This is a genomic window from Burkholderia sp. 22PA0106 (assembly GCF_047497155.1).
Classification (GTDB): domain Bacteria; phylum Pseudomonadota; class Gammaproteobacteria; order Burkholderiales; family Burkholderiaceae; genus Burkholderia.
The window spans coordinates 1,318,443-1,376,113 of sequence record NZ_CP163162.1 but is presented as its reverse complement, the minus strand read 5'-3'; the positions used below and the strand labels follow the sequence as shown (position 1 = coordinate 1,376,113).

The window sequence follows — 57,671 nt, the reverse complement described above, 5'->3', positions numbered from 1 at the left end:
CGACATCGAAGGCCATTACCTGCCGATCGATCGCGGCGGCGCGCTGAACTACAGCCGGGCCTCCGCGCCCGAACTGACGCGCTGGCTGCAAGCGGCGGCGGCCACGCAGAACCAGGCCGAGCGCAAGAAGCTGTACGGCGAGTTGCAGCACTTCGCGATCAAGGAACAGGCCTACGCGGTGCCGCTCTACGAGCCGGAAGATCAGATCGCGGCGGCCAAGGCGGTGCAGGGGCTGCGGTTCCGGTCCTACGCGCAGATGCCCGAGAACCCGTACGACGTCTGGATCAGGAAGTAAGCGATGCGCCGCACAACGGGGGCCATCCTCGCGTCGATCAAGTCGATCAAGTCGATCGCACCGCTCGCGCTGCTGGCCGGCTTCGCGCACGCCGCGCCGCCATCGGGCGGCACGCTGAGCTGGGGCGTGGAAACCGAACCGACCACCTTCAATCCGCAATTGAACGGGCAAGCCAAGGCCGAACTGCTGCTGCGCGCGAGCTTCGAATCGCTGCTCGCGCGCCGTCCCAACGGCGGCTACGTGCCGTGGCTCGCGCGCAGCTACAGCGTGTCGGCCGATGGCAAGACGCTGAGCTTCACGCTGCGCGACGACGTGCGCTTCAGCGACGGCCAGCGGCTCGACGCCCAAGCGGTGGCCGCCAACTTCACGCACATGCGCGACCCGGCCTATTGCGCCGGCTCCAGCTATTGCGGCATCGCCGCGCGGCTCGTCGAGGGGCGCGCTACCGGCCCGCTGACGGTCGCACTGACGCTGGCCGAGCCGTATGCGCCGTTCCTGTCGTTCGCGGCCGGCCTCAAGCTGATCTCGCCGGCCGCCTACGCGTCGCCGCAACTGAAGGCCGGCGGCCCGGCCGTGGCCGGCACCGGCCCGTTCGTGCTGGCGGCCTATCGAAAGGGCCAGGAAGCCGATTTCGTGCGGAATCCCGACTATCGATGGGCGCCGGCCACGGTCGGCCATCAGGGGCCGGCGTATCTCGATCGCGTGGTGTACCGCTTCCTGCCCGAATCGTCGGTGCGCACCGGCGCGCTGCTGTCGGGGCAGGTAGATGCGATCGAGGGCATCTCGGGCAACGACGCCGCGCTGATCGAGCGGCAATCGAACCTGCACTACCAGCGCGCGCTGAACACCGGCTCGCCCTATTCGCTATACCTGAACACCACCTGGGGGCCGACCCGCGACGTGCGCGTGCGGCGCGCGCTGTTGCAGGCGTTCGATCTCGATGGGCTGGTGGGCGCGATCTATCGCGGCAAGCGCGTGCGCGCGTGGGGCATCACCTCGCCCGTCGATCCGCTCTACGACCGCACGATCGAAAAGGCCTACGGCAACGATCCCGCGCTCGCCAACCGCCTGCTCGACGAGGCCGGCTGGACCGGGCGCGACGCGGACGGGTTCCGCACCCGGCGCGATGCGAACGGCCACACCGAGCGCCTGACGATCGACGTGGTGCAGGCGCAGGCCACCGTGCGCGACCAACGCGACGTGCTGCTGCAAGGCCTGCAGGCGCAGGCGCGGCAACGGCTCGGCGTCGAGCTGACGCTGCGCTACGTCGATGCGGGCACCTATGTCGAGGCGCGCAAGACGGGCCGCTTCGGCGCAATCCCGAACTCGAACACCGATACCGACGGCATCGATACCGAGAACCACTACCTGCCGCCCGATCGCGGCGGCGTGATCAATTACAGCCGCGCCACCGACCCGCGCCTGAGCGCGTGGTTGCGCGAAGCGGCCGGCACGCGCGACGACGCCGCGCGCGGCAAGTTGTACGCGCAACTGCAACGTTTCGCGATCGTCGAGCAGGCCTATGCGATTCCGCTCTACCAGCCCGAGGACGAGATCGCCGCCAGCGAGCGGGTGAGCGGCCTCGCATTCCGCAGTTTCAAGCAGATGCCGGATGCGCCGTACGACGTGCGCGTGCGGCCGGACTGACGCGCCCGCGTGCGTACCCGAACCTGAAGGAATCCCGATCATGACCCGCACCGCGCCGCTCGCCGGCCCTGCTTCGACGTCATCCTCGCCGCCACCGCAAACGGCGGCCGCGCGGCCCCGCCGCCTGCGCTCGCCCGTCCTCACGCGCCTGGGCACCGGCCTGCTGGTGCTGTGGTCGGCCATCACGCTGTCGTTCGTGGCGGTGCAGGTGGCGCCCGGCGACATCGTCAGCCTGTTGATCGGCGAGCAACTGAGCACACCCGAGATCGAGGCCGCGATCCGCAAGGAATGGGGCCTCGACGAGCCGGTGTGGCTGCAATACGTGCATTACGTCTGGCGCATCCTGCACGGCGATTTCGGCCGTTCGTACATCCTCAACACCGAGGTCGCGCCGCTCGTGATCGGCCAGCTGTGGCCGACGCTGAAGCTGACCGCCGCCGCGCTGGTCGTCACGCTGGTGTTCTCGGTGAGCCTCGCCGTGCTGACGGCCGGCCGCCGCTGGGGCGGGCGCGCGGCGTCGGGCACCGAGCTGCTGCTGGCGTCCACGCCGTCGTTCTGGCTCGGGATCATGCTGCTGTTCGTGTTCAGCTTCACGCTGAAGCTGTTCCCGGTGGCCGGCGACCGCGGGTTCTCGTCGCTGGTGCTGCCCGCGCTGTCGCTCGGCCTCGCGCAAGGCGCCACCATCGGCCGCGTGCTGCGCCTGGGCATCGAGCGCGCGCTCGACGAGCCGTATGCGCTGACGGTGCGTTCGTGGGGCGTGGGCGGCTTCGCGCTGCGCGCGCGCCATGCGCTGCGTCACGCTGCGCTGCCCGCCGTCACGCTGGCCGGCTGGCTGGTGGGCGGCCTGTTGAGCGGCGCGGTGATCACCGAGCAGGTGTTCGGGCGGCCCGGCCTCGGCAAGATCACCGTCGATGCGGTGCTGGCCAAGGACATGCCGGTGATCCTCGCGATCGCAATCCTGTCGGCGGCGATCTACGTCGCCCTCAGCACCGCCGTCGACCTGCTTTACCTGCTGATCGACCCCCGCCTGCGCGAACCGCGCGCACGGCGCTGACCCGGAGCCCGCGATGTCCGTCCCCCTCGACCTGCCCCTGCGCGCACGACCCGGCCTGCAGGCATTCGGCTGGCTGCGCCGCCACCCCGGCCTCGCGCTGGCCGCGCTCTACCTGTTGCTCAACGCCGTGGCCGTGTTCGCGCCGGGCTGGCTCACCCATTACGACCCGCTCGCGGCGGACCCGGTGTCGGCCCAGCTCGGCAGCAGTGCTGAACATTGGCTCGGCACCGACCAGTTGGGCCGCGACATCTATGCGCGCGTGATCTACGGCGCGCGCCATTCGCTGTCGATCAGCGCCGCCGCGATCGGCATCGCCACGCTGGCCGGCACCGTGCTCGGGCTGGCCGCCGGGCTCGCGCGCGGCTGGCTCGACGAGCTGGTCACGCGGCTGCTCGACGTGGTGTCGGCGTTTCCCGACCTGCTGCTGGCGTTGATGCTGATCTCGTTTACCGGCCCCGGCGCGGTCAACCTGGTGTTCGCGCTCGGCGTGGCGTCGGTGCCGCGTTTCGCGCGCGTGGTGCGTGCGCAAACCTTCGTGGTGGCCGGTTCGGGCTACGTCGAGCAGGCGCGCACGCTGGGCCTACCGCCGCTGGTGCTGATCTGGCGGCACGTGCTGCCGCATGCGATCGCGCAGGTGCCGGTGCTCGCCACCATCGGGCTGGGCACCGCGATCATCGGCACCTCGGGCCTGAGCTTCCTCGGCATGGGGCCGCAGCCGCCCACCGCCGAATGGGGGCTGATGCTGGCCGAGGGCCGCAACTATCTCTACAACGCGTGGTGGATCGCCGTCTGGCCCGGCGTGGCGATCACCGCGACCGTGGTGGCCGTCAACGCACTGGGCGGTTACTGGCAGCAGCGCTTCGAGCGCCGGGAGGCATCATGAGGAACGCAGCCGTTGTGCCGCCGTTGGGGGGAGCGCATCGTATCGGGCGGGTTGGCGAGGGTGCGGGTGCGGGTGCGGGTGCGGGTGCGGGTGCGGGTGCGGGTGCGTTACGCGAGCGTGGGCCTTCGTCCGGGTCGACGGGATCGTCGAATTTGCCCGACTCGCCAGCCCGGCGCGATTCTGCCGATTCGATCGGTTCTCCTGAGCGGTTCGACGCCCCCGCTCCGCGCGGCGATATCGCCTCGCCCCGTAGCGCCGGCGCCGTGCTCGCACGCATCGAAGGCCTGACGATCGGTTTCGCCGGGCGGCACGGCACGCGCGCCGTGGTCGGGCCGCTCGATCTCGAGGTGCGGGCCGGTGAATGCGTGGCGCTGGTCGGCGAATCGGGTTCGGGCAAATCGGTCACCGCGCGCAGCCTGGTGGGGCTGAACGGCGTGAACGCCGTGGTGCAGGCCGAGCGCTTCGAGATCGGCGGCATGGACGCGCGACGCTTTCGCGAGCGCGATTGGCGCGCGATCCGCGGGCGCCGGATTGGCTACGTGCTGCAGGACGCGCTGACCTCGCTCGATCCGCTCTGGCGCGTGCGCGACCTGCTGGCCGAGGCGCTGCACGACACGCCGCGCCGCGAGCGCGCCGCACGCAGCGCCGAGATCCTGCGCGCGGTCGGCATCGACGAGCCCGAGCGCCGCCTGCCGCAATATCCGCATCAGTTGTCGGGCGGGCTGCGCCAGCGCGTGCTGATCGGCACCGCGCTGGCCGGCGGCGCGAACCTGCTGATCGCCGACGAGCCGACCACCGCGCTCGATGTCTCCGTGCAGCGGCAGATCCTGTCGTTGCTGCAGGCGCGACGCGAGGCCGGCGACGCGCTGCTGCTGATCAGCCACGACCTGGCCGTGGTGGCCGAACTGGCCGACCGCGTGCTGGTGATGCGCCACGGCCGCGTGGTCGAGCAAGGCGATGCGCGCGCGGTGCTGGCCGCGCCCGCGCATCCGTACACGCGGCAACTGCTTGCCGCGATCCCGACACCAACCTCGCGCGGGTTTCGTTTGTCGCCGCAGGCGCGGGATGAGGACCTGGCGGGTAACGTCGCACCCCACGCACCCGACATAACGCAGGCCCGCCTGCCGCTGCCCCTCAAACGCATCGACACAAGCGCCCAGGTGCTGACCGTCGACGCCGTCACCAAGCGCTACGGCCACGACGACACCGCGCCGGCCGTGGCCGACATCTCGTTCACGCTCGCGAAGGGCGAAACGCTCGGCATCGTCGGCGAATCGGGCTCCGGCAAATCGACCGTGGCGCGCATCGTGCTCGGGCTGGTCGCGCCCGACGCCGGCCGCGTCACGCTCGGCGGCGAGCCGTGGAGCGACGTGCCGGAAGCCGCCCGCCGGGCGCGCCGCGCCGGCCTGCAACTGATCGCGCAGGACCCCGGCAGTTCGTTCGACCCGCGCTACACCGTCGAGCAGATCATCGGCGAAAGCCTCGACGCCGTGCGCGTGTTCGGCGACGCGCGCCGCCACCGCGTGCGGCAACTGCTCGACGAGGTGCGGCTCGGTGCCGGCTGCCTGACGCGCTACCCGCGCGAGCTGTCGGGCGGCCAGCGGCAGCGCGTGGCGATCGCGCGCGCGTTCGCACCGAACCCGTCGCTGCTGGTGGCCGACGAGCCCGTCAGCGCGCTCGACGTGTCGATCCAGGCGCAGGTGCTCGATCTGCTCGCCGATCTGCAGGCCGAACACGGCACCGCGATGCTGTTCATCTCGCACGATCTCGGCGTGGTGCATCACGTCGCCGACCGCGTGCTGGTGATGCGGCGCGGGCAGGTGGTCGAGCACGGCGCGGTCGAGGCCGTGTTCGCCGCGCCCGCGCATCCGTACACCGCTTCGCTGCTGGCGGCCCTGCCGACGCTGCCCGCCCGCTCCGCGCCCTCTTCCGTTCACCACCCGGCCGCGCCGCTCGCGTCGCCGGCCTGACCTCTCCGCTCTCACGCCATGACCTCAACCACTCAGGCATCGCCGCGCCGCGTGCATCTCGGCGCGATCATCCAGGGCGCTTCCGGCAACATGTCGGCCTGGCGCCACCCCGACGCCGTCGCCGACGCCAGCATCAACCTCGGCTTCGTGCGCGAGCTGGCCCGCCAGGCCGAGGCCGCCCGCTTCGATCTGCTGTTCGTGGCCGACGGCCTGCACATCAACGCCAAATCGATCCCGCACTTCCTGAACCGCTTCGAGCCGATCACGCTGCTGTCCGCGCTCGCGCTCGCCACCGAGCGGATCGGCCTGGTCGGCACGCTGTCCACCTCGTACAGCGATCCGTTCACCGTCGCGCGGCAGTTTGCCAGCCTCGACCACCTGAGCGACGGCCGCGCCGGCTGGAACGTCGTCACGTCGCCGCTCGAAGGCTCCGCCGCCAACTTCTCGCGCAAGCAGCATCCCGAGCACGCGCTGCGCTACCGGATCGCCTCCGAGTTCCTCGACGTGACCAAGGGGCTGTGGGATTCGTGGGAGGACGACGCGTTCGTGCGCGACAAGGCCAGCGGCCGGTTCTTCGATCCCGCCAAGCTGCATGCGCTCAATCACGCGGGCGAGTTCTTCCAGGTGGCCGGCCCGCTCAACATCGGCCGCTCGCGCCAGGGCCGCCCGGTGCTGTTCCAGGCCGGCGCGTCCGACGACGGCAAGGGCGTGGCCGCGCGCCATGTCGATGCGATCTACACGCGCCAGGAAACCATTCCGCTCGCGCAGGCGTTCTACGCCGACGTGCAGCAGCGGCTCGCCGCGCACGGCCGCGCGCCCGGCAGCCTGAAGATTTTCCAGGGCGTGAGCGTGATCGTCGCGCGTTCGTCCGCCGAGGCCGAGTCGCATTACCAGGACACCGCGCGGCTCGTGACGATCGACAACGCGCTCGATTACCTGGGCCGCTATTTCGACCATCACGATTTCTCGCGCTACGCGCTCGACGCGCCGTTCCCCGACATCGGCGCGCTCGGCAGCAACCAGTTCCGCAGCACCACCGACACCATCAAGCGCGACGCCGCCGAGCGCCGGCTGACGCTGCGCGAGGTCGCGCTCGAAGCGGCCACGCCGCGGCCGAGCTTTTCCGGCACGCCCGAACAGGTGGCCGACGGCCTGCAGGCGTGGGTGGAGGCACGCGCCACCGACGGCTTCATCGTGCGCGGCGGCACGCCCACCGCGTTCGCCGATTTCGCCGCACAGGTGGTGCCGGTGCTGCAGGAACGCGGCGCATATCGGCAGGATTACGAAGGATCGACGCTGCGCGAGCACCTCGGACTGGATGTGCCTGTCAACCGCTATGCCCAGGCACGGGATGCGGCCTGAGCGCCGCCTCAATCATTGTTTGTTGTCTTCACGAATTCAGGAATCCACACCATGAGTCGCGACCTTTTGATTCTGCTCGAACCGGGCTTCACCGATCCGGCCCATCCCGGCGAGCGCTTCGTCTGCCCCGACGGCATTCCGATCGAGGGCCTGCTCGCCTCCGATCCGGCCCGCGCGGCACGACTCGACGTGCAGCGCGTGCCGTTCGCGCGCCCGCGCCAGGCGGCGATTGCCGCGCTCGATGAAGCGCATCAGGGGCTGCCGGTGCTGGTGCTCGGGGATGAGCATCCGGCGCCGGACGATGCGCAGCGGCTTGGGGACAAGCGGTTTGTGACGGAAACGAAACGGATTCTCGCTTTGTTGGCGGAACGGCATGGGTTTCCAAAGGTGCATTGAGGAAGGCTGACGGCGGGCAGCTGCCGGTCAGGCCAACGCGGCGGCCGCCATGCGTCGAGCCCGTCGCCGCAAATACAGGTTGTTGAGAACCAGGGCAGACGCCGTAATCGCCGCACCGAGTATTTGCGCTCCGCTCGGCACGACGCCTGTCAATGCAGACACGGCAAACGTAGTCACGGGCACCACGTCCATGAACAGCACGCCATTCATCGGCCCGAGAATTCGGTTACCGGAAATCCAGCAGAGAATGGCCACGAAACCTGCGATCGGCCCCATGTAAATCAGATGCGGCGTGATCGTCCACCATGCCGTGAGCGTGGGAGCGGCGATGGCGTGCGTCGCGACGAGCAGCACATTCACGCTGATGACGGTGGTCAGGCCCAGCCATGTCGTCACGGTCGTGTATTTCAACGCCGACCATCGTGTGAAGTACGCGGAGCCGAACGTATAGACAACCCAGCAGAATGCGCCCAGAACGATGAGGCCGCTTGCCGCGTAGTGTTGTGGCGCGGCCAATGCAGCCCGAAAATCCCCCCGTGTGATGACGAGGGCGACGCCGGTGAACGAGATGACCACGAACAGAAATGAAGGAAGCGGGGGCGCGGTTCTCCGCACCAGCGCATTGAGGAGCAAGCCCATCATCGGTTGCGTCGCCATCATGATGGATGCGGCAAGCGCCCCTTGCTCTCCCGCCAGTTGCTGCCCCAGAAAGACAAACGATCCGAACCCGCAGAACCCCACCGAGCCGAGCAACCAGGCAATCGACAACGATTTGCCGTCGATTCGCAACGCGCCGAGACCTTCCCGTCTCAGCAACAGGACGACAAAGGCCGCACCGGCGATCAGGTAACGGAGCGAAGTAAAGGTAAAAGGATCGATGTAACGCAGCGCGTCCGTCATGACCGGAAACATCACGCCGAACACGATGGTCGCGACGAGGCACGCCGCAATCCCGTTCCAGTAGCCCAAAGACCTCAAAGCCAAACCGGCTGATGAATTCATGAACGATCATTCTCAAAATAGATAAAAAATTGGCATCCGCTGTTCGCGAATGCCACCGGCCCGGCTACGACACGCTCGGACGCGCTACGTCAGTGCCCGCAACGCCATCTCGACAATGGATGCGAGTGCGGCCTCGCTCATGTCGACCTTGCCGAGCACGCGTATGCCTTGAACCATGCACAGCAGGAAACGCCCGACTTCCTCGGCGTCGAGGTGACGATCGAATTCGCCTGCCTGCTGACCTCTTGCTATCGCTAGACTGAACTGCGTCGCGATCCGCTGCAACGTCGATTCGATACGTGAGCGCAGAGCATCATCGCCCGGCAGGTGTTCGATCACCGTATTGGTAATGAAACAGCCGTGGCGCTCCGACAGGTTCACGCTCACCTTCGTATAGTGCAGCAGCGCTTCGCGAAGCGCCTGCCTTGGCGGCAGATCGGCGGCCAACCGCTCCTTCAGTCGTGCAACGGCGCCTTCTGCATAACGATCGAACGCCGCGACGAGCAATCCGTGTTTGTCGCCAAACGTTCGGTACAAGCTGCCGCGAAAGACCCCGGTTGCGTCACATAGCGCATCGACGGGGGTCGCGTGGTAGCCGTTTTCCCAAAACACTCGCGCGGCAGCCTCGACCGCCTGGTCGACGTCAAATTCTCGTGGCCGCCCACGCTCGGCGGCCCGCTCGCTGCGGGGGCGGGGTGTGTCAGTCGTCTTCATGCAGGCGATATTAGGACTAATTAGTCTCAAAATCAATATTTCATGCGATGTCGATGGACCTTCATGGCCTCGATACCTTCGACCCATGACACTTCAGGCTGGTATCCAAGCTGACCCTGCGCCTTGGTCGTGTCGAGCGTGAAGTCTTTCCCGATCAGCCGCAGGAGCTGCCGGGTGATGGGGGGCTCCCCTGAACGAGACAGTGTTTTCCAGAGCCGTTCCATCAACGCGGCCATGATCCAGGCCATTCGTAATGGGATGGATCCCGTTGGCGACTTCACGTCCTGAGTATCGAGAAATGCGGCAAGGACTTCACGGAACGTTCGCGCCTCGCCATCGCTGACGAAATAGGCTTCGCCGCCCCGCCCTTTTTCGATGGCCAGTTCGACCGCATGGCAGACGTTATCGACATGCGCGGTCGACATGACGGCTTCTCCGTGGTTCACGAAACGGAATTGCCCTGCCTTGACTGCATCGACCATTCCCGAAAGCATGGGCATGCCGGCTCCCCAGATCATGGGCGGACGAATGATGCGGATTCAACCCGTCGATGCAACATACGTGGAGCCACGAGGCGGCAAGGAGTGTTGCCATGAAACAGAAACGGCAGATCTACTATACAGATAGCCAGAAGGCGGTAATGTGGGAGCGCTGTCGAGAGGGCGAGTCGCTGCAGAAGATCGCTCAGTTCGCACACGCACGGCGGAAAGCCGGCTCATCATTTCGGGCCCAGGGCGCGTGCCATGCAGCGATATTCCAGAGAGATTCAGGCCTGCGGTTGCGGATCCGCATAGTGCCAAATGACCATGCCCCATGAGGTGTGGCGAGGGCCTGGCATCGGCTCTCCGGCTTCGACATGAACCGAATCCTTCACAGCCGGACTTTGCCAACGACCGGTACGCGGACACGTTTCCCCGGGCAAGGCTCGCAGACTCGTTGGTGCGACGGGTTGGGGGAAGTAGGTCGACTCTTCCTCGGGGAGGGTACCGTCCCGATAACGCGTGTCTTCCCATAGCAAGCGCCAGCGCACGTCGTACTCGTCGTTCGTGCCTTCCAATAAATACGTGTGAGCGCTGCTGCCCTTGAGGAAGTAGCTCGGGCAGCCAACTTCGTCGCCTGGAAACCATGGTTCCCAGATACCCTCGACCGGTATCTCCTCTCCGCTACCGACCTCGCCTGCACTCGATTCATTGTTCGGCGGGCAGGCGTCGAGATTCGCCGGATAACTCCGCCCCGGAGGCCAATATCGCCAGGCCGGAAAAACGTGGTCTTGAAACAACGATTCGTATGTCCAGTGTCTGAAAATGCGACGCCCCCCATCGGCACGCTTTCCATAAGAAAGATATTCGGAAAAATCAAACCCGATCGTGCAATTGAGTGCTTTGCAACTCAATTCTTCAATCCAGGCACCCTCCGCGTAGCCGGCCGCATAGTCGAAATCCGAATACCTTGAATCCCTTAAACCAAGCGCATGAAAGAAGGGATCGTACGTTCGCCCTATCTCGTGGGCACTCCGACCGAACAAAAGCTCGCCGCCTTTTTCACTGCCTGCTATGAGAAGACCATAGGCCGATCGCTTATCGCCCCCCTTCGATAAAATCTCAATACCGTCATCCATCCGTGCCAATGCAGGCAGAAAATCAGTGACGTATGCATCCTCCAGCTCCTGCTGATTCGGGCTCGGCGCATCCAACTGTCTTGCATAGGCGCTCAAAAAATCCCTGTATAGATCGACGGCATTCCTCAGGAACGTCACGCTCGTCCATTTTTTCAGCAGATAAAATGCCTTCGATCGCGCGTCACGCGCCTGCTCGTCAGTCATGGTTAGCGTATTCAGCATCATGGATTCGATTCTTTTGACGATTGTTTACCCACATCGGCACCGGCACGAAGTGCATAACCTTCCTGCCTGATCTTGGCCGATCGTTCGTGTTCCTTCAGATAGAGCGCACGCGCGTTGGCTTCATCCGGCAAACGCACATCGGTCCAGTGCGTCCGCTCGGCTTTGACCATCTTTTGGATCCACGCCTCCACCGGCTTGTTGGATGGATGTTTGAAATCCACAAAAAATTGGACATCGCCGCCCACCAGCAAGCGCATCGTGGCCTCCGTACCTTCATCGTCCCATTGTTCTGCAATGCGTCCCGCCCACAGACGCATCCCATCCCAGTCCTTCGGTACGTCGATACCGAGCTTCTCCATGGCCTCACGCGTCGGCACCTTCATCTGCGCAAAACTGCCATTCATGCTCCATTCATGCTTGATTGCACTTTGATTGCGCCAGACGGTCCCGTTAGGCGCCAGGCTATCGGCCCAGAACTTCCCGGGGATTGTCCACGGTTTATCCAGCCTTCGGCTATCTACCACGCGAATCATGAGCTCACCCGGCGTACGCGTAATCGCCTGAATAGGGGCTTTCACGCTGAATGTCCCAATTGCTTCGTTTATCTTCAACTCCGATAGATCGGGCCACCCCTCTTTAGGGACGTAATGTTCCTTGCCAGCCGGCCTGTGACCTAAACTCTTCGTTTGCTCGGCAGCATGCGCAAGCCGTGCCTCCTCAGTCATTGCCCGGCTAGTGCCCGGACCAACTCTCACGTCCGCCCAAGTTCCCGTGACCAGATGGCTGCGCACCTCGTCCAGCAACTGCGTCAACTTCTTTATACCCTGCACGATCCGGGTGTCGCCCAGCTTGCGCAATTCATCCAGCTTCGGCAACAAGGACCGGAGATATTGCGCTACCCGTGTCGGGATGACGGAACCCAAGCGGTTCAGGATGAAGTTGAGTGACTTGCCGATGCGGTCGAGCAACGTCCCGAACGCCTTGAGCACGAGCCCCTGATACTGAGCGAAATCCAGCTTCCTGAACCATTGCACCGCATCGCCGAAACCAGCCTTGCGGATCAGCGCGAGGATTTCCTGGCACAGCTTGACCAGATCCTCTGACTTCTCGGCGGCCCGCATCAACAGCTTGCCGACGCCCTTGAGCAAACCTCCCGCCACGGGCACGACGGCGAGCAGACATAGCACCAACGATACCCATTCCCACTCGTTGTCGCGGTCCTTCGGGTCGCAGCACAGGCGCAGCGTAATGGCGATCGCATCGCGTGCGGCCGTGACTTCGCCCGCGACGGGGAACATGCTGACGACTGCATCGACGATGATCGCGCCGGTATTGCGCTTTTGCGAAAACTCTCCGGCCACGGCGCCCGTCACGGTATCGCTCACTGCGGTCGCGCCGCGCCAGAGATAGCCGCCGACCTGGGACGCGGCCTGGCTGATCCAGCTCGAACTCATGCCTGACCTCCCTGCATCCGCTCCAGCGAAGCCTGCATGTCGTAGTCGTCCCAATCCGACTTGAAGGCCGGATTTTTCTCCGTCGCCTTGAGTTCGTAGGGGCGGCTATCCTCGCCCAATTCGATGCGGCCGGTTCCGGACGGCGCGTTGCTGAGATCGGCCACCCCCTGGTTGTCCACGGTGCCCGAGTAGGTGCCGCCGTCGTGGTAGTGAATGGTGAACTTGGCGCCTTGTACAGGCGATTCGTCGTGGTACTGGTAAAGCAGGGCGGCCTTGCCGCGCGACGTCGGCGCGAGCGGTAGCGGATAGTCGATTTGCGTCGGCCCAGCAAACGTATGCTGCGCCCCCTTGATATCGATTGCCCCCGGTGCATGAATCTCGATGTTGCCGCCCTTGAGCCGGATATAAGCCCCGCCCGACGTCAGCAGGATCTCCTGCTGCGCCGCCACCTCGATCGTCTGCGTGGCGGACAACACCTTGATCGCTTTCTGCGCCGTGACTTCGATATTGTCCGAATGCGCCTGGATCTCGACCTTGCCCTTCCCCGCGAACAGCTTCATCCCCGCGTTCTGCACAAACAGGCTGATCTTCTCCGCGACGCTCGCCACCAGCGACTTCCCGCTCGCGACGAAGGTGCTCTGCCCGCTCACCAGATTCGTTTGCTCGTCGCTCGACAGATGCAGGGAATTTTGCGTCGACAGCGCGATGCTGGCTGGACTCGCCACCAGCATCACCGGCTTCTTGAACGCGTTCGCGCTTCCAGTGCCGCCGCCCGCGGTCCGCCCACCCGATTGCGCACCCTGCACGCTGTCCTGCGTCGCGTCGGTGAACGCCTTCAGCGCGTCGTGCCCCTCGTCGAGGCTTTCGGCCTGATGCGTCTGGCTGGCCTGCGACATGGCCTCGATCACGCTCTCCGCGTTGACTAGTTGCTGTTGCGCCTCTCGGACGTCGAGCGGCTGGCTATTGGCCGGCTTCGAATAGGTCGTAACAAACAGCCCCTGCGAGGCGCGCACGGCGCCGTACGTATCCGTCCTCAAATCGAAACCCGATCCAAGATACGAACCACGCGTATTGCCGCTTTGATCGATCAGATAACCCAGATGCAGCAAGCTGTTGGCGCTGCTGCTCATCAGTTGGACGCGATTCTGGCCGGTCGCGTCGTCCATCACCATTTGGTTGTAGCCGCTGCCGCCATACTCCTTCGAACGGTGACCCGAAAGAATCCCGTTGCTATGCCATTGCGGGTTGACCGAACCGTTGTACACGCGATGCAAAACTATCGGCCTATCGCAATCTCCTCCGACATAGCCGATCAAGACCTCTTCGCCGACGCGCGGAATATGCACACCGCCATAGCCGCCGCCCGTATCCGATTGCGCAACCCGGACCCAGCACGAAGCACCCGCGTCGCCTGGATTCTGTCGATCCCAGACGAACATCACCTTTACCCGGTTCAGTTCGTCCGTATATACCTCCTCACCCTGCGGACCTACGATGATCGCCGTCTCCAGGTGCATCTCAGGCTTCTTGTGTTCGAACGGGCTACGATACGGCACCGTGGTACGTTGTACCTCGGCTTCCACGAGGTAAAAGCCCGCCGAACCGTCCGCGTGATTGACGACTCCGCCGAGATAATCCGCCTTGGCCTTTGCCAACTCGCTTTGCAAGCTATGGGGAAAACTGGCCTCGTGGTCCGCCAACGGCAGGTTATTCTCGATGAAACGTCGAACCTTGATCGCAGCGAATTCACGCTGTTTTGCTGGGTCGCGATCGTGCTCCGGATGACCGTTCAATTCAAATCGCAAGCCGGCATCGATGCCACGCACGCCACCCGCTGCAAAGAACCGTTTCGCGCGCGACTCCCACTCCTCCAAGCGAATTTTGGAGAGATGTTCACCGCGATCCTGGCGGCCATACGTGTAGGCACCAGTGTATTCGTAGACCTCCGTCTGCTCCGGCAAAGCCCCCTGTCCAGCCATGGTGGGCAGTGTGGTTCCTTTCGGATTGGAGGTAGACGACGGCGCTTTGTAATCGAACGTACGCGTCGTATGCACCGAGCTCTGTAATGTCCGCGAACCCGACCACTGCGTGAACGCGTCCACTTCGCTGCCCGTGCCAGACCTGTAAAACTTAACGGAATTAACCGAGATGTCATCGAGCGCAGGCAGATCATCGGTCACGACCAGCGTATGCGACTTACCGTCCTTGCTTTGCCTCCAGAAGCCAAACAGCCCTTCCTCTTCCATCAAGCGATGGACAAAATTCCAATCGGATTCGCTTTGGCGACAGTACGAGCGCGACAGCAACGGCTTCGACAACACGAACTGGAACCGCCCATTCGCCTGTGGGTGCGCATTAAATACGTCCGTGATGATGGCGTCGACGCTCTGGTCTTGCCAATAACGCATATCGCGACGGAATTTGAGGAAGTGCATCCACGAGGCGAACGCTAATTGATAGCTTGTCTGACTGCCCTCGGCACCGAGTCGGCGAGCCGTATGGATGTAGCCGTTAATCGGCAAGTAGGACTTGTCCGCCTGCTGAATCCACAGCGTCATCGGCTGAGCAATCAGGGTTTTCAATTCAACGTCGCTGGCCGTCGACACCAAGTCGAGCGTTACACTGAAGTCACGGCCAAGCTCGGAATAAGTCACAGCACGACGCGGTACGAGCGTGTTGTCGGGCAGTGACGGAACGTCCGTCTTCAGTAGACGATCTTGCTGGATTAACCCGCCCCGAAGCGCCTGAATCAAATCAGTCAAGTTCATGTGCTGCCTAGTTTTTGTTCACGTCATGCCCCGCAGGGCGTTCTCTCATAGGGACGGCGCCCTTTGTATACATTGGCGAGGAGAGCGACCAGGGCCGGTTGTAGCCATCCTCTAGGCATCGAAAGCGATCGTGGTCCGCTGCCAGCGATTACAACAACGAACGCGCCACCGACACGTGTCGCTATGATATTGCAAGAGAGGACCCTGTGAACCGACGTCTGCCGCGTCGCGGCATCTCGTCTCTCACCATATCTTTTTTTGACCGAAATCGACTGCGGATTAACCTGCTCGACGCAACAATTTCATCTCCTTCCCGCATCTGAACGACAGGACCGAAATACAGGATCTTGCTGCCGGCTTCCCACAAGGCTTCCTGGAAGCGTGGCGCGAGCGCGGCCTGCTTGACGGGATCAATTATGCGCAAATTGACGTGGACATACGCCGGCGTGGTTTCTCGGTGGAATGTGCGCGGATCAGGCGTTTTGCATCAATAAGGCTTCCTGATCGACTGTGGGCAGCGAGGCCTGATGGTTTTTCTGATTGTCATGATGACCATCACGGTCAAACCCCTACCGAACCACCCTGTACCTGAACGATTTGGCGTCCACCGCCGGCGTAGGCCTTTCATAGCTCGGGTTGCATCTGAAGCTCAGCAAGCCATCAACCAGCGAGACCGAGCATGAAAATATGATCCCATCGTCGTCCGCGTAATGGTCGAAATCGAAGAAGGACACCCCACCGAACGAGAGAACGCATTTCATTACGCTCCGCATTCCAGACTGACGATCGAATTTCAGGATCACGCTTGCCCGATCATCAGGACCACAATGCATCGCTCCCTGATCGTCCACAAACCGGCCGCCCGCAAACTCAACGGACGTAACACACGAGTCGTGCAAGTGACCCGCTATTTTCAAAAACTCGTCGATGGATGCTTCGCTATCAACAGCCTGCCAATTGTCATTCGACATAACGGCCCCGTGTGCTCAAGCCAACGTCATCCTCCGGGATGCGGCGAAACCAGCGGCCCTCACTCGAAATCCACCCCCATCCCCTTCCCCGCGAAATACCCCTTGATCGCCTCGACGATCTCCTGCCGAACCGCCTCGCTCACCGGCGCCTTCTTCCCTTCCGATTCCACCTCGTTGATGGAATTCAGATACACCACAAACGCCGGATCACCCGGCTTGGACACCAGCAACCCCTCCCCCAGCACCCGGGCCTGCTGCGAGCCCTTGCTCAGAAGAATATCGCCGCGCGAAACGTGAGTGACAACGAAGCTCATCGCTTACCTCTGAAAAATAGTCGTAACTTCCTTGGTACTCGGGTCGATGGTCTGAATCGTCTTGACGTTCGGATTGCTCATCAACGTGCCCTTTTCGTACCCTTCCCAGACATTGCCCGGCCGCAGTTCCTTGCCGATCACCCCGCGCACCAGGCCGCATGTGCCCTGAGCATACGCCTTCGACATCTGCCCCCACTCGTTGACCACGGTCGGATTATTGGCGTCCCAGGCAGGCATCTGGACTTTCTGTTGCGCGAGCAACATTTCCAGCGTGGTGCCGCCGTTGGCCTTGGCGATTTCGGCGGCAGGGTCCATGCCCCCCACGCCATTGGTCCGGCCCGACCAGAAGAACGCGGTATCGGGCTGCGTCTTCATCAGCTCGGTCGGCCGCGAACGGAACTGGCCGTTGTCGCTCTCGCGCCAGCGCTGGGACTTGTCGCACCAGGTCGGGCTCAACCCGAACGGATCGACCTGCCCGGTCGGCACCACGGTGTAGAGATACGCGTTCGCGCCGCCCGACAAGCCGATCGGGTCCTTGCTGATATAGCGGCCCATCCGCGGCGCGTAGTAGCGGAAGCGGTTGTAGTGCAGCCCGGTTTCCTCGTCCCATTGCTGGCCCTGGAAACGCAGCGCGTTGTGCACCACGCCGCCGGTAGCCTGCGACACGCGCGCGATCACCTCGGCCGCCTCGCCCCACGCCTTGTACTCGGCCTCCCAGACGATCTCGCCCAGTTGATCCGTCATCAGCTTCGGCGTGCCGATCTGATCGCAGTGGTAGTAGAACACCGTCGCCGGCCCCGCTGCCTCGCGATACGCCAGCAGCGGATCGTCCTCCGGGGTGTAGCGATGCTCGGCAGTCCACTCGGGCGTGTCGATGCCCTCTACCGCCGCGGTCGCGAATTGCGCCAGCGGCACGAAGCCGTAAGGCTCGTAGAGGTAATGCGTGCCGCCCGCCGCGCGGCTCTCGAACGCCAGCTTCTGGCCATCCCATCCGTACACGGTCCGCTCGCCGTCCACGTCCTTGCCGATCCGTCGGCCGAACGGATCGTAGTAGTACTTCGCTTCGTGATGATGCTGCGCCCCCGCCACGCTCGCGCCCGTCAAGCGGCCGAAACCGTCCCAGTCGTAGCGATGATGGGCCTCGGGCGAGCGCATCTCCACGAGGTTGCCCCGCTCGTCGTAGCTGAAGTGGCTGCCCGCGTACGTCGTCAGCAGATTGCCCAGCACCGGCGAGACCGCGGCCGGCAAGCTGTTGTCGGGGCCTCTCAGGATGGTCGGCCCGGTTCGCGCTTGCTCGGGGTTGGGCGTATCCAGCAGGTTGCTGGCCGGATCGAACGCGAAGCGCTCGTTGCCGGCCGGCGCGAGCGCCTCCACCAGCCGGCCCACCGGGTCGTAACGGTAGGTGCTCACGCCCTTGCGGTTGTCGTCGATCTGCGCGAGATGGCCCGCCGGATCGTAGCGATAGCCGCGATCGATGAACGGCGCCCGTGCACCGAGACGCTGCGCCGTGCGGGCTTCGAGCCGGCCGGCCGGATCGTATTTGGTCTCCTCGCCGACGCGGTTGGCCAGCGTGCGCTGCACCTCGCGATGCAGGTCGTCGCGCTCGAACTGGATCAGTTCCTGGCCGTCGAGCTGGATCTCGTGCACATGTCCCGAGCCGTACACGAGCCAGTCGATGCGATGGCCGTCCGGGCGCACCGTGCGGATGCGCGTGCCGTTCTCGTCGTAGGCATGACGCCAGACGTAGCTGCGGCGCCGGCCTTGCCAGCGATGCTCATGGTGCTCGCGCACCAGGTTGCCGGCGCTGTCGAAGAAGTGCTGAATGCCGCCGTGGCGGTTCTGCGCATCGACCAGACGCCCGTTGGCGTCGTACATGAAGCGCTCGTCCTCGTCACCCGCCACGCGCCGCACGAGCCGCCCCGCCTCGTCGTATTCGACCTCGGTGATCTGCTGCGCAACCTGCGACGACACGAGCCGCCCGGTGGTCGGCGCGTAGACGTAGCGCGTGCTCACGCCATCGAAGCCGGTCTCCTCCAGCAAGCGCCCGCCCGCATCGAAGCGGAAGCGATGGCTCGCGCCGTTGGCGTCGGTCAGCATCGACAGGCGGCCGAGCGGATCGTAGCGGTACTGCATGGTCTCGCCCAGCGCGTTGCGGCGCGTGGCGAGCCGCCCGGCCACGTCGTAGCTGTAGCGCGTCGCCCGATCCATCGGGTCGGTATGCACCAGCAGGCGGCCTTCGGCGTCGTAGTCGAAACGCTCGGTGCCGGCCGCCGATTCGGTTGCGGTCAACTGTCCGTTGGCGCCATAGCGGAACGTCGCGCCGCCGCCCGCCGCGTCCTTGCTTTCCAGCACGCGGCCGCGCGCATCGTAGCGCCATTGCGAGGTTTTGCCGGAGCAATCGGTGTAGCCGGTAAGCTGGCCCGCGTCGTCGTAGGCGAGCTGCCGCGTGCCGCCCCGCGCATCGGTCACGGCGACCAGTTGCCCCTTGCCGTCGTAGGTGTTCTTCGTTTCGTGGCCGAGCGGATCGGTCTGCCTGACGAGGTTGCCGGCGTCGTCATAGGCATGCTGCCAGCGTGCGCCCTGCGGATCGACGATCGTGATCAGTTGATCCTTGCCGTCGTACGTCATGTGCGTCACGCTGCCGTTGCGGTGCGTGAGCGCGATCAGGTTGCCGCGCGCGTCGTAGCCGAAACGTTCGACGCTGCCGTCCGGGTAGATGTGCTGGGTCAGGTTGTGATTCGCGTCGCGATAGAACCATTCCTCGAGGCCGTCCGGCTGAATCACGCGGTACGTGTAACCGTCGATGTCGTAGTAATGGCTCGTGACGCGGCCGAGGCCGTCCGTGACCTGCACCAGCCGGATGTTCGGATCCCAGGCGAGGCGCGTTTCGTAGCTGCCGTCGTCCGCGTACTCGCGCACGCAACGCGCCTTCGGCCCGGTGCCGTCCCATTCGAGGTTCATGCCCCGGCCGGTGCGATCGGTGTAGCGCGTGATCAGATGGTGACGATAGCGGTATTCGCGGCGATTGCCGTCGCGATCCACTGCCGCGATCAGGTCGCCCTGCTCGTCATAGTGGTAGCTGGCGAGTGCGCCGAGCTTCTCGCCATCGGCATCGATATGCAGCGCGCTGGCGAGCCGCCCTTTCGCGTCGTGGGTCAGCAGCACGCTGCCCTGCTCGTTGGCCACGCGCGCGAGCCGCCCGGCTTCGTCGTACACCAGCACGATCTGGTTGCCGTTGCGGTCGCGCAGGAACGCCAGGCGGAACACGTCGGCATGCCGCTCGTACACCTCGATCAGCTTGTGGCCGCGCGTGAGCGCGAGCCATTGATCGTCGAGCCGCGACAGCGTCAGTTCCTCGCCGAAATCGTCGTGCGATTCGCCGGCGGCCAGCAGCGGGTAGTCGAGGCTGCGGCCGGTCGCATCGTGATACACGAGCTTTTGTTCGGCCTCCCGAATATCCAGGCGCGTCGTGTACGGCGTGACCCAGCGCGCGCCCAGTTCGCCGTCGTCGTAGGCGGACAGGAACGAGCGGTAGGTGCGCAGCCAGACGATCGGCAGCACGCCCGGCAGCGAGAAATCCTCGTGCGCGAACAACTCGTCGCCGAGCGCGAAGCCGATCGAGGACGGCGAGCGGCCCGCCGCCGCGCCGCCGCCGCAGGTCTTGCAGGTGTTCGCGCCGGGGTGCTTGGCGGCCGCCTGGCTGGCGATCGTTTCCAGTTCGCCTTCGGTCTTCTTGAGCTCGGCCTTGACGGTGCCCGCTTCCTTGATGCCGACCACCTGGCCGCGATGGGCCTTCAGCGCGCGCCACTTCTCCACCGCGATCGTCAGCGCATTGAGCAGCCACATCAGGCCGCCCACATCGGAACTATTCAAGCCCTTGATCTTCGCCGTCACCATCGGGATCGCGCCGCGCGCGGTGGCCGCCAACTCTCGCAGTTTCGCGTTGGTGGAAGGCGAGACCAGGTTGGCCGCCTTGGTGGCGACGTTCGCCGTATCCTTGACGAGTTCCTTCGCGCCGTCCTCCAGATACGACCACAGGCTGTGGGCGATCTTGCTCGCGTCGTGCGCGGTGAAGCCGTCGCCGGCCTGCTTCAGATGCTGCGCGGCCGCCCGCTCGTTGCCGGCGGTGTCGAACAGCGCGCCCGAGGCGGCCTTCTCGAAGATCTGCGCGAGCCCTTCGAGCAGTTGATGCGCATGGTTCGCGCAATCGTCGAGCAGTTGCTGCAGCTTGGCCTTGACCTGCTGGACGAAGGCGTCGATCTCGCCCGCGAACTTGGTGCTCAGGTGCGAGACCAGCACCGAGATCACCGCATCGGCGATCATCTGCGCGCCGCCTTCGGCCACCGCCACCGCGCTGCGTTCGAGCTCCTGACGCGCCAGCTTGAGCAGCGGCCGCGCGCCCATGCGGAATTCGCCCATCACCGGCGGGATCGGGATGATGCCGATCAGGTCGATGCCGAGGTTCAGGTAATCGAACACATCCTTGTGCTGGGACTCGATCAGCCGCTTGATGTCCATCACCACGTCAACGGCCGAGATGATGTTCGAGACCACCGGGATATAGCTGGCCAGTTGTTCGACGCGCGCCAGCGTGACGTAGCCGTCGCTGACGCTCTTGAGCCACTGGTCGAAATTGTCCAGCGCGCTGCCGACGTCTTCCTTGGCGATCGTCACCAAGGGCATGATCGCGACCTTGGTTTCGTGGCTTTTCTGCGGCGCGGCCGGCGCGGTGGTGGACGGTGTGCTCATCGTTATCGGTTTCTTATCGTCGGTTGTGCTTATCGCTGCGATGGTTGTGCTTGTCGCTGCGATGGATCAGACCAGCCCCTTGATGGCAGGCAGCGCGCCACGCGCCGACTGCACCAGCGACCCCACCTGCTGGGCCGCGCCCGCCATCGGGCTCGCGCCGGCCGACGGCAGCAGCTTGCTCACCATGCCCGGTGCGGCGGCGAGCGGGTTCGAGGCGATCGAGGCCAGGCTGCCCAGTTGCGAGACGTTCTTGCCGGCCGCCCCGAGCAGGCTGCTCACGCCGCTGCCCAATGCACCCGAGGCACCGGACGCCCCGGTCAGGCCGGCCACGGCCGAGCCGGCGCCGCCCAGCGCCGAGGCCATCGAGCCCGCGCTGCCGACCGCCGACAGCGCGGAAGTCGCCCCGCCCAGGCTCGCGCCCGCTGAAGCCAGCCCGGCCGCCGACGACGCGAGCGAAGCCGCCCCCGCCGCCGCGCCGCCCGCCGCCGGCAACAGCGAGGCCAGTTGCGAACCGGCCGCGGCGCTGCCGCCCGTGGAGGGCGCGAGCGGCCACTGCACGCTCTTGAAGTAATTGGCCGGCTGCGACGGGTCGCGCGGATCGGTGCCGAACTGCACCTGCGCCGCGCCGGGCGGCAGGCCGCTGACGGTGGTGCGCCCGCTGGCGTCGAGCGCGCCCTTGCGCAGCAGCGAACCGTTCGCGTCGAACACCGAGAACTGACCGCCCTTGACGGCCTCGCCGTTGGCGTACTGATGCAGCAGGTTGAGCTGGCCCGGCTGGTCGGGCCGCGCGGCGGGCAGCGGGTAACCCTGGCTGGCCGGCCCCGCGAACAGGTGCTGCGCGCCCTTGACGTCGATCTTCCCCGGCGCGTGGATCTCGATGTTGCCGCCCGACAGGCGGATATACGCGCCGCCCGAGGTCAGCAGCACTTCCTTGTCCGCCGCGATCTCGATCTTCTCGGTCGCGGAGAGCAGCTTGAGGGTTTTCTGCGCGGTCAGTTCGATGTTGTCGTCCTGCGCCTGGATCTCCACCTTGCCCTTCGCCGCGAACAGCTTCATGCCCGCGTTCTGCACGAACAGGCTCAACTTCTCGCCGACGCTCGCGATCAGCGATTTGCCGGCAGCCACGTGGGTGCTCTGCCCGCTCACCAGGTTGATGTGCTCGGTGGCGGCGGCATGGATCGATTGCTGCGACGACAAACCGATCGCAGCCGGGCTGCCGAACACCATCACCGGCTGCCGGAACGCGTTCGCGCTGCCGGTGCCGCCGCCAGCGGTGTTGCCGCCCGAGGCGGCGGCGCTCGCCACCGTGTTCTGGGTTGCGTCGGTCAGCGCACGCATCGCGTCGTGCGCATCCTGCAGGCTTTCGGCCTGATGCTGGACGCTGGCGTCCGACATCGATTCGACGATGCTTTCCGCGTTGACGAGCTGTTGCTGCGTTTCCTTCACGTCGAGCGGCTGGGTGTTCGCCGCCTTCGGATAGGTCGTGACGTACAGGCCCTGGCTCGCGCGCACCGCGCCGTAATCGTCGGTGCGCAGGTCGAAGCCGCTGCCCAGGTAGCCGCCGCGCGAATTGCCGCTCTGATCGATCAGGTAACCCAGATGCAGCATGCTATTCGCGCTGCTGCTCATCAGTTGCAGGCGGTTCTGGCCGGTGGCGTCGTCCATCACCATCTGGTTGTAGCCGCTGCCGCCGTATTCCTTCGAGCGATGGCCCGACAGGATGCCGTTGCTGTGCCACTGCGGCTTCACCGAGCCGTTGTACACGCGATGCAGCACGATCGGCCGGTCGCAATCGCCGCCCACGTAGCCAACGATCACCTCCTCGCCCACGCGCGGCATGTGCACGCCGCCGTAGCCGCCGCCCGTGTCCGACTGCGCCACGCGCACCCAGCAGGACGCGCCTTCGTCGCCCGGATTCAGCCGATCCCAGACGAACATCACCTTCACGCGATTCAGTTCGTCCGTGTAGACCTCCTCGCCCTGCGGCCCGACGACGATCGCCGTCTCCAGGTGCATCTCCGGCTTCGGATGCTCGAACGGGCTGCGATACGGCACCGTGGTGCGCTGCGCCTCGACTTCGGCCAGATAGAAGCCGGCCGAGCCGTCGTCGTGCGGCACCGGGGCGCCCGCGTAACCGGCCTTGGCCTGCGCCACGGCCGCCTGCAGGCTGTGCGGGAAGCTGGCTTCCTTGTCCGACAGCGGCAGGTTGTTCTCGATACAGCGCTGAACTGAGATCGCAACGAACTCTCGCTGGTTCGACGGATCGCGGTCATGTTCGGGATGCCCGTTCAGATCGAAGCGCAGGCCCGCGTCGATGCCGCGCACGCCGCCCGCCGCGAAGAACCGTTTCGCCCGCGACTCCCATTCTTCCAGGTGGACCTTCGACAGGTGCTCGCCCCGGTCCTGTTTCGAATAGGTATAGGCGCCCGTGTATTCGTAGACCTCGGCCTGCTGGGGCAGATCGCCCTGGCCCGTCATGGTCGGCAGCGTCGTGCCCTTGGGGTTGGCCGGGTCCGCCGGCGCCTTGTAGTCGAACGTGCGGGTGGTGTGCGCGGTGCTCTGCAGGGTGCGCGCGCCGCCCCATTGCGTGAACGCGTCGGTTTCGCTGCCGGTGCCCGCGCGGTAGAACGGCACCGGGTTCGGCGACGCCACGTCGAGCTGGTGGAGGTCGTCGGTCACGACCAGCGTGTGCGACTTGCCGTCCTTGGCCTGACGCCAGAAACCGAACAGCCCTTCCTCCTCCATCAGCCGGTGGACGAAATTCCAGTCGGATTCGCTCTGCCGGCAGTACGAGCGCGACGGCAGCGGCTTGGACAGGGCGAACTGAAAGAAACCTTGCGCCTGGGGATGCTGATTGAATACGTCGGTGATAATCAGATCGACCGATTTATCCTGCCAGTACTTCATATCGCTTCGAAAGCGTAAAAAATACATCCATGAAGCGAAACCGAGTTGATAAACGGTAAAACTTCCATCTGCGCCAAGCCGACGCGCCGTATGAATGTAACCATTGACCGGCAGATACGATTTATCGGCCTGCTGAATCCAGAGCGTGATCGGCTGGGCGATCAGCGTTTTCAGTTCCACATCGCCCGCGGTGGAAATTAGGTCGAGCGTGACGCTGAATTCGCGGCCCAGCCGCGACGTGGCCAGCCCCCGGCGAGGCACCATGGTATTGGCCGGCAGGGCCGGGATGTCCACCTTGATCAGCCGGTCCTGCTGAATCAGCCCACCCTGGATGGCCTGAATTAAATCGCTCATGTTCATGCGTCATCCATGTTGTTGTCGGCCTGATAACGGCTTGGTTTTTTTCGGGCGCGGCTTCCCGGTGTCTGATTTCGGCGCGATTATACCGGCAATGGGGATTGGGGGGAATTGTTGGGGAATAAATGGCGGGGGATTAATTCGGGAGGTGTGTGAATATATTGCGACATGAAAAGGCGGACCACGGCGGCGGGCTGTGCGTGATGCGAGGCAAGCGCCGGTCTTACCGATGCCGGCGAACCGTCGCGGCTTCGACCCGAATATAGGCGCCCTTTTTCGGCCAAGCCGGCGACGCTGTCGCCGCACCGGCGATCGACGCCATTCGACGCCGAGATCAACGCGACGCCGGCTTCTTGCCAGCGCTTTTCCCGTCAGTCGTGTCGTTGTCTGCGTCGTAGCGCAAGGCATTCGCAGTAGTCACGGACAACGCATCCGTGCCGAGCGCCTTGACGGCACCGCCGTCGTTCACCAGGCTGTCGGCCGCGATCGTCAAGGCATGATTCGATTCGATCGCACCACTAGTGTTGTTGATCGCGCCTTGAGATTGGATCGTGACGCGATCGGCGCCGATGTAACCACCCGCGCTGTTATCGAGCGACCGAACGCCGAGCATGGCTTGCCGCTGCGCGGAGAGGGCGCCTGCTCGATTCGACACGGCGGAGGCGGTCAGCGCCAGCGCGCCGTTGGTCGCGATCAAGCCGCCCTGGTTCGACAACGCGCCGGTGCCGAGGGTCAACGTCCCGCTGCCGGCATGCAGGATCTTGCCGTGGTCGCTGATCAGCGTGGCCGGCGTGAGGCTCAGATCGGCGCTATTGGTCTGTACCGTGCCCGAGCGATTGTCGAGCGTGCCGGACACGGCGATGTCGGCCGGGTTCGTGCCGGTTTGCGTGATCGTGCCCGAGTGGTTCGCGAGGTCGGTTGCCGACAGCGACAACCGGCTACCCTGAATGGAACCAGCACGGTTGTCCAGGTTGGTCGCGCGAACCTGTGCCGATGCGCCGGCAGCGATGCTGCCGGATGCGTTGGCCAGGTGTGAACCGGCATCGATCGATGCGTTCCGACCAGCCGTCAGTGACCCACCACCGTTGTCGATGGACTGCGCGCCGACGTTCAAATCGTCAGCAGCGCTGATCGATCCTTGGTTGGCGAGGGTGCCGGCTTGTACCGTGACGTCACCATCACCGCCGATCACACCGCCTTGCGGGCCGTTCGCGGTCGAGCCTGTTGTGTTCGTCAGCAGGCCGCTGGTCGAGACGGACAGGCCATCGCTATTGAGGGACGTGACGCGCCCGGCGCTATTCTGCAGCGACGCGCCAACCACGTTCATGTGGCCCGCGCTCTGGATGATGCCTTGCCGATTGTCGATCGCGCCGCCAGCCACGTCGGTGGTGTTCTGCGACACCAGCGTGCCGTCCCGATTCGACATCGCGCCGGAGGTGCGAACCGACAGCGGCCCCTGTGCCGACACCGTGCCGCCTTGGTTCGACAGGGTGCCTGCCGTCAACGCTGCGCCGCCCTGGCTCGATAGCTTGCCGTGGTCGTTGAGCAGCGCGCCCGACGCGGTGGCGGTGAGTGAATGTCCGGCACTCGTTGTCGCGTTCGACACGTCGAGATCGCCGGCATCGGCGTTTATCTCCAGGCGGCCATGGGCCATGGTCTGGCCGCCGGCAAGATCAACGCTGCCGCCCGCGAGCTTTGCATTGCCTCCCGCGAGATTCCGGCCGGTGGCATTCAACCGGCCCGTCGTGGCGATGTGCAGGTTGCCGCTTTGCGTGACTGCGCCCTCGCTGTTCACCCCTGCACCGATCGCGCCGGTCGATGCCAATGTTCCCGCGTTGATGCCGAGGTCCTGTTGCGCGGCGAGCGTGCCGCTGTTCGCGACGGTATCGGCGGCGAGGTTCGCGTTCTGTTGCGCGTACATCGTTCCGGTGTTCTGAATATCGCTCGCATTCGCACTGAGGTTGCCGCTGGCGGTAGTTTTCCCTGTCAGAACGAGTCGGCCGTCCGACAGCAGCGTGAGGTCGCCCGCTTCAGCGGCAATCGTCCCGGCACTCGCCACGCCGACACCGTTCGCGTTGCCGACCAGAAAAATGCGGTTCGCATACATGCCGCCCAACAGCGCCACGTCGATCGCCACGCCAGACGTGGCATCGTCGGCGTGAGTCGGGGCCGCAGCAAGCGTGGCGTGATCGACGTGATTCGCGCCCGCGATCACGTTCAGTTTTTTTGCGTAGATAGCGGCATTCACCTTGACGGCCCGGGCAATGAGGTCGACCTGATCGATGTTCGCGACATTCAGCCCGGCGCCCGCCACCGTGACGAGGCCGCGATTCACGTTGAATCCGGCCACGGAGCCATCTGCGCCGTATTGCGGCACGCCGGTTGTCAAAACGGCACGTGAGGTATTGATGAACCCGCCGCCATCGATCTGCAAACCGGCAGGATTCGACAGGATGAGTTCGGCTTTGCGGCCAGCGATCTCGACGAATCCCCGAATCGAGGACGGGTTGTTGCTGTTGACCTGATTGACGATGATCCGCGCGGCATCGTTCGGCCCGAAATTCGGATTGCCGTTGATCATGCCGGCTTGCCGCGTGTTGACGATCGTCGGCGAGTTATTGAGGATTGCGCCGGTTTTTTGTACGTCGAACTGGTGATAGGTATTGACGGAGACGCCCGCGCTGCCGGGCTTATTGATGTTGACCTGGGGTAGGCCGTTTTGCGTGGGGATGACCGAAGGAGCGTGCACGCCGCCACCGATGATCTGCGCGTTCGACCATGTGGGCATCGCACCGGCCACGATCAGCACGGCGAACGTCACTTGACGCAACGCGAAGCGAGCAAAGGCAGGCGGCACTCGCCGCGTGCCTTCGCCTCGGCCGGCGCCACCCGACGCACTGGCGGTCTCCTCGACGGCAATCAACATGCCGCGTACACGGCTGAATATCAGGCGATGGTTATTTTTATTCATGCTTCCGATCGACTCGCACATCGCCGGTGGGAGCCACGCGGCGCTCAATGGGGACTGAGCGATACGCTATGGATCGGCGGATCGAGGGTCAATCAGACAAACCTGATATACGGATAGTCACAATGCGCGGTTTGCCATGGCGCGCGGGTTCTTGAGGTAAAACCCGTCGCGTTATGCGACGGTTCGAAGCGGGTGAGGTGCTTTCCTCTGTCTTGCGATTGCGATTTCGACGCGAAATCGCCGCCGCTTTCGGCCGGGTCGGCGCCCCTGTCACGGCACCGGCGATTGACACCATTCTCGCGCCGCATGCCCGTCCGGTACCCGGACGCGCATGACCGATGCGCTGCCCCCCTCCCCGATTCATCGATTCCGCCGCATCTCGCCAGCAGGCGCCACACGCTTCCCCGCCGCCGGCCGATTCTTCATCGTTTCGTTCGCGCCAGCCTCCCATGTCATTCATAGACTGAGCTTCGTATCAACGTCTCGCTTGCTCACTCACGACGATCCGACCAGGAGAACCGCCCATGCCCGCGCCGAAAAATTTCTCGCCAATCACCGCCAACGGCGAGACCTATACCCTCGATCCCGCAAGACCGAACCACGTGATCCTTTATCGATTCGGCAATGCCGCCGTCCCTCGCGACTGGCTGTCGCGCATGCGCCAGGCGCATCCCGGTGGTTTTCCGATGCTGTCGCCACCCGCCCTGAACGAATGGGCGCTCAAGCAGACTTCGTACGGCTCCCAGGCCGAAGGCATCGAGGGCAACCCGTTCGTTTCGGTCGCCACCAGCTATCAGGCGCTCTATGACCACGGCGAAGGCTGGGTTCAGAAGATTATTCAGAACACGCCGAATCTGGTCAGCTTTTCGGCACCCTTCAATATGGTGTTTCGCCCCTCGCCAACGAAGCTGATCTCCAAAAGCGAAACCGAGTGGCTCTACTACGACGGCGTCACGCCCATGCTCAGTTGCGACGACGTCACGACCATCGCCAACCCGCTCGCCGCGCCGGCGCCTTGAGGCGCATGCCGCGCCGCCCGGCGGGCGGCTGATTTCGGCCGCCTGCACCGGCGGCGCATGCGTCACGGTGCGAACTGCATCCGGTATTCGCGAGGACTGCACCCGCTGATGCGCTTGAAGCAGCGTTCGAAGTGGCTCAGGTCGGCAAATCCGAGCACGATGGCCACGTCGGAAACTCGCATCCTGGGCGATTCGCAAAGCAGGTGCCGCGCGCGCTGCACCCGCATGTGCTGCAGCAAGGTCTTGAAATTGACGCCGAGGTGCTGACGGAACAGCGCGGTCAGATGCGAAGCGCTGGTGCATGCCGCAGCTGCCAGGTCGGGTTGTGTCAGCGGATCGCAGTAATGCGCCGCGAGATGACGCAAGGCCCGCACCAGCGCACGCGGCAAGGCCACATCGAGGTCGAACCCGGCACCCGGCTCGCTCTCCAGTACATGGCACGCCCAGGACGACGCCGTGAGCGGCGCGCTCGATGCCTCGTCGTGGTCCGTGTCCAGCGTGTCGGAACGCGGCGCGTAGGCTGCTTCGTCCAATGCGCCCGGCCGCGCTTCGGGCACCGATGCCGCCGGCACGTCATGCGCCACCGCCCCGAGCGATGCCTCCGGCACCGCAGATTGCCGCGACGGCGCGTCGCCATCGATGCCCGCCTCGCTTGCCTCGGCAGGCAGCGGCGCAAGCGCGGGCGCGCACGACGCGAGATCGTCGAGCCGCACGCGACGATTCTGGACATACAACGCCAGTTGCGCCACCAGTCGAGTCAGTTCGAACTGGTTCTCCGGCCAGGCGTGGTGCTCGAGGGCCTGCCAGACCGCCTCGTCGCACTGCAGGTCGATATCGTGGCCCACGCATTGGCAAACATGGTTGAACAGCGCGCGCAGGTCGTCGGCACGCTCCCGTAACGGCGGCACATGCAGTTCGACCAGGCTGAGTTCGGCCATCAGCGCCCGCGGAAACCCGGGCCGGTCCATCAGTTGCTCGGCCCGCAACAGCCCCGACGAGACGAAGTGGCAGGTGTCGGCGCTCGCCGGCGACCTCGCCCATTGGCCGAGCCGCGAAGGCAAATAGGCGGGCAGTTCGCACAGCAGTGCGGGCGGCATGTCCTGGATGCCGTTGAGGTAGAGCGTGCCGCCCTTGGCTCGGGCGAACCACTCGGCCGGCGTGCCTTCGGGATGCGCGCCCAGGATCTCGACGAACGGGGCATCGGATCCGCAGCGAAACACATGCAACATGCCTGCCACCGAGCTCGGATCGGTGCCGAACTCGCCAGCGATATATACCGGGAAATGGCTGCGCACCGCGACCTCGAAATGCTCGGTCAGGCGCTGGATCGCGTGACCGGCGCCGATCCAGAGCGTCGAACGCGACATCGGGCCAAAGCTTGCGGCCTGGAAAAGATAGCGTAGCGCAACCCAGCGCAAGCGCCGCACCAGTTCGACGATCAACGCCGCGGTGGCGGCGTCCGCCCCGGCCCCGAGTCGCCAGACGATCTGCAGCGTGCCGAGCCGGCGGCCGGCAAAACGCAATTCGAATATGTCACCCGTGCGTCCCGCGAACGCCTCACCCGGGCGCGCCGCGCCGCTGGCCGACCAGGACTCGGGCAACCCGTCCCCCGCCCCCCCATGTTGCCGAACGATCCCCGGCTCGATAGTGAGGGTGATCTCGCCCACCGGAAGCCAGGCAGCCAGACCTTCGATCAGGGACGAGAGAAACCCGCGGCTCCCGCAACCCTGCGCCGCCGCGTCGCGCCAGAGAAACTCCAGTTCGTTCAGGTTGAGCGGCCTCAGCAGCGCACTCGTCTCGGCAACGGCCCGCCCCGGGTTGGTGTACTCCAACTGCGTCTTCATTATTCGGCCCCGTGATTCCGCTCGCGCCAGCCGCATCGCACAGTCCCGGAATGCGAATACGTCGCGGAATGCGGTTGGCGAGAACGGCTTCGCCCCAGGACAGGGCGTGCGCATCCCGCCTCCCTCCCCGGTGCGTCCTACTCCATGAAATCCATTCGACATCCTGATCGAATGGGAAATCACGCCAGCTTTCGCAGGCGCGAAAAACCGGGTGGCCGCCGATGCCTCGACGACATCGTCCAGGTTCGTCACGCGCGACGTGCGACCGTGTCGCCGCCCCGCATCGGCCGAACGAGCGCGAGGCGCGCGGGAACTCAGGCGGTCGGGTCGGGGCGCCGCCCCGTTCCGCCGGCGACGCCAGCCTCGGTGTCCTGAACACTGCGCACGCCACGCTGCACGGCCGCCTCGGCCGCGCCGGCGCTCTGGTCCGCATCGGTGGTGGTCGCCGCATGGGCGTCGCGCATCGCATCGGCCACGCCCAGTTCGGCCGCCTTCATGGCCGCGTCGATCTGCTGCTGGACGGTATGCATCGCGTCTTGCACCGCGGCATCGCACTGCTCGACGTTGGACGCGACAAGCTGCTGCGCAAGCGCCATGGCGGCTTGCGCGCGCCGGGTCGCGGCCCCAATCACGGCATAGGGGTCCGTGGCGTCGCCCGATGGATTCGCGGCGGAGGGCTCCGGCACGGCAGGCGCGGGGGCGGCTGACGGCGGCGGGGTCGGGTTGGTTGAGCGGGCGTTCGGCATGATGGCAGTCCGGAAAGTGGAAGGAGTCAGGCAGCGTTGCCAAGCACGAGGCTGTTGGGCGCAGTGGCTACGGCGCCGGCTGCATTCGGTTCGGCGGCCTGTGCGGCCGCTGCTCCCGCTGCGCCCGATGCGCCGCCCGGCAACGTAGTCGGCGTGGTGTCCGCCACGAAATCGTCGAGCGAGATCACGCCGTGCTTGTCGAGGCAGAGCACCGCGCTCTGCGTGCCGCGCTTCAGTTCGTAAGTGCAGGTTCGACCGTCCTGTCCCATTCGCGCCGTGACATCCTGGATCGACGACAGGAGGATCTGCGCGGAGGTCATGTAACGCCACAACGCGGTTCTCACCTCGGCTTCGCCGCCGCCCGGATAACCGGTGCGCTGCACCATGCGCAGCGCACCGAGCGACAGCCGCGAAAAGCCGAGCTGACGCGACTGCGCATACCAGCTACGCACGACCTGCACCACCGTGTCGGGAGAAGGCAGGCCATGCAATTGCGGGCACTCGAGGCTGCCGAACAGTTCCGGCAGCGTGACCTGCAACAGCGCTTGGGCCTGCGCGGCCAGATTGCGCGCCGACAGCACCTGATAAAAACGCATGTAGTCGACGAACTCCATCGGCGAGCGCGCCTCCCGCGCGGCGAACGCGGCGGCGGCCACGGTGGCCGACGGCGAGCCCGGCGCGTCCCCGGCGTCATCCGCCTCGACGCTCGTCACGCTCGGCGAGGCGCGCATCAGATCGATCAGCGCAGCCGCGTCGTCGATCGACAGGCATTGGAACAAGGGATGAGCGGCGATGCCCAACTGGCCGAGCCAGGCCTGCAACACCGCGATGTCGGGGCCGCGCACCAGACGATGCCGCGCCACCAGGCTCGCGAGCTGGTTGTCGAGCACGGCGTCCGGTTGCCCCTCGCCATGCGCCTCGACGCCGATCAACGTCCGCAGGTCGGCTTCGTCCATCGTCATCAGCTTGGCCGGGCTAACCAGCAATCCGGCCGCGGGCAGCAGGCACAAGGGGTCGCCGTGCAGGCCCTGCTGTACCTCGCACAGCATCCGGGTTTCGTCGGGCACCCTGAAATGCTGCGCCGGCGATTGAATCGCCCATTGCAGCCAGGGAATCCCGCCGTCGATCAGGCCCAGGCATGCACGCGCGGAAGCGGAAAGCCGGGAGGGCTGCTGGATCTGGCTCGCAGCGATACTCAGTGTCATGGGAGCGTCTCCGTCGTCGTCCGGTCAACCGGCCGGAAACTCTTTGAGCAGCGCCGAGGCGGTGCTGCTGATCTGGCCGAAATCGGTGGACGCGGCGCTGACCATCGACTGTGCCTGCTGCAACACGGTGACGTACTTCGGGTCGCCCGTGGCAAGCAGTTGCGCCATCGCGACCCCGGCCGCCGTGGTGGCGATCGTCGCGATGTTGCGCAGTGCATCGGTGGCGTCCTGGATCGCGATCGCCGACGATTGCGCCACGGCCTGATAGGCCTTGCCTGCGCCGCTCGTCAGCACCACCTGCGGGCTCATCGTCGCCAGTTGCACCTGATTGACGACATCGACGATTTGAGCGTTGACGTTGGAGAGACTCATCGAAAACTCCGTAATTTGAGTGGATCGCCGCATGCCGCGCATTCAATGCGAACGTGGCATCGGCATGACCGCGCGCTCGCCCTCGCAGGGCGTGCCGATGTGCGTTACGCGGGCGATGCGCCGCGAGCGGCGCCGTCCGCCGAATCGCCCTGCTTCGCCGATGTATCGGCGGCTGCGGGCGCGGGGCTCGGCGCACTCGCGCCGCCGGCATTGCCCGAGCCGCCGGCATCCGACGGCGGCGTGCCGCCCTGCAGCCTGGCCGACAGGTTCTGCATGTCCTGCTGCGCCTGCGTCACCGTGTTCTGGGCCTGCTGCGCCTCGGCCTGCAGCACGCCCAGTGCCACCTGCGCCTGCGCGTTCGCCGCGGCCACCACGGCAGCGGGGTCCGATGCGAGCGGCGGGCCGGGAAGCGGTTCGACGCTCGGCGGCGGCACGACGGGTGGTGGTGGTGGTGGCTTGAAGTCGAACGGCACGCTCAGCATCTTCGCGCAGGCCGACGTCACGGCGGCCGCGCTCATCATGCCGGAGCCCTGCTGCCGGTTCACCGCGTTGTACATCGCAATGCCGAGCGTTTCCAGCAACACCGCGTCGAGCATGCCGAAGGCCTGGGCCGGCGCTTGGCCCGTGGCGAGGGTGACGATGCTGGCGTTGGCATCGATGATCTGACTGTTGACAGTGTCGGGCACGTCGCTCATGTCGATTTCCGTTTGATGTGGTGGACCCGTCGCCGCGGCTACTTGCCTGCGGCAGACGCCAATATTTTTGCAAGCACCTGCGCCAGCGCCGCTTCACCGAGCACCTGGCCACGTTGCTGACAGGCGACGGCGTTCGACATGGCCAGCGCGAGACTGTCGGCCATCGCGAGGTAGCACATCGCCATCGCGGTGGAGGGCGCCAACCCGATCTGCAGCCCGTCCGGTTCGGCCACGCTCATGACGACGGCCCCCGGCGAACGCCGGGCTCACGGCAATGGCGGTAACGGGTGGCGCCCAAGGACGGTCAGACCAGCCCGAGGATCTGGCGACTGACCACGCCGGTGGTGGCCGTGTCGATGCCGAACAGCGTCGAGACGCCCTGCGTGGTGGCCGTCTGCAGCGTCACGTACGACTGGTTCTGGTTGTTGGTCGCGTTGTGCGCGGCATTGGACAACGCCTGGCCCGTCGCGACGAACAGGTTGCCCATCGCGACCGCCGGCGCCGCGCCGACGACCTCCGTGTTGGCCTGGGAAACCGAATCGGTGATCTGGCTGTTGACTGCGGTAGGGAAAGCCATCTTGATTGCTCCGTTTCAAAAAGGGAAAAGTGGACCGGCCTCAGGTGCCGAGCAGCTTCTTGGCAGCCATGCCGGTCGCGCCCGTGTCCAGCGAGTAAAGCAACGAGACGCCCATGGTCGTGGCAGCCTGCGCGGTCACGTACATCTGCTGTTGCGCCATCGTCGCGTTGTGCGCGGCGTTGGCAAGCGCCTGAGCGGTGGCCTGGTATAGATTGCCCATCGCGACGCTGGGCGCGACGCCCAATACCTGAACGTTGGACTGGGTGACCGAATCGGTGATCTGATCGTTGACGGCTGTCGGGAAGGCCATGGTGACGTCTCCGGTTGCGCACTACCGATTACGACGAGAGGATTTTCTTCGTCGCCACGCCGGTGGTCGCCGTGTCTATCGAGTACAGCGTCGCAACGCCCATCGTGGTCGCCGTCTGGGCCGTCACGTAGCTTTGCTGCTGCGCGTTCGTCGCGTTGTGCGCGGCGTTCGCCAGTGCCTGGGCGGTGGCCTGGAACAGGTTGCCCATCGCGATGGCCGGCGCATCGCCGAGTACCTTCGTGTTGGCCTGCGTGATCGAATCGGTGATCTGGTCGTTGACGGAAGTGGGAAATGCCATGATTCAACTCCTCGGGTTGGTTGAGAACGATGGAACGGCGGTACCTCGGTGCTACGGGAACAACATGAAGTTCAGCTCGCCAGGATCGTGCGCGTGGCGATCGCGTCGGCGGCCGTGTCGATCGAATACAGCGTGGCGACCCCCATGGTCGTCGCGGCCTGGGAGGTCACGTAGCTCTGCTGCTGCGCGTTCGTCGCGTTGTGCGCGGCGTTCGCCAGCGCCTGGGCGGTGGCCTGGAACAGATTGCCCATCGCGATGGCCGGCGCGTCGCCGAGCACTTTCGTGTTGGCCTGCGTGACGGAATCGGTGATCTGGCTGTTGACTGCGGTCGGAAATGCCATGTCTTAGCTCCTCGGTGGTGGATTCGGAGAACTGGATTCGGAGAACGTCTTGCCCGCGACTCAGTAAGTGCCGAGCCCTTTCACGCCCGTCGTCAGAATCTGGCTGACGGCGACACCGTCGGTGGCGGTGTCGATCGCGTACAGCGTGGCCACACCCATCGTGGTGGACGACTGCGACGTCACGTAGCTTTGTTGCTGCGCGTTGGTGGCGTTGTGCGCGGCATTCGCCAGTGCCTGGGCGGTCGCCTGATACAGATTGCCCATTGCCATCGCGGGCGCGTCGCCGAGCACCTTGGTGTTCGCTTGCGTGACCGAATCGGTGATCTGGTCGTTCACGGAGGTCGGAAATGCCATGTAAGACTCCTTCTGTCGATATTCAGTGGGACTCACCGCTACGAGTGAGGAAATCGACCCGCGTCGAATCGTGTCTCGGCGTTGTCTTGGAGAAAAGTCTATGAATCGTTGCGATTCAAAGCTTGCAAAAAACAGTGAATATGAATCGGAATAAACCGGCCCGAATTCGCTGAAAATCGATATTCGCAAAACAAAATGCCCGCCCCTTTCGCATCGATTCGTCCGATCTGACGATTCGATGCGAAATTAATTACCTGGCGCTCGATAAAACAAGCATTTCGATGCATTTAATAAGCGTCGACGCGAATTCCGCGTAATCGAAAACGACCGCCCTGGAAATGGAAGTTTCGTCGTGCGCCGTCATTTTGATTTGCCGGATTTGCCGGCTTTACCCGGTTATTGCCACGCCGCCGCGCCGCAATATTCGTCGATTCGTTCAAGCCCGGCCCGGCAGCCATTCGTAGACTGAAGGCATCGATTCGACACCGCCTGTTTTCGCCTGCGTATTTCCGGAGCCACGCCGCCATGACGATTCTCAGCATCGACAACTTCACCTCGCTGGTCCAAACCTGGGCCGTCGCCCGATCCGATTCGTTCGGCTCGAAATGGCCCGTCAAAGGGGGCTGGGAAGGTTGGGCACAGGTCGATCTTGTCAGCGAGATGCTGCAGGACGATCCGACGCTCGACATCCTTCGCGAACAAGCGATCTACCGGGGCGGGAGGCGCCGCGTCGACCTGCTGCTGAACGCGAACGCCATGATGGACGACGACATGATTCCGGTCGAAATCAAGGCGGAATCGCTGCAGAATTGCTCGGCTTTCGTCGACGGCGTGCTCAAGGATCTCGACAAGCTGGAAACGCAGCGGAACGCGCAGTTTTCCGCCTGCGACTGCGTGATGATGGCGATTGCGTTCAGCCAATCCGGCGTGGACGGCCTGACGCGGATCACCACCCAAACCGGGCCGATCTTCGCATCGATCCTCGGGCCGAACGTCCCGGGCCTGCTGGCCGGCGAAATCGACATCCTGTTCTCGGTCTGGCGACGCCATGAGGGCTGGGTGCGGCCCGATGCGCCGTCCGGCAACCTGCTCCGTCCTCCCACGAAGTTCAGGCTCAACGTGATCGACGATGCGGCCGCGGAAAAAGCCGCCGCGTCGTTCGCACAAGGCACCAAGCGTCCGCGCCTCGGCGCCGCGTGAGGCGGGCGGTTGCAGCCGCGCGATCCGTTCATCCCACCGACCAGGAACCCGCTCATGCAGAGTCCACCTGTTGAACGCGGCACGCCACGGAGGACAGGATGAATATCCGGGATCTCGCGGCGTCCATGCCGCCGCCGCCCATCCATGCACAACTGCCCGACATGGTTGCGCTGCCCGCCTCGCTCGCGCTGCCGATCCGTTCGATGGCCGTGACCTCGGCCGGTTGCCAGTGCGAGACGTCGGCGGCGCTGGCGTTCAACACGAGCGCACACGCGGAGTCCGCCGGCCCGCTGCTGGCCTTCAGCGGCGCGGCAGTCAACGATCGCGCGCACGCCGCCGTCGATGTCTCGGACATCCAGCCGCCCTGGCAGTTTTATGGGACCTTTCATACGCACGTCGCGAGCGCGACATCGGCCACCATCACGGCGCAATCCGTGGCGGGATTCGCCAACATGATTCGCCGCGCCGACGGTGCGAAGGCCGTGCTGGTCGATCCCGACGCGAGGCAAACCGTCGGCCCGCTGGCCTATTCGAGTGCGGACGTCATGACCCTGGTCGATGCGCTCGAGTCGATGTCGTTCCTGTTCTGCCTGCCGGACAAGCTTTATCTGCTGATTCGCGCCGCGAATTCGGCGCCCGACATCCAGGCGCTGTATCGCGCCCTGCTGGCGGGCGGGTTCGAGGCGGTGTACGGCAAGGTATTGCCTCAGGCATTCGGCCTTGACGACGAGAACGATGTGGTCGATCTCGATCTGGACACGATGGGCGACATGTTGGCCCCTCAGTGTGTGCCGGTCTCCACCCTGGCCACCGTGCTGGCGCAGCACCGAATCGGCTTCTATGCCGCCGATGTGGATCTCTCGGGGATCACGGCCGAATCATTTCGCTCCAAGGCGGAGGCAGACGTGGTGCGAACCCACGCGCCGATCCGGATGCAGCGCTGCAAGCCGGCGAACTAGCTCGGACGGGGCGCGCCGTTACGACTTCCCTTCCCCCCAATCCCCTCCACGAACCGCCGCAACGCCGCCGGCACCGCCGGCAGGATCTGCGCGGCAAACGCCTGCCGATAAGGCAATCGGGAAGCACGCAGCCGCCCGATACTGTCGCGAAGCGCGGCGGACGCGGCCAGTTCGCGCTCGACCCAGGCGGTTTGGGTCGCGCTGAGTCGGCCGTCGGCGTAGGCGATCAGTTGGCTGTCGTCGGGGGTCATGGGACGAATAGCTGGAAAAATGGAAGGCGCCCGATTGGATCGCAACCGGGTCTCAAGCACGGGCGGGTGCGCACGAAGCCGCTATGATAAACGGACTCTCGCCGCGCCCCAATGCCGTATAGCAGGTAATGTGGCGCGCACCCATCGCCTTTCCCCCCAGTCACCCGCCAACCCGCGCCGCCACCTCAATGCCGGCTCGCGCGGATCGCCGCGGCCTCCTCCGTCATGCGCCGCCGGAACGATTCGCCGTAGGTCGCGGAGCGCGCGGCCAGCAACGGATCGGCGGACGGCGCGATGCCGGCAGGCAGCACCGTCGGGTCGAACACGACGTCGCGGCACGGCCCGTCGATCTGCGTCTGCGCGCGGTCGATCACCACGGTGCCGGCATCGATGCGCGGCCGGCTCGGCGACGGCGCCCACGCGCGCGTCGAATCGTCGAGCGGGTCGCCGGGCAGCGCGACGTTCAGCACCAGATGCCAGCGCAGCGGCCCGCGCGCGAGCCGCTGCGTCAAATCGTAGGCGAGGAAATCGGGGTCGCGCTGCTCGCGCGCATCGACGGGGCGGTACGCATCGTCGGGCACGACCTCCCAGCGCACGAAACGCCGCGCACCGCGCGCATCGTCCACGCGAAACGCACTGATGCCGTAGTAGCGCGCGTTGTCGTAGCCGGACGAGGACGGATGCGCGGCCAGATAGCGATCGAAAGCGCCCGCCTCGGGGTGGGCGTCGAGGAACGCCTGCATCTTCGCGGGATCGGCGCGGCCGGTGCGAGGGTCGCGCGCGTCGGCCCGCAATTGCTCGAACAGCGCCTGCGGCGTGCGCACGGCGAAGATCGGCGCGGAATTCATGGCGAGGCGCCATTGCTCGCCGCCGGGCATCGTCATGCGCAACGCGAAGCTGCGCACCATGCCGGTGGCGTCCTCGCGGGTGGGATCGGTGCCGGGCATGGACAGCCGCCCGACCAGCGGATAGCGGCCCGGCGCGAACGCGCTGGCGCGCGACACGGCGCGGCCGCCGCCGTTGCTGTCGAAATGGCCGGTCACGCAGATGCCCTTCGCATGATTGCGGCGGAAGCCCGGATAGCGGGCGGCGGTGGCCTCGAACGCATCGACGATGCGCGGCGCATCGACCGGCGCGCTCGACCAGCCGCCGCACCAGACGAACGCGCCGGTCAGCGCGGCCGGCACGCCGAGCACGACGGCCCAGCGCAACATCAACCCGGCCCGGCCCATCGGCTTGCCCTCGCTGCGTTCACCCGCGCCGGACATGCCCACCCGAATCGTCGCTGCCGGGCGTGGCCTCGGCCTCGTCACCGTAAAGCCGCGCGCCGAGCGCATCGAGATCGGCCGCACCCGCCTCGCCGAGCAGCGCGTAGCCAAGCTGGCCGCGCCGCCAGCTCACGACGGTCAAGCCATCGACGCGGCGGCGCGACGGCGCGGCGTCGTCCATCGCTTCGCGCAGCACGCACAGCGCGACGGGCCTGCCTTGCCCCTGCATCGGCAGATAGACGATCTGCACGAGCGGCTTGCCGTGAAAGCGCAGCCGTTGCACGCGCTTGAACGCGAGGCCCTGGTCGCGCAGATCGGGAATCCGCACGGGCAGCTTGTCGATCGTATTGATGGCGGCGAGTTCGGCGGCAGCGGCCTTCATGTCGGGTTGCAGCAAGGCAACCGTGTCGCGCGTGTAAAGCTGCTGGTAATCGGCGGCCGCCTTGATCCAGGGCGTCATGCTCCGCATGTCGCCACGATCGTCACCCTCGCCGCCATCGGCCTGCGTCTCGACATCCGCGCCCCGGCTCGACCAGCCCGGCGCGAGGTGCAACGCCAGGCTGCAACAGAACGCCCCCGCCACGAACGCCACCGCGAGCTTCGGCCACGTCCATCGCGGCGCGGCCTGCCCGCGCGGCGTCAGGCGATGCACGTTGCCGCTCGCCATCGCGGGCTCGGCCGCAGGCGCGCCATCGCCCCGCCCCACACGATGCCGCGCGATCAACGCATCCACCGTATGCACGATCAACGCGGGCACGGGCGGCAGCGCCTGCCGCGCGAACGCATCGCGATACGGCAGATCGGCCGCCCGCAGCCGAGCGACGCGTTGCCTCAATGCATCGGATTCCTGAATGGCTGCCGCGATCCGACGGTGCGCTTGCGCGGGCAGACTGCCGTCGACATAGGCCAGCAGGCTGGCGTCGCCGACGCTCATGGCGTGACCCGCTGCGCATGAAACGCGCGCGGAGCCGGCGCACTGCGCTCGCCGAAGCGCGCGCCGATGGTTTGCCGCGCCCGCGACAGCCGGCTCATGACGGTGCCGATCGGCACCTCCAGCACCTCGGCCGCCTCGGAATAGCTCATGCCCTCCACGGCCACCAGCAGCATCACCACGCGCTGCGCTTCCGGCAAGCGCTCGACGGCCGCGATGATCTCGCTGCTCATCATGGCGGATTCGGGATCGCACGCCCCCGGGTCGGGCACGGTCTGGAGAAACGCGTCGTCCCACTCCATGCTCGAGCGGCTGCGCACGCTGCGCGCCTTCAGCTCGTTGATCCAGGTGGAGTGGACGATCGAGAACATCCAGCTCAGCGGCGCGGTGCCCGGCTGCAACTGATGGGCACGCTCCAGCGCCCGCAAGCAGGCACGCTGGACCAGGTCCTCGGCATCGTGCTGATTCCCGCACAGGCGAAGGGAGAATGCCCAGAGCCGCGGCAGCATGCCCGGCAGAAGTGCGGGCAAATTCTCGACATCTGCTGTAGACATGTTTGGCTGACTGAAAACGGGGTGGCGACCGGCTCGCCGACCGGAAACCGGCCGTGGCTAAGGAGGTGGTAAAAAGTTCGCGGATTGTACAACCGGGGTCGGGCGTCTGCCGAAATCAATTGCGCCTGTTCGGGGCAAAATGCGCATTCATTTCGTTATCGAGCGACGCATTGCGGGTGTCGCGCGGCGCGGCCTCCTGTAATAACAAGGCCTTGCGTGCGGCATGCGTGAAATCCGCAAAATTGTAAGTAAATGCTAGTGCTTCGCATCACGGATTTCCCGACCGGGCGGCCGGGCATCGATGCGCATCCTTTCGTGCCGGAATAGTTCGGCGTACTCAGGTGTTGTGTTGGACGAAGCCGCTTCGCGCGAGCGCATCGATGGCGGCCCGATCCGGTCGCCATCGATGCAACCCAAGCAAGCTTTCGTCACCAACCTTCCCTGGTCTGCAATGAACGATTCCGTCACGCTCCCGGCCCTGCTCGCGCCCATCGACGGCGACGCGCGCACCGGCCCGAACCTCGAATACGATCCGGCCTTCGCGGCGCTCGACCAGCTCGCCACGCCGATGCCCGAGCGCATCATGGGCGACAGCCTGAAGGCCGCGCAAGAGCCGGACTGGGACCGGGTCGCGCAGGCCGCCGAGGCGCTGCTGGCGCGCACCAAGGATGTGCGCGTGGCGGTGCATCTGTGCGCGGCGCGCACGCGCCTGGACGGCGTGGCCGGCTGGACGGCGGGCCTCGCGGTGGTGCGCGGCCTGCTCGAAGCGTATTGGGACGATGTCCACCCGCAGCTCGACGCCGAGGACGACAACGATCCGACCGCGCGCGCCAATGCGCTGATGCCGCTGGCCGATCCGCAAAGCGTGCTCGGCTATCTGCGGCTCGCGCCGTTCGTGCATTCGCCCAGGCTCGGGCGCTTTTCGCTGCGCGACCTGCGCGTGGCGACCGGCGCGATCGTCGCCGCACCGTCGGCGGACGGCACGCCGCCGCCGACGCTCGCCGATCTGGAAGCCTGTTGTATGGATTGCGGCGAGGCGCAGTTGCCGGCCGCCGCCGCGCAGTTGGCCGCGACGCACGAGCACGCGCAGGCGATCGTCGCGCTGCTGCGCGAGCGGCTCGGCACCGCCAGCCCGGATCTCGCGCCGTTGGGCGGCGATATCGACGAACTGCGCAAGTTCGTCGATGCGCAGGTGGCGCGGCGCTTCCCGGAACTGGCGGCGGCCGGCACGACCACCGCCGCGCCGGGCAACGAGGGCGAGGGCCAGGCCGCGCCGGCGGCGGCCGTCGCCCCGGCGCGCCCGGACACGATCGCGAGCCAGGCCGACGTGATTCGCCGGCTCGACGAAATCTGCGAATACTACGAACGCGCCGAACCGTCGAGCCCGCTGCCGGTGCTGCTCAAGCGCGCGCGGCGGCTGGTCGGCAAGAGCTTCGCCGAAGTGCTGGAAGACATCGCGCCGGGCGGGCTGTCGGAGCTTCGGACGCTGGCCGGGCCGAACCGCGATTGAGCGGCGGGGGGCGCTTGAATCAGGTTTGAGCCGAGCCTGCGCCGCACTTGAACCACGCGCCCGGCCGCTCACGTTCCCACCGCGAACCAGCACCACGCGGCGCACGCCAGTGCGCCGATCCCCACCACGCAAATCGCCACGCGCCATGGCGACATGCCGCGCACAGGCATTTCGTTTTCCTTACGAACCCCGCCCGCACCGGCGTCATCGCCGCCCGCCTCGCGACGCGCCACCGGGGCATCGCAATCGGGCACCGCGCGCCGCACCGTGTCGCGCCCGGCCAGCTCGGTCGCCTCGCTCAGCGAATCGAGCAGGCGCCGGCGGCGCTGCCGGTATTCGTCCCGCGCGATGCGGCGTTGCCGGTGCATCTCGTCGAGGCTGCGCAATGCGTCGTTGACCTGCTGCTCGCGCACGCTCATCGGGCCTCCTCCCTTGCCGTCGCCGTTGCCGTCGCCCGGCCCGCACGCGCGGCGCTCAACGGGCCACCGCCGAATCGCTCGCACCATCGGCATCGCCGCCGTCGGCGCTGCCGGCCTGCGCGCGGATCTGCTGCAATACCGCGCTCAAGCCGCCCGGCGGCAGCGACACCGTGTTGCCGATGTCGCGCTCCAGTTGGCGCATGGCGTCGGGGTCGCCGTCGCGCGCAGCCGCGAAGCGCGCCTGCAAGGCCTGCCAGTCGGCATCGACCATCGGCTTGCCGCGCGCCTCGAGGATCGCGGCTGCGATCCGGTAGCGTTGCACTGCCGCGCCGAGGCGCGCGTCGCCGGGCACGGCATCAGCGCCGTTCGACGCGGCCTGCGCGGCGTCGGCCAGCTTGCCGGTGCGGCCCAGCAGGCGCGCGTTGCCGAGATACGCGTCGGCCACCAGCGCCGGCCCGGCGCTGCCGAGAAATGCGTTGTCGGGCTGCAGCGCGCGCAGCCGGTTCAGCGCGGCGAGCGCGCGCGGGCCGTCGTTGGCGGTGGCGGCCAGGCGCATCGCGTCGATCTGCGCGGCGGCGTCGCCGCTGGCGATCTGCTGGTCGATGCGCTGCTGTTGCAGCAGCATCAGCATGCGGTCGCGCTGCGCGGCAAGGCCCGGCGCGTTCGGCGCGTAGCGCAGGCCGATCTCGATCAGGTCGAGCGTCGGGTGCGCCTGCGCGGCATCGCTCACGCGCGCCGCGGCGTTGACGATGCCGTCGGTCAGCGTCTCGATCGCCTGCGCGGTTTCGGGCGCCTCGTCGCCCTGCAAGGCCGTCATCGCGGCCGACAGCGCGTCGAGCCACGGCTTGGCGGTGGACGGATTGGCGGCCAGGTCGTTCAGCGAGCGGCGAGCATCGGCCACGCTCAGGGTGCCGGCGTGCGGCCCCGGATGCGCAACGGCGGTAGCGATCGCCGCGTCGAGCTGGTCGCGCCGCCGCAGCAGCCGCGACGCGTCGGGGAACAGTTGCAGCGCCAGCGCGAGCCGCGCGCGGGCCTCGTCGAACTTGCCGAAATCGATCGACTGCCCGATCGCGGCGTCGTATTTCAACTGCAGGCGCGTGCTGCGCGTGAGCGCGCTGCCGGGGTCGAGCAGCCGGATGCGCCGCAGGATGTCGGCGGCGCTGCCCGGCTGATCCTCGAACAGCGCATCGCGATCCACCGCTTCGTCGAGGCTGCCGCCGAGGCTCGCCAGCATGCCGGTGCGCTCGTCGTCGATCTGCTTGCGGCGCGCGTCGAACGCCGGCGAGAACAGCTTCAACTGGTCGCGCACCTGGAACACGTGCTGCACGGCCGCGTAATCGAAACGGCCGAGCGGCGGGCTCCAGTCGGCATCGAGCCGTTCGGACAGGAAGCGCAGGATCGCGTCGTTCTGGTTCAGCACGAGCCGCTGGCGGTCGTCCACGTCGAGCGCGGCCAGCGCCGCCATCGCCTGATCCTCGTTGGCGTAGCGATGCGGATCGGTGGCGGCGAAGCGCGCCACGGCCGCGTCGTACTGGCGATGCCGGTCGTGGTTGTGCAGCGCCACGCCGCCGGCCGCGCAGGCGGCCACCGCCAGCAGGCCGAGCAGATAGGGCGCGATGCGCTCGCCCGAGCGGCGCGGGCGCAGGCCGTCGATCAGCGCGCCGACGGTGGCCAGGCGCGCCTCGCCGCGAAACGCCACGGCCTCGCACAGCGCGCGGTACTGGCGGCGCGGCAGCCCCGGCACGGCGGGCGGCACCGCGCCCTCGGCCAGCGCGACGTCGGCGCCATGCCGGTCGAACGGATGGCGGCCGGTCAGCAGCTCGAACACCACGCAGCCGAGCGCGTACACGTCGTCGCGGGCGGTGGGCTCGGCGCCCTGGATCATCTCCAGGCTCGCGTAGGCCGGCGTCATCGCGCCGAGCGTGCCGGCGTCGAACACCGTCTGCTCGCCGGCCGCGCCCGCGCCGGCGTGGCCCGCCCGGGCGATGCCGAAATCGAACACCTTCGGCACGCCGTCGCGCGTGACCATCACGTTGCCGGGCTTGAAATCCGAATGCACGATGCCGCTCGCGTGCGCGCGCTGCAGCGCGCGCGCCATGCCCGCGATCAGCGGCCACGCCTCGCGCAACGGCAGGCCCGACGGCCGCCCGCGTATCAGCGTGCGCAGGTCGGTGCCGTCGATGTACTCCATCGTCATGAAGACGATCGTGCCGTCCTTGTCGAAATCGTAGACGTGGACGATGTTGTCGTCGGCCAGCCGCTGCGCGCGGCGTGCCTCGCGTTGCAGCGCGATCAGCGAATCGGGATGGCGGCGGAACTCGTCGTTGAGCACCTTGACGGCCACGTACGGATCGCGGTCGCGCGCCTCGACCTTGCGCTCGTCGCGCGCCAGATAGACCACGCCCATGCCGCCCCGGCCCAGCTCGCGCTCGAGCAGGAAGCGGCCTTTCAGCAGCTTGCCGACGGCCGCGTCGTCGCCGCCCTGCGCCTGCGCGATGCGCTGCCAGCTTTCGCGGCTCAGGCTGCTGTCCGCGCCGGTGCCGGACGTGAGGGTGCCGGTGTTGCCTGCATTGCCTGCGTTAGCCGAAGGCCGGCTGCCCGGCTTGACGACGGTGGCGTCGCCCGCGTCGTGCCAGGCTTGCGCGGTGCGCACCGTATCGCTGGCATCGGCGGCCGGCGCGGCGGGCCGGGCGGGCTGCACGTAGGTCAAGCCGATATCGTCGTCGGGCGCGAGCCGCGCGGCCGGCGCCAAGGTGTTCGCGCGCCCCACCGGAGACGATGCGGACGCGGTCGGCGAACCGCCGCGACGCTGCGCCAGCAGCTTGCGCGCGCGACGCCGCAACAGGTCGGCCAGCGTGCGCACCTGCGCACGGCCCGCTTTGAGGTAGGCGTGGGGAGAGGTCATCGGAAAGTCTTCACGGGGTATCGAGCCGCACGATCACGGCGGAGAGGTTGTCGCGGGCGCGCCGCGCCATCGAGAGCGCGCACAGCCGGTCGACGCGTTGCCAAGGGGCGAGCGGCTCGCGGCAGGCGCTCGCCAGTTCGCTGTCGCTCAGTTCCTTGTTGATGCCGTCCGAGCACAGCAGGAACTCCATGCCGGGGCGGCTGCCGGCCACGGCCCAATCGACGAACAGCGTGTCCTCCACGCCGACCGCTCGGGTCAGCACGCCCGAGCCGGCCGGCGGCGCGGAGCGTGCCGCGCCGGGCGCGCCGAAGTGCGTGATGTCGACCGGCTGGCCGTGCACGTGGTCGCGCGTCAGTTGCACCAGCGCGTCGTCCTCGTGCACGTACACGCGGCTGTCGCCCACCCAGCCGCACAGCATGAACGCCGGGTCGTGCACCAGCAGCGCGACGGTCGAGCCGATCACGTCCACCTGGCGTTCGAGCGCGGCGGCGCGCAGCTCGTCGTTGACCTGCTGGAGGCAATCCTCGATCGCGGCGACGAACGCGTGCACGTCGCCGTCGCGCGTCAGGCCGCCGAGCCGCGTCACGATCAGCGTGCTCGCGTAATCGCCGGCCGCGTGGCCGCCGAGGCCGTCGGCCACGACCCACAGGCCGAGGTCGTCGCGCACCAGGATCGCGTCCTCGTTGCGGCGGCGCACCTTGCCGGTTTCGGTGCGGCCGGCGGAGCGGTAGGTGGCGCTCATGCCGGCACCTCCAGCACGGCGATCGGCCACTGCGCGGGCAGCGTGCGCAGGTCGGCGAGCCGCGCCAGATGCGCGCGCGCGTCGTCGCCGGTGGGCAGGTCGAGCGCCTGTGCGAGACATTCGCGCGGCAGTTGCGTCAGCGCGCGGGTGGCCAGCAGCAGCAGGCGGTCGCCCGGTTCGAGCCGCAGCGAGGCTTCGTCGCAATCGGGCTCGCCCGGCGTGCCGACACCGGGCATGTCGAACCAGGCCTCGCCGAACAGCAGGTCGTCGAATTCGCCGCCCGCGCCGCTCTCGCGCTCGACGAACGGCGCGCGCAACTGGCCGCGCCGCCAATGCCAGAGCGCGGCGGCGCCGATGCGCAGCACCTGCGCGTAAGAGCCGTCGAAGCGCACCACGACGGCCGCGCCGTTCTCGGCGGCGGGCGATGCGGCGGGGGGAACGGCATGAGACGCGGCGTGCAATGCGGCGGCGCTGCCTTCGGCATGGCCCGGCGCGGCGCGCAACTGGGCGTGCAGCGCCATCAGCGCCGCGCGCGGGCCGGCTGCGCCCTGCCCGCGCGCCGCGACCGTCTCGCGGATCAGTCGCGCCGCCTGACGCGGCGCGCCACCGTAGCCGCCAGGGCCGTCGTCGGCGGCCAGCACGACGATGCGGCCGGCATCGAGGCGCAGCAAGGCGGCATCCGCTACGTACGTGACAGCGGGCGGCAGGACGAAATCGGCGGCGGACAAACCGTCGCCGGGGGCGTCGGCCAGCCAGTCGGGTTCAATGACCGGCGCTGCGGCTGGCATCGGCAGCCAGTCGGGTTCGATGACCGGCGCTGCGGCTGGCATTGGCAGCCAGTCGGGCTCGATGACCGGCGCTGCGGCTGGCATGGGCAACCAGTCGGGTTCGATGGCCTGCGCTGCGGAGGACATCGGCATCGGCGTGGCCATGCGCTCATCCGGCACGGCCAACAAACTCGCCACGCTGCGCGGCAAGCCGCGCGCCGCGAGCCGATGCATCGCGCCTTCGCGCCACCACAGGCTCCACGGCTCGGCGCGCAACCCGAGCTGACGCCACGTCTCGCCCAGCACGGCGGCTTCGGCCAGCGGGTCCGGCTGCGTCAGTTGCCACTGCCCGGCCTCCCACGGCAGATCGCGCCAGCGAGCGGCCGAATCGTCCGCCTCCACCGGCACCGGCGGCAACGCGGCCACGCAGGCGTCGAACCCTTCGACATCGAGCGCACCGTCCTGCCCATGCCGATAGACCCGCGTCAGCGCATCGAACCACGCGCCCTGGCCGAACAGCCTGGCGGCGTCGCCCGCGCACGGCGCGGCCAACACCATCGGAAACGCACGGCCCACGCGGTCGACGCCCGGCCCGATCACGCCGCACCACGCACCGCCGCCGCACACCAGCGCCGGCAGCACGAAGCGCCACACCGGGCCGTCGCGCCACGCCGCATCCCAGCGCGCGCCCAGCTCGCGGCGGCCGGCATCGAGCGCACGCTGGAAATGCCGGTCCCAGCCCTCGACGAACTCGCCCGGCAGCCGCCGCCGCACGAAATCGCCGGCGGCAGGCAGCTTGCCGTAGAACCCGACGCCGCTCATCGCGGGCACCTGAAGCGCCGTACGGCATCGCTCTGAAACGGATTGCGCAGGCTCGCGGGCTGGATCGGCAGGCCCACCGCGTGCCCATCGAACGTGAAGCTCGCCACCACGCGCAGGTCGCCCTGCTTCTGCACATGCCCGGCGTCGAGCGCATGGAACCACGCCCAATCGCCGTCGAAGCGCAGCGGCGTGCCGACCGGATGATTCGACGCGTCGAACGCGCTGATCACCACATGGCCCGGCTGCGGACCCGGCCACACCATCGCGGCGCTCGATGCCGCCGCCGCGCCGCTCGCCGAGACGTCGAACTTCTGCCCGTCCACCTCCACCACCAGCCGCGCGATCGACGCATCGAACTGCGGCGCGAGCAGCGTGAAGCCGACATGCGCCTGCGCGCCGCTGCCGAAGAACACCTGGCGGATCTCGTCGGCCACCTGCGCGCCGGCCAGCACGCTGTCCGGCCCCGGCGGCGCGCCCGGCTTCCAGCGCCAGGCGCGCGCGCCGGTATCCACCCGCTGCGCGAGCGTCGACTTGAAGAAGCTGTCGAAGCGGCCGCCGTTGCCGAACAGCTCGGCGAAGTTCTGCACCGGGATGTCCGACGCGCCGCCCGGCGCGAACGGGTAGCGGCCATCCACGAAGCTGGCGCAATCGTTGCCGGCCGCCGCGCGAAACTGCTCGGCCAGCGCGGCGCTGCTGCCGCTGGCCACCAGCGCCGCGCTCTTGCCGGTCAGCCCGGCGATCAGCCCGGCCGCCTGCGGCGGCAACTGCCCCGCCTCCTGACGCGCGGCCAGCACGGCGGCGTTGTTCTGCGCGGCCGGGTCGCTCAGGTCGTTCATCGTCAGCAGCGCCTTGCCCAGTTGATCGAGCACGCCGATGGTGTGATCGAGCGGCGTCGCGCCCGGCGTGCCGATGCTCAACTGGTCGAGCTGCGCGAAATGTTCCTCGATCGCCGCGCCCGGTTGCGTGCCGTTGCCGTTACCGCCACCGCTGCCGCCATTGGCGCCGAGCGTGACGCCCACCGGCAGCGGCGCACCGGCCGAGCGCAGCTCGCCCGCGAGGCGCGTGTTCAGCGCGCGCTTGGCGGCGAGGTTCTCGCCCACCGTCTTCGCCTGCGCGCCGGCCGCGCTCGCATCGACGCCGCCCGCTGCGCTCGTTCCCGCGCTGCCGCGCAACATGTCGCTGGTGTTGTCGCGCACCAGGTTCAGCAGCGCCTTGAGCGGCGAACTCGGCCCCGACAGCTTGGCGGCCAGCGCGCTCGCATCCTGGATGCTCGCCACCGGCTGCAGTTGCAGGTCGGCCAGCAGCGCGTCCCAGTTGCGGATGTAGTCCTGCTCGTACAGCGTCAGCACCTGCTGCTCGTAGCGCGAGCGCGCCAGCGGATCGACGCGCCCCGCATCGAATACCCAGTAATCCTTGACGAAATCGTCGACGGATTGCGCAATGCCGCCGTTGGCTTCCGACGCGAAATACGGCCGCGTGAACAGCACCGGCAGCGGCTGCGCGAGCGGCGTGCCGCTCTTGCGCACGAACACGTTGCCGAGCAGCCCGAGCGACTGATCGAGCCGCACGGGCGAGGTGCCGGAGCGCTGCGCTTCCAGCTGCACGCTGCCGTAGATCAGCGTGGCGAGATCGGCCGTCTTCAGCGTGGCGCGGGCCTGATCGATCAGCGCGGCGTCCAGCGGCAACGCGCGCGGCTTTTGCGGATCGCCGACGCGCGCCGAGAAATGCCGGTCGAGCGCCCGGGCGATCTCGGGATCGCGCGGGTACAGCCGCTGCCATTCGAGGCGTGCCAGCGCGGCCAGCTCGCCCGGGTCGAGATGCTGCGGCTGGCCGAGCATCAGATAGCCCTTCAGCGTGTCGTACAGCGCCTGCGGATCGTTGGCGTTTTCGCTCAAGCCCTCGCGAAAGCGCACGCCGATGCCCGGCAGCAAGGTGGCGTCGCTCTCGCGCAAATAGGCGCCGTGCGCCTGCGCGAACAGCGCGTGGCCCTGGAACAGCCCGAAGCGCATCGCCAGCGGCACGTGGCCCTGATACTGGCCCGCCACGTCCTGCGCGGCCGAAATCACCTCCAGCCGGGCCAGCGCGCGCGCGAAATAGGTCGGCAGATCCGGCGTGCCGTTCAGCGTGTCGGCCGGCGGCAGATCCTTGAGCGTGGCCTGCACGTCGGCGATCAGCACGCGATTGCGCGCATAGCTGGTGGCGAACCCGGCCACCAGCCCCACCGTCAGCACCGCGAGGCCGATATACGCGGCCGCCTGCATCAGCAGCTTCTGCCGCTCCAGGCGCGGGTTGGTGCCGGCCAGGCCCGATTCGCGGAACAGCACGTCGCGCAGCAGCCGTTCGACGAAATAGGTATGGCGCTGCCCCGCGCCCACCTGCACGCGCGCGGCATCCACGCCGAAGGTGCGCGCCACCGCGCTCAGCATCCGGTCGATCGGCGCGCCTTCCTGGGTGCCCGAGGTCAGGTACGTGCCGCGCAGCACCGGCGGCGTGCCGTACTCGTGACGCGCGAACGTGCCTTCCACGAACTGCCGCGCGATCTCGCGGAACGCCCCGAGTTGCTGAGGAAAACTGAGCACGGCCGCGCGCCGGCTGCGGTCGCGCTCGGCGTGCAGGCGCTCGATGAGCCGCGTGTTGAGCCGCTCCAGCAGCAGGTCGTACTCGCCGGCGAAGCGCAGGCACGCGCTGCCGTCGAGGCTGGCGTCGAGCGGGAACGTCGCGCCCCACACCTGGCTGCGCAGGTCCGGGCCGAGATCGTCGAAGAATTCGCTGAAGCCGGCCACCAGGTCGCACTTGGTGAACACCAGATACACGGGGATCGCGATCTTCAGGTGCTGGTTGATCTCGTCGAGGCGGCGGCGCACGGCGCGGATGTGCTGCGCGCGCGCGGCGTCGTCGAAGCCGAGCAGGTCGGACACGCTGATCGTCACGATCACGCCGTTCAGCGGACGGCGGCGGCGGTGACGGCGCAGCAGCGCGAGGAACGACTGCCAGGCCGAGGCGTCCGCGCCGGCATCGGAATCCTGCGTCGTGTAGCGGCCGGCGGTGTCGAGGAACACGGCCTCGTCGGTGAACCACCAGTCGCAGTCGCGCGTGCCGCCGATGCCGCGCAGCGCTTCCTTGCCGAATCGTTCGGACAACGGAAAATCGAAGCCGGAATTCTGCAGCAGCGTGCTCTTGCCCGAGCCGGGCGGGCCGATCACCACGTACCACGGCAGCGCGTAGAGGTTGCGGCCGTTGCGGCGCGTCTTGCGCAGCGTGTCGATGGCCTCGCGAAAGCGCTGCTGCAATTGCGCGCGCTCGGTGCTGCCCGGCTCCTCGGCAGCGAGCCGCGCTTCCTGCCCGGCCAGCTCGCCCGACAGTTGCGCGGCCTTGCGGCGGTCGCGCCATTGCAGCGCCAGCGCCACCAGCACCGCGGCCAGCGCCATCGCGAGGATCAGCGCGAGCCGGGCCGCCGCGCTCGCGAGCGGTTGATAGGCGCCGATGCCGAGATACGGGCCGCCGAGCCAGATCAGCACGGCGATCAGCAGCAGCCCGGCCGACACCGCGAACCAGCGGGACGTGGCCGCCGTTTTCAACGTGTTCATGGGTTCAGTTCTCCGGGGTGTACAGGATTTCCACGCGGCGGTTGCGCGCCCGGTTGGCCGGCAGGCTCGGCGGCACGGCGATCGGCTGCGACGAGCCCGCGCCGTTCGCCTCCAGCCGGCGCGGATCGTCGAGCCCTTGCGCGAGGATCGCCAGCGTGTGCTGGGCGCGCGCCGTGGACAGCGCGAAGTTGTCCTTGAATTGCAGCGAATGCACCGGCTGATCGTCGGTGTGGCCGACCACGATCACGCGGCCGCGCACCTGGTTCAGCGCGGCGGCCACCTGGCGCAGCACCGGGATCTCGTCGGGCGCGAGGTCGGCGCCGCCCGAGGGGAACAGCGCGCCGGCGGCCAGCCGCACGGTGGCGCGGCCGTCGGCCTGCTCGTCCACGCTCAATGCGCCGGCCTGTTCGAGCGGGCCGAGCAGCGCCTTGAGGCTGCGCGCCGGCTTCGGCGCGGCCCCGCCCTGCGGCGGCGGCGCGTTCTCCAGGCCGATCGCGGCAAGCTGCGCGCTGGCCGGCTCGCTCAGGCCGTTCAAGCGCGTGAAGAAATACAGGAACGCGCCGAGCACGATCACGGCCGAGGCGGCCAGCGCCACCCACAGCGGCACGTGACGCATCACCGGGTTGCGGCGATCCTCCACGCCGCGCCAGTGCGGCGCGAGTTCGGCGGCCGGCGCCTCGCGCAGGCCGCGAATGCGGCGGTACAGGTCGTCCTGGATGTCGGCGAGCCGGCCGAGGCCGCCCGGCTCGACCAGGTAGCGCCCGCCGAAACCGAGCGCGAGGCAGATGTACATCAGCTCGATCAGGTCGAGATGGCGCGAGAAATCGGCGCTCAGGCGGTCGAGGATCTGGAAGAACTTCGCGCCGCCGTAGGTTTCGCCGTGGAACGTGACCAGCAGCGTCTTCTGCGCCCAGCCGCTCAGGTCGCCCCACGGCGCGATGTTGACGGCCTCGTCGATCAGCGTGCACAGCACGTAGCGCGCGGCCATCACCGTCTGCGTGCTGATGCCGGCGTCCTGCGCGTAATGCTCGAAGCTGCGCACCTGCGCGACGGCCTGCTCGCGCAGGCGGGCGACGTCGGCCGGCGGCGCCACGCTGTGCCGCAACTGCACGGTCAGCAGCAGCAGCGGATTGGCGGCGCGCACCAGCGGATTGGCCACGCCGCTCATGAAGTCGCCGAGTTCGGCGCGGCGTTCGGCGCGCGCCGCCCGCGCGTTGTGGGTGGCGCCGGCGGCCTGCGCCGGGCGCGGCATCGCGATGCGCGTGGCGTCGTCGGCGCCGGCCGCTTCGCGCGGGCGCAGCACGGTGGCGTCGGGTGGCGGGTTGCGCTCGCCGTTGCGGGAATTCGTGCTCATGTGCGCACCGCCCAGCATTGCAGGTCGAGGCCGGCGAAGCCGCTGCCGAAATGCATCGCGATGCCGCCCGAAGTCTTCAACATGCGCCACATCGACGATTGCCGGTCGCACTCGAAATACACGAAGCCCGACGTATAGGGCAACTGGCGCGGCGCGACCGCCATCGGCGACACGCCGATGCCCGGCAGTTGCAGGTTGACCAGGTCGCGGATCTTCTCGACCGGGCCGATCTTCGATTGCGCGGGCAACTGGCGGCGCATGTCCTCGGCCTTCATGTCGGCCTTGGCGGCCAGCACGAAGGTGGCCGTGTCGAGCAGCGTGGGATCGGGCACCACGCCCACCCACACGCCGTACTTGCGCTGTTGCAGCGGGATCGGCACGGCGCTCTGCTCCAGCACGGCGCTCAACGCCATGCGCAGCGCGGCGATCAGCGGCTCGAAGCTGTCGCGCAGGCTTTCGTGGCGATACGGCGTGAACGTGCGGCTGCGCTTGCCGGGCTCGGTGAACGTGGCCAGTTCGCCGGCCAGTTCGAGCAACTGCCGATACAGCGCCTCGGGATGCAGCAGCGGCGCGGCGGCCAGATGCGCGATCAGCGGCTGGTAGCGGTTCACCACCTGCAGCATCAGGAAATCGGCGATCTCGGCCGCGCCGCCGCGATCGGTTTCCACCACGCGGCCGGCCAGCGCCTCGCCGCGCTGGTGCAGCAGCCCCAGCAGTTCGGACAGAAACGTGACGAGCCGGTCCGCCGCCTCGGTGCGCAGCGCGGTGGGCATGAAGCCATCGTCGAGGATCACGCGGCGGTCGGCGCGGCATTCCACCACGCGCGCCAGCGGAATCCGCATCAGCCCCTCGGTGGGCTGCGAATCGGGCAGCAGGCGCGTGCTCATGCCGCCCACTTCGAGCGTGGTCAGGCCGTCCATGCTGCCGGACGCGTCGCGCGCCTCGGTTTCGCGCACGCGGTAGCGCGTCAGCTGATCGGCCGTGGCGGAGGGCCAGGCGCTGTCCGGCTGAGTAACCGAGCGCAGCGGCAAGGTCAGGTGCACGACCTGGTCGCGCCAGTTCGATTCGATGTCGAGCGGCGGCGGCAGCGGATCGTCGCCGGGCATCGAGAACGGCGTGCCGTCGGGAAACACCCCGCTCGCGCGCTTGATGCCGAGCTTGCCGATCGCCAGCAGGTCGGTTTCGAGTTCGAGTTCCTGGAAGCCCCAGGCGTGCGGGCGCAGGCCGCCCGAGCGCAGCTCCACGTAGCGCTCGAAATAGCGCTCCTGCTGCTGCATGTGCTGCGGCCGCAGAAACAGGCCTTCGCTCCATACGATCTTGTTGCTTTGGGTCATGGCGATACGTCGATCCAGGGTTCGGTGTGCGTGGCCGCCGGCGCGGGCGGCGGGGGTGGTGCGCTACGGCTGCGGCTGCGGTCAGTCGCGACGGCTTTTCAGGCGCACCAGTTGTTCCTCGTAGGCCCGCGCGAATTCGTCGCCGAACAGGCGCCGGAAGCAATCGTCGGGGTCGCGCGTGAGCGCCTCGAACTGCGCCTTGTAGCGCTCCCAGTGGCGCGGCCGGCCGCCCAGCGAGAGCCGCCGCGGGCTGCCGCCCTCGGCCTCCTCGATGCGCGCCGGATCGAAATGCTCGAGCAGCGAGTGGAATGCCGAACGCACGCCGGCCAGCATCGCCATCTGGTGATTGCGGATGTCGGCGGCGGCGTCGTGGAGCGCGGCGCTGCCGGCCAGGAAGCCCTGGTCGGGCGGCGCGAACAGCCGCTTGACCGCTTCCTGCGCGGTCGGCGCGAACTTCAGCGGGTTGTTCTCGGTGCGCTGGATCAGCGTGGCGGGCAGGCGGAAGCTGTTCTTCAGCTCGGCGCGCGCGCGCAGCACGTCCATCATCGCGTCCACGGCGATGCGGAACATGTCTTCGAGGTCGGGGGATGGGGGCGAGGCTTGCGGTGCGGGGACGGATTGCGGTTGCAGCGCGGCCGTCGAAGCGGATGCCGATGCCGATGCCGATGCCGGAGTCGGCGTCGATCCCGATCCCGATCCCGATCCCGATCCCGATGCCGGAGCCGATGCCGGTGCCGGTGCCGGAAACGAGGCCGTTACCGGTGCGAATGCCGCTGTCGGAATCGGAGTCGAGGCCGGTGCTGAAGTCGAGGTCGAGGTCGATGCCGGAATGGCAGCCGATGCCGATGCCGCATCGACCGCCGATGCCGGCGCGGATTGCTGCTGCGGCGGCACGACATGAGGCGTTGCGGCCTGCGGCGGCGCGTCGATCAGCGAGGCCGGCTCCACCTCGATCGGTGCTGCGACCGGCGCAGGCGGCACCACCACGGCACGCTCGGGCTGAATCGGCTGAATCGGCTGAATCGACGGCATCGACGGCACGCCCACCTCCGGCACGATCGACTCATCCCGCCGAACCGGCTCCACCCGCGCCACCACGCGGCTGCCGGTCATGTCCCAATCGTCGGGCAGCACCGGAGCGCTGGTCCGCATCGCCTCCACTTGCGGCGGCCGGAACCGGTCGGACACAGCCGGCGTGTGATTCCACGATTCGGCCGGCGGCTCGTGGCGCGACGGCGCATCGTCGTAGGACGACGGCGCGTCGAACATCGCGAGCGGATCGAGGCTCGCGCCCGGCGCGGCGTCCGGAATCAGGCCATCGCCGTCATGGCCGGCCGCCTCGCCGCGACGCGGCGCGAGCAGCAGGCTCAAATCGAGCGCATCGGCCGGCGCCGGCTTGACCGGCGCGGCCTTCGGCGCCGATTGCGCCTCGAACATCGAAGCCGACGAAGCCGCACCCACCACCGGCGACACCGTATCCGCCACCGCGCGCCCGTCGTCGCCGAGCGCGCTCCATTGCGTCGCGGCCTCGCCCTGCAGGCGCACGTCGATCTCGAACGTATCGATCTGCAGGCAGTCGCCATGCTTCAGCGTGGCGGGCTCGCCGCGCCGCAGCGACGCGCCGTTCAACAGCATGCCGTTGGTGCTGCGATCCTCGATGAAATACAGGCCGTTCAGATAGCGCACCAGCGCATGCAGGCGCGACACGCCATCGGCGCCGAGCACCCAGTCACACTCGTCGGAACGGCCGATGCTGCCGTCGCGGCAATCGAACGTGTGCTCGCGACGCGCCCCGAGCCGTTCGGCCCGTTCGCCCTGCACCGACAGAATCAGGCTTTGCACGTTGCTCATTGATCACCTCCTTCGAAACCATCCGGCGTGCCCAGCAGACCGAGCGCGTCGTTGACGAACGCGGCCCGGCGGGCATCGAATTGCGCGGGCACGAGCGCCGCCATGTAGCCGAGCGCCGCCATCGCGGCGAGCGCGCTCAGGTGCTCGGGCGGCGGCGTGGGTTGCGCGTGCCGCGGATTGAGATCGCCACCGGTCCAGCCGGCGGCGGCGGCGCACCAGGCGCCGATGCCGCGGTAGCGATGCGCGCTCGCGAACGCGGCGGCCTCGGCGCGGCGCGCCTCGCGCGGGTCGCGCACCCAGGCCTCGGCCAGCGCGAGCCCGGCGCGATCGTGCGCGTCGAGCGTCTGGCGGCTGCCGCACTGGCACACCCAGGCCACCGCGTAGCGGTGCGGCAGCAGGCGCGCGAGCAGGCTCAACGCGTCGGCGCACAGCCCCGCGTCGAGCAGCGCCTGCACGGCCGTGCGCGGCGCCTGCGCGTCGTGCAGGCAAGCCAGGGCCGGCGCGGACAGCTTCATCTGCCGCGCGGCGTCGAGCAGCGCGCTCACAGGATCATCGGCGCGGCGCCGCCCAGAATGGCCGTGGCCGTGCCGATCAATTGCAGGTTGGTGGACTGCACGAGGCAATCGGCTTCGGACAGGATTTCCATCGCCGCCACCGAACTGATGTTGAGGTTGGCCTTCGAGTTGATTTCCATCGCGAGGCCCGAAACCAGCGTCACGTTCATCTCGCCGTTGATCGTCAGGTTGGTGCCCTGGATCGCGATCTCGCCGGAGCGGTTCATCGTGATGCTGGCCAGGCCGGTGACGAGCTTGATCTGGTTGCCGGCCGTCAGCGTGTAGTTGTGCGCCACCTGCACGTCGTGATCGTGTTCGGATTCCTCGCGCAAATCCTTCTGCGCGTGGATCAGCACCTGCTCGTCGCCCTTGCGATCCTCGAAGCGGATCTCGTTGTAATCCTCGCTGCCGCCGCCCGCGTGGCTGCGGCTCTTGAGCCCGCTCTGGGTCTTGTTGTCGGGCAGGCTGTACGGCGGCATGTTGTCGGCGTTGTACACACTGCCGATGATCAGCGGCCGATCCGGGTTGCCGTCGAGGAAGCTGACCACCACCTCCTGCCCCACGCGCGGAATGAACTGCGCGCCCCAGCGCTTGCCGGCCCAGAACTGCGCGACGCGCACCGGGCACGAGTTGTCGGCGTGCGGCTTGCCGGGCCGGCTCCAGAAGAACGTGACCTGCACGCGGCCGTATTTGTCGACGGCGATGTCCTCGGGCGTGTCGCCGTACACCACGGCCGTCTGCAGCCCGGCGATGGTCGGGCGCGGCGTAATGGGCATCGCGCGGAACGGCTGGCGGCTGCGGATCACCCGGAACGCGCAGTGGAACGGCGGCTCGCCGTCGTCCCCGCCGCCGCCCGACGCGTAATCCGGCTCGACCAGCCGCGTCTCGGCGCCGATCACCAGGTATTCCTGGTTCGCCTCGGCCGCCGGGAAATCCTTGAGCCGGAACAGCGCGCCGGTGGCGAGGCCGCACGCGTCGGTCTGCCCGGTGCTCGTGAACAGCGGCACGTTCTGCGCGTCGGCACGCACCTGCGCGTAGCGCTGGCCGTCGCTCAGGCGCTGCTCGTAGCCCACCGTGTCGTACGAGAAATCGTAGGCGTCGAGGCCGCCGAGGTTCGAGGCTTCGTCGCTCTCGGTCAGCGTCTCGGTGGCCAGCAGCGACGCCTTCGGCTTCAGGTAGTCGTAATCGTCGAGCTGCACGCGCATGGTGTTCATCGCGCGCGCCGTTTCCCAATCGCTGATCGAC

46 protein-coding genes (2 of these 46 cut by a window edge) are annotated in these 57,671 nt (G+C 67.2%); 11 read left to right on the top strand and 35 right to left on the bottom strand.

Annotated features, from left to right (window positions below; translation table 11 throughout):
* From AB4850_RS05970 to AB4850_RS05940, 7 genes are all read left to right on the top strand, one after another.
* Positions 1-295 carry the 3' portion of an ABC transporter substrate-binding protein gene (locus AB4850_RS05970; protein ID WP_414441682.1) on the top strand. The gene continues 1,334 nt to the left of window position 1, outside the view, so the window shows 295 of its 1,629 coding nt (coding positions 1,335-1,629); its start codon lies beyond the left edge, outside the window; it ends in the stop codon at positions 293-295.
* Between the two features lie 3 nt (positions 296-298).
* Positions 299-1,942 (top strand): ABC transporter substrate-binding protein, encoded by a 1,644-nt coding sequence (locus AB4850_RS05965; RefSeq protein ID WP_414441681.1) that lies wholly within the window; start codon positions 299-301, stop codon positions 1,940-1,942.
* Positions 1,943-1,982: 40 nt separating this feature from the next.
* A complete protein-coding gene (locus AB4850_RS05960; RefSeq protein WP_414441680.1) occupies positions 1,983-2,996 on the top strand; it encodes an ABC transporter permease in 1,014 nt (337 codons plus the stop codon).
* Positions 2,997-3,009: 13 nt separating this feature from the next.
* Positions 3,010-3,879, top strand: coding sequence for an ABC transporter permease (locus tag AB4850_RS05955; RefSeq protein ID WP_414441679.1), 870 nt, complete (start codon positions 3,010-3,012; stop codon positions 3,877-3,879).
* Positions 3,880-4,142: 263 nt separating this feature from the next.
* Positions 4,143-5,849, top strand: a complete 1,707-nt coding sequence (locus AB4850_RS05950; RefSeq protein WP_414441678.1) for a dipeptide ABC transporter ATP-binding protein — start codon at positions 4,143-4,145, stop codon at positions 5,847-5,849.
* Positions 5,850-5,867: 18 nt separating this feature from the next.
* Complete coding sequence (locus tag AB4850_RS05945) at positions 5,868-7,211, top strand: LLM class flavin-dependent oxidoreductase (RefSeq protein ID WP_414441677.1); 1,344 nt, start codon at positions 5,868-5,870, stop codon at positions 7,209-7,211.
* Between the two features lie 51 nt (positions 7,212-7,262).
* Positions 7,263-7,607 (top strand): DUF3088 domain-containing protein, encoded by a 345-nt coding sequence (locus AB4850_RS05940; RefSeq protein WP_414441676.1) that lies wholly within the window; start codon positions 7,263-7,265, stop codon positions 7,605-7,607.
* A 27-nt stretch (positions 7,608-7,634) separates the two neighbouring features.
* Here the strand turns inward: AB4850_RS05940 and AB4850_RS05935 are convergent, their stop codons facing one another.
* From AB4850_RS05935 to AB4850_RS05890, 10 genes are all read right to left on the bottom strand, one after another.
* Positions 7,635-8,609, bottom strand: coding sequence for a DMT family transporter (locus AB4850_RS05935; RefSeq protein WP_414441675.1), 975 nt, complete (start codon positions 8,607-8,609; stop codon positions 7,635-7,637).
* A gap of 84 nt (positions 8,610-8,693) precedes the next feature.
* On the bottom strand, positions 8,694-9,323 hold the full coding sequence (locus AB4850_RS05930; protein ID WP_414441674.1) for a TetR/AcrR family transcriptional regulator: 630 nt from the start codon (positions 9,321-9,323) through the stop codon (positions 8,694-8,696).
* A gap of 32 nt (positions 9,324-9,355) precedes the next feature.
* Positions 9,356-9,823 (bottom strand): NAD-dependent epimerase/dehydratase family protein, encoded by a 468-nt coding sequence (locus tag AB4850_RS05925; protein WP_414441673.1) that lies wholly within the window; start codon positions 9,821-9,823, stop codon positions 9,356-9,358.
* Positions 9,824-10,089: 266 nt separating this feature from the next.
* The gene (locus AB4850_RS05920; RefSeq protein ID WP_414441672.1) at positions 10,090-11,166 is read right to left on the bottom strand and encodes an Imm72 family immunity protein; all 1,077 of its coding nucleotides are present in this window, start codon (positions 11,164-11,166) and stop codon (positions 10,090-10,092) included.
* Complete coding sequence (locus tag AB4850_RS05915; protein WP_414441671.1) at positions 11,163-12,620, bottom strand: hypothetical protein; 1,458 nt, start codon at positions 12,618-12,620, stop codon at positions 11,163-11,165. Before AB4850_RS05915 ends, AB4850_RS05920 begins: the two co-directional genes overlap by 4 nt.
* Positions 12,617-15,388, bottom strand: coding sequence for a type VI secretion system Vgr family protein (locus AB4850_RS05910; protein WP_414441670.1), 2,772 nt, complete (start codon positions 15,386-15,388; stop codon positions 12,617-12,619). The genes AB4850_RS05915 and AB4850_RS05910 overlap by 4 nt, the downstream gene beginning before the upstream one ends.
* Before the next feature lie 1,030 nt (positions 15,389-16,418).
* The gene (locus tag AB4850_RS05905; RefSeq protein WP_414441669.1) at positions 16,419-16,673 is read right to left on the bottom strand and encodes an Imm74 family immunity protein; all 255 of its coding nucleotides are present in this window, start codon (positions 16,671-16,673) and stop codon (positions 16,419-16,421) included.
* A 3-nt stretch (positions 16,674-16,676) separates the two neighbouring features.
* On the bottom strand, positions 16,677-21,422 hold the full coding sequence (locus AB4850_RS05900; RefSeq protein ID WP_414441668.1) for an RHS repeat-associated core domain-containing protein: 4,746 nt from the start codon (positions 21,420-21,422) through the stop codon (positions 16,677-16,679).
* Positions 21,423-21,488: 66 nt separating this feature from the next.
* Positions 21,489-24,689, bottom strand: coding sequence for a type VI secretion system tip protein TssI/VgrG (tssI, locus tag AB4850_RS05895; RefSeq protein WP_414441667.1), 3,201 nt, complete (start codon positions 24,687-24,689; stop codon positions 21,489-21,491).
* A gap of 331 nt (positions 24,690-25,020) precedes the next feature.
* On the bottom strand, positions 25,021-27,657 hold the full coding sequence (locus tag AB4850_RS05890) for a filamentous hemagglutinin N-terminal domain-containing protein (RefSeq protein WP_414441666.1): 2,637 nt from the start codon (positions 27,655-27,657) through the stop codon (positions 25,021-25,023).
* Positions 27,658-28,181: 524 nt separating this feature from the next.
* Between AB4850_RS05890 and AB4850_RS05885 the strand changes: the two genes are divergently transcribed.
* Entirely contained in the window at positions 28,182-28,676 is a 495-nt protein-coding gene (locus AB4850_RS05885; protein ID WP_414441665.1) for a hypothetical protein, read from the top strand.
* Positions 28,677-28,738: 62 nt separating this feature from the next.
* Here the strand turns inward: AB4850_RS05885 and AB4850_RS05880 are convergent, their stop codons facing one another.
* The 11 genes from AB4850_RS05880 to AB4850_RS05830 form a co-directional block, all read right to left on the bottom strand.
* Positions 28,739-30,520, bottom strand: coding sequence for a helix-turn-helix domain-containing protein (locus tag AB4850_RS05880; protein WP_414441664.1), 1,782 nt, complete (start codon positions 30,518-30,520; stop codon positions 28,739-28,741).
* 314 nt (positions 30,521-30,834) lie between these two features.
* A complete protein-coding gene (locus AB4850_RS05875; protein WP_414441663.1) occupies positions 30,835-31,266 on the bottom strand; it encodes a hypothetical protein in 432 nt (143 codons plus the stop codon).
* A gap of 26 nt (positions 31,267-31,292) precedes the next feature.
* The gene (locus AB4850_RS05870; RefSeq protein ID WP_414441662.1) at positions 31,293-32,471 is read right to left on the bottom strand and encodes a hypothetical protein; all 1,179 of its coding nucleotides are present in this window, start codon (positions 32,469-32,471) and stop codon (positions 31,293-31,295) included.
* A gap of 24 nt (positions 32,472-32,495) precedes the next feature.
* On the bottom strand, positions 32,496-32,843 hold the full coding sequence (locus AB4850_RS05865) for a hypothetical protein (protein ID WP_414441661.1): 348 nt from the start codon (positions 32,841-32,843) through the stop codon (positions 32,496-32,498).
* 104 nt (positions 32,844-32,947) lie between these two features.
* Complete coding sequence (locus tag AB4850_RS05860) at positions 32,948-33,538, bottom strand: RebB family R body protein (RefSeq protein WP_414441660.1); 591 nt, start codon at positions 33,536-33,538, stop codon at positions 32,948-32,950.
* Positions 33,539-33,576: 38 nt separating this feature from the next.
* Positions 33,577-33,777, bottom strand: a complete 201-nt coding sequence (locus AB4850_RS05855; protein WP_414441659.1) for a RebB family R body protein — start codon at positions 33,775-33,777, stop codon at positions 33,577-33,579.
* A gap of 65 nt (positions 33,778-33,842) precedes the next feature.
* Positions 33,843-34,115 (bottom strand): RebB family R body protein, encoded by a 273-nt coding sequence (locus AB4850_RS05850; protein ID WP_414441658.1) that lies wholly within the window; start codon positions 34,113-34,115, stop codon positions 33,843-33,845.
* 40 nt (positions 34,116-34,155) lie between these two features.
* Positions 34,156-34,425, bottom strand: coding sequence for a RebB family R body protein (locus tag AB4850_RS05845; RefSeq protein WP_414441657.1), 270 nt, complete (start codon positions 34,423-34,425; stop codon positions 34,156-34,158).
* Between the two features lie 28 nt (positions 34,426-34,453).
* The gene (locus AB4850_RS05840; protein ID WP_414441656.1) at positions 34,454-34,723 is read right to left on the bottom strand and encodes a RebB family R body protein; all 270 of its coding nucleotides are present in this window, start codon (positions 34,721-34,723) and stop codon (positions 34,454-34,456) included.
* 71 nt (positions 34,724-34,794) lie between these two features.
* On the bottom strand, positions 34,795-35,064 hold the full coding sequence (locus AB4850_RS05835) for a RebB family R body protein (protein ID WP_414441655.1): 270 nt from the start codon (positions 35,062-35,064) through the stop codon (positions 34,795-34,797).
* Between the two features lie 60 nt (positions 35,065-35,124).
* Complete coding sequence (locus tag AB4850_RS05830; protein ID WP_414441654.1) at positions 35,125-35,418, bottom strand: RebB family R body protein; 294 nt, start codon at positions 35,416-35,418, stop codon at positions 35,125-35,127.
* A gap of 399 nt (positions 35,419-35,817) precedes the next feature.
* Between AB4850_RS05830 and AB4850_RS05825 the strand changes: the two genes are divergently transcribed.
* Together AB4850_RS05825 and AB4850_RS05820 are read left to right on the top strand one after the other, a co-directional pair.
* Complete coding sequence (locus AB4850_RS05825; RefSeq protein WP_414441653.1) at positions 35,818-36,618, top strand: hypothetical protein; 801 nt, start codon at positions 35,818-35,820, stop codon at positions 36,616-36,618.
* A gap of 209 nt (positions 36,619-36,827) precedes the next feature.
* Positions 36,828-37,577 carry a hypothetical protein gene (locus tag AB4850_RS05820; RefSeq protein ID WP_414441652.1) on the top strand — a complete coding sequence of 250 codons (750 nt, stop codon included), beginning with the start codon at positions 36,828-36,830 and terminating at the stop codon, positions 37,575-37,577.
* On the opposite strand, the gene AB4850_RS05815 is transcribed toward AB4850_RS05820, so the two are convergent.
* From AB4850_RS05815 to AB4850_RS05800, 4 genes are all read right to left on the bottom strand, one after another.
* Positions 37,574-37,828 carry a hypothetical protein gene (locus tag AB4850_RS05815; protein WP_414441651.1) on the bottom strand — a complete coding sequence of 85 codons (255 nt, stop codon included), beginning with the start codon at positions 37,826-37,828 and terminating at the stop codon, positions 37,574-37,576. The two genes, AB4850_RS05820 and AB4850_RS05815, sit on opposite strands and share 4 nt — an antisense overlap.
* Positions 37,829-38,013: 185 nt before the next feature.
* Positions 38,014-39,096 (bottom strand): catalase family peroxidase, encoded by a 1,083-nt coding sequence (locus AB4850_RS05810; protein WP_414441650.1) that lies wholly within the window; start codon positions 39,094-39,096, stop codon positions 38,014-38,016.
* Positions 39,080-40,030, bottom strand: a complete 951-nt coding sequence (locus AB4850_RS05805; protein WP_414441649.1) for an anti-sigma factor family protein — start codon at positions 40,028-40,030, stop codon at positions 39,080-39,082. Before AB4850_RS05805 ends, AB4850_RS05810 begins: the two co-directional genes overlap by 17 nt.
* A complete protein-coding gene (locus tag AB4850_RS05800; protein WP_414441648.1) occupies positions 40,027-40,581 on the bottom strand; it encodes an RNA polymerase sigma factor in 555 nt (184 codons plus the stop codon). Before AB4850_RS05800 ends, AB4850_RS05805 begins: the two co-directional genes overlap by 4 nt.
* 451 nt (positions 40,582-41,032) lie before the next feature.
* On the opposite strand from AB4850_RS05800, the gene tssA reads away from it, so the two are divergent.
* Positions 41,033-42,091 carry a type VI secretion system protein TssA gene (tssA, locus tag AB4850_RS05795; RefSeq protein ID WP_414441647.1) on the top strand — a complete coding sequence of 353 codons (1,059 nt, stop codon included), beginning with the start codon at positions 41,033-41,035 and terminating at the stop codon, positions 42,089-42,091.
* A 68-nt stretch (positions 42,092-42,159) separates the two neighbouring features.
* On the opposite strand, the gene AB4850_RS05790 is transcribed toward tssA, so the two are convergent.
* From AB4850_RS05790 to tssI (AB4850_RS05745), 10 genes are all read right to left on the bottom strand, one after another.
* Positions 42,160-42,510 carry a hypothetical protein gene (locus AB4850_RS05790; RefSeq protein ID WP_414441646.1) on the bottom strand — a complete coding sequence of 117 codons (351 nt, stop codon included), beginning with the start codon at positions 42,508-42,510 and terminating at the stop codon, positions 42,160-42,162.
* Between the two features lie 55 nt (positions 42,511-42,565).
* On the bottom strand, positions 42,566-45,415 hold the full coding sequence (locus AB4850_RS05785; RefSeq protein WP_414441645.1) for a protein kinase domain-containing protein: 2,850 nt from the start codon (positions 45,413-45,415) through the stop codon (positions 42,566-42,568).
* Positions 45,416-45,425: 10 nt separating this feature from the next.
* Positions 45,426-46,157, bottom strand: coding sequence for a PP2C family protein-serine/threonine phosphatase (locus tag AB4850_RS05780; protein ID WP_414441644.1), 732 nt, complete (start codon positions 46,155-46,157; stop codon positions 45,426-45,428).
* Positions 46,154-47,746 (bottom strand): type VI secretion system-associated protein TagF, encoded by a 1,593-nt coding sequence (tagF, locus tag AB4850_RS05775; protein WP_414441643.1) that lies wholly within the window; start codon positions 47,744-47,746, stop codon positions 46,154-46,156. The genes AB4850_RS05780 and tagF overlap by 4 nt, the downstream gene beginning before the upstream one ends.
* Complete coding sequence (gene tssM, locus AB4850_RS05770; protein ID WP_414441642.1) at positions 47,743-51,333, bottom strand: type VI secretion system membrane subunit TssM; 3,591 nt, start codon at positions 51,331-51,333, stop codon at positions 47,743-47,745. Before tssM ends, tagF begins: the two co-directional genes overlap by 4 nt.
* Positions 51,334-51,337: 4 nt before the next feature.
* A complete protein-coding gene (gene icmH, locus AB4850_RS05765; protein WP_414441641.1) occupies positions 51,338-52,687 on the bottom strand; it encodes a type IVB secretion system protein IcmH/DotU in 1,350 nt (449 codons plus the stop codon).
* The gene (gene tssK, locus AB4850_RS05760; RefSeq protein ID WP_414441640.1) at positions 52,684-54,021 is read right to left on the bottom strand and encodes a type VI secretion system baseplate subunit TssK; all 1,338 of its coding nucleotides are present in this window, start codon (positions 54,019-54,021) and stop codon (positions 52,684-52,686) included. Before tssK ends, icmH begins: the two co-directional genes overlap by 4 nt.
* Positions 54,022-54,102: 81 nt before the next feature.
* Positions 54,103-55,872 (bottom strand): type VI secretion system-associated FHA domain protein TagH, encoded by a 1,770-nt coding sequence (gene tagH, locus AB4850_RS05755; RefSeq protein WP_414441639.1) that lies wholly within the window; start codon positions 55,870-55,872, stop codon positions 54,103-54,105.
* Positions 55,869-56,417, bottom strand: coding sequence for a DUF6931 family protein (locus tag AB4850_RS05750; RefSeq protein ID WP_414441638.1), 549 nt, complete (start codon positions 56,415-56,417; stop codon positions 55,869-55,871). The genes tagH and AB4850_RS05750 overlap by 4 nt, the downstream gene beginning before the upstream one ends.
* Positions 56,414-57,671: the 3' portion of a type VI secretion system tip protein TssI/VgrG gene (tssI, locus tag AB4850_RS05745; RefSeq protein WP_414441637.1), read on the bottom strand. Its footprint extends 629 nt past the window's final position; only the last 1,258 of its 1,887 coding nucleotides appear in the window; the start codon falls outside the window, past its right edge — the gene reads right to left on this strand; its stop codon occupies positions 56,414-56,416. The genes AB4850_RS05750 and tssI (AB4850_RS05745) overlap by 4 nt, the downstream gene beginning before the upstream one ends.

What these genes read in the sequence shown, in the direction of transcription:
- AB4850_RS05965 (WP_414441681.1), top strand. Translation starts at nt 299, where the DNA reads ATGCGCCGCACAACGGGGGCCATCCTCGCGTCGATCAAGTCGATCAAG.
- AB4850_RS05960 (WP_414441680.1), top strand. Translation starts at nt 1,983, where the DNA reads ATGACCCGCACCGCGCCGCTCGCCGGCCCTGCTTCGACGTCATCCTCG.
- AB4850_RS05955 (WP_414441679.1), top strand. Translation starts at nt 3,010, where the DNA reads ATGTCCGTCCCCCTCGACCTGCCCCTGCGCGCACGACCCGGCCTGCAG.
- AB4850_RS05945 (WP_414441677.1), top strand. Translation starts at nt 5,868, where the DNA reads ATGACCTCAACCACTCAGGCATCGCCGCGCCGCGTGCATCTCGGCGCG.
- AB4850_RS05940 (WP_414441676.1), top strand. Translation starts at nt 7,263, where the DNA reads ATGAGTCGCGACCTTTTGATTCTGCTCGAACCGGGCTTCACCGATCCG.
- AB4850_RS05935 (WP_414441675.1), bottom strand. Translation starts at nt 8,609, where the DNA reads ATGAATTCATCAGCCGGTTTGGCTTTGAGGTCTTTGGGCTACTGGAAC.
- AB4850_RS05930 (WP_414441674.1), bottom strand. Translation starts at nt 9,323, where the DNA reads ATGAAGACGACTGACACACCCCGCCCCCGCAGCGAGCGGGCCGCCGAG.
- AB4850_RS05925 (WP_414441673.1), bottom strand. Translation starts at nt 9,823, where the DNA reads ATGCCCATGCTTTCGGGAATGGTCGATGCAGTCAAGGCAGGGCAATTC.
- AB4850_RS05920 (WP_414441672.1), bottom strand. Translation starts at nt 11,166, where the DNA reads ATGATGCTGAATACGCTAACCATGACTGACGAGCAGGCGCGTGACGCG.
- AB4850_RS05915 (WP_414441671.1), bottom strand. Translation starts at nt 12,620, where the DNA reads ATGAGTTCGAGCTGGATCAGCCAGGCCGCGTCCCAGGTCGGCGGCTAT.
- AB4850_RS05910 (WP_414441670.1), bottom strand. Translation starts at nt 15,388, where the DNA reads ATGAACTTGACTGATTTGATTCAGGCGCTTCGGGGCGGGTTAATCCAG.
- AB4850_RS05905 (WP_414441669.1), bottom strand. Translation starts at nt 16,673, where the DNA reads ATGAGCTTCGTTGTCACTCACGTTTCGCGCGGCGATATTCTTCTGAGC.
- AB4850_RS05900 (WP_414441668.1), bottom strand. Translation starts at nt 21,422, where the DNA reads ATGAGCACACCGTCCACCACCGCGCCGGCCGCGCCGCAGAAAAGCCAC.
- tssI (WP_414441667.1), bottom strand. Translation starts at nt 24,689, where the DNA reads ATGAACATGAGCGATTTAATTCAGGCCATCCAGGGTGGGCTGATTCAG.
- AB4850_RS05890 (WP_414441666.1), bottom strand. Translation starts at nt 27,657, where the DNA reads ATGAATAAAAATAACCATCGCCTGATATTCAGCCGTGTACGCGGCATG.
- AB4850_RS05885 (WP_414441665.1), top strand. Translation starts at nt 28,182, where the DNA reads ATGCCCGCGCCGAAAAATTTCTCGCCAATCACCGCCAACGGCGAGACC.
- AB4850_RS05880 (WP_414441664.1), bottom strand. Translation starts at nt 30,520, where the DNA reads ATGAAGACGCAGTTGGAGTACACCAACCCGGGGCGGGCCGTTGCCGAG.
- AB4850_RS05875 (WP_414441663.1), bottom strand. Translation starts at nt 31,266, where the DNA reads ATGCCGAACGCCCGCTCAACCAACCCGACCCCGCCGCCGTCAGCCGCC.
- AB4850_RS05870 (WP_414441662.1), bottom strand. Translation starts at nt 32,471, where the DNA reads ATGACACTGAGTATCGCTGCGAGCCAGATCCAGCAGCCCTCCCGGCTT.
- AB4850_RS05865 (WP_414441661.1), bottom strand. Translation starts at nt 32,843, where the DNA reads ATGAGTCTCTCCAACGTCAACGCTCAAATCGTCGATGTCGTCAATCAG.
- AB4850_RS05860 (WP_414441660.1), bottom strand. Translation starts at nt 33,538, where the DNA reads ATGAGCGACGTGCCCGACACTGTCAACAGTCAGATCATCGATGCCAAC.
- AB4850_RS05855 (WP_414441659.1), bottom strand. Translation starts at nt 33,777, where the DNA reads ATGAGCGTGGCCGAACCGGACGGGCTGCAGATCGGGTTGGCGCCCTCC.
- AB4850_RS05850 (WP_414441658.1), bottom strand. Translation starts at nt 34,115, where the DNA reads ATGGCTTTCCCTACCGCAGTCAACAGCCAGATCACCGATTCGGTTTCC.
- AB4850_RS05845 (WP_414441657.1), bottom strand. Translation starts at nt 34,425, where the DNA reads ATGGCCTTCCCGACAGCCGTCAACGATCAGATCACCGATTCGGTCACC.
- AB4850_RS05840 (WP_414441656.1), bottom strand. Translation starts at nt 34,723, where the DNA reads ATGGCATTTCCCACTTCCGTCAACGACCAGATCACCGATTCGATCACG.
- AB4850_RS05835 (WP_414441655.1), bottom strand. Translation starts at nt 35,064, where the DNA reads ATGGCATTTCCGACCGCAGTCAACAGCCAGATCACCGATTCCGTCACG.
- AB4850_RS05830 (WP_414441654.1), bottom strand. Translation starts at nt 35,418, where the DNA reads ATGGCATTTCCGACCTCCGTGAACGACCAGATCACCGATTCGGTCACG.
- AB4850_RS05815 (WP_414441651.1), bottom strand. Translation starts at nt 37,828, where the DNA reads ATGACCCCCGACGACAGCCAACTGATCGCCTACGCCGACGGCCGACTC.
- AB4850_RS05810 (WP_414441650.1), bottom strand. Translation starts at nt 39,096, where the DNA reads ATGTCCGGCGCGGGTGAACGCAGCGAGGGCAAGCCGATGGGCCGGGCC.
- AB4850_RS05805 (WP_414441649.1), bottom strand. Translation starts at nt 40,030, where the DNA reads ATGAGCGTCGGCGACGCCAGCCTGCTGGCCTATGTCGACGGCAGTCTG.
- AB4850_RS05800 (WP_414441648.1), bottom strand. Translation starts at nt 40,581, where the DNA reads ATGTCTACAGCAGATGTCGAGAATTTGCCCGCACTTCTGCCGGGCATG.
- tssA (WP_414441647.1), top strand. Translation starts at nt 41,033, where the DNA reads ATGAACGATTCCGTCACGCTCCCGGCCCTGCTCGCGCCCATCGACGGC.
- AB4850_RS05790 (WP_414441646.1), bottom strand. Translation starts at nt 42,510, where the DNA reads ATGAGCGTGCGCGAGCAGCAGGTCAACGACGCATTGCGCAGCCTCGAC.
- AB4850_RS05785 (WP_414441645.1), bottom strand. Translation starts at nt 45,415, where the DNA reads ATGACCTCTCCCCACGCCTACCTCAAAGCGGGCCGTGCGCAGGTGCGC.
- AB4850_RS05780 (WP_414441644.1), bottom strand. Translation starts at nt 46,157, where the DNA reads ATGAGCGCCACCTACCGCTCCGCCGGCCGCACCGAAACCGGCAAGGTG.
- tagF (WP_414441643.1), bottom strand. Translation starts at nt 47,746, where the DNA reads ATGAGCGGCGTCGGGTTCTACGGCAAGCTGCCTGCCGCCGGCGATTTC.
- tssM (WP_414441642.1), bottom strand. Translation starts at nt 51,333, where the DNA reads ATGAACACGTTGAAAACGGCGGCCACGTCCCGCTGGTTCGCGGTGTCG.
- icmH (WP_414441641.1), bottom strand. Translation starts at nt 52,687, where the DNA reads ATGAGCACGAATTCCCGCAACGGCGAGCGCAACCCGCCACCCGACGCC.
- tssK (WP_414441640.1), bottom strand. Translation starts at nt 54,021, where the DNA reads ATGACCCAAAGCAACAAGATCGTATGGAGCGAAGGCCTGTTTCTGCGG.
- tagH (WP_414441639.1), bottom strand. Translation starts at nt 55,872, where the DNA reads ATGAGCAACGTGCAAAGCCTGATTCTGTCGGTGCAGGGCGAACGGGCC.